Here is a 56,605-nt window from a genome sequence, read left to right on the forward strand (position 1 = left end):
GTGCGGCACCGGTGGTCTGCGTTACCTCGACGCTGGTCCTTTCGACGCCCACGGCATTCCCGTGCTGCCCTTCCACACCCCCGTGGGTAACCCGCTCTGGCGGTGGGCACGTCGATCCAGCAGCCTGTGGGCCCTGAGCAGGTTCGGGCCCGATGCGCTGGCCGATCAGCTGGCCGCCCAACGAGAAGCTCACCATCCTGGAGCCCACGCGTGACCGAGCCCACCACCAAGGAACCGCCCAAGAAGCCCTTCCTGTACGTCGTCGTCTGCGCGTGTGGCATCGCTGGTGACGTCGGTAAGCTGATCACCGCCACGCAGGAACGGAACTGGGACGTCGGAGTCGTCGCCACCCCGCAGGGCCTCGGCTTCCTTGACACCGAGGCGATCGAAGCCCAGACCGGCTACCCGATCCGCTCCGCTTGGCGTGCGCCCGGCGAGGCCCGGCCGCTGCCACCCGCGGACGCGATCGCGGTTGCGCCGGCCACCTTCAACACGGTCAACAAGTGGGCCGCGGGCATCTCCGACACCCTCGCTCTGGGCATCCTGTGCGAGGCATATGGGATGGGCATCCCGACCGCTGTTCTGCCGTACCTGAACTCGGCCCAGGCCGCCCATCCCGCATACCGCCGGAGCTTTGAACACCTGCGTCAGATGGACGTACTGATCGGCTCGTACGAACCTCACCGGCCCAAGGTCGGCGGTGGCGCGGATCGATACCGATGGGAGGAGGCGTTGGAACTTCTCGCCCCTGTGGTGTGCGTGGCGACGTGATCAGCGCTGTTGTCCCCTGGCCTCCGGAGCGGGTGGAGGCGGGGTTGGGCGTTGCGCGGCGTGTCGGGCGTTGGCTGCCTGGGCCTGGGGGCCAGGTGCGTGACGCTCGCCAAGTCGACGGATCCGCCAGGTCAAGGCGCGAGCGGGACTGCGGGCGTCGTCCAGCGTGCGTTGGCTGAGCGCCTGGTCGAGGAGCGTGGACACGTTGTGGCCTGCGGACTCTGCCTCGGCGAGCACGGTGGCCAGACCATCCCAGGCTCGGTCGTTGAGGATGCGTTCGGCGTGCTCGGGGACCGCCTGCTGCAGGTGGTAGGCGTAGCGGCGCTTGATCTGAGTCCCCGGCGCTCGGGCGGCAAAGCGGGCCAGGACCGGTTCGGTGATCTGCACGTGAGCCGCCTGCAGGTGGACCAGCGCCTCTTCGGCCGCGGCCTCCTGCTGGGCGTGCTGCCGGGTGCGATGCCAGTGCACGGCGTAGGCAACCGCGGTGAGCGCTACGTCGATCAGCATCGCCAGGCCGGCACCGTCGCCGTGTCGCGCGGCGTCGTTCCAGATCATCTGGACACTGCGCCGCAGGACTCGGGCGCTGGAGTGGTCGGCGGCGATGCGGGAGTGAGTATCCCGCTCGAACGCCACGGCGGCCCGTTCCAGCTCGACCCGTGCTGCTACCTGGGCCGTGACGGGCAGCAGGTCGAGTACTCCGCCGAGCGCGGCCAGCTGGCCCTGAGCCACACCGTCGTCGCTGCGGGTGAGGTGGTGGGGGATGCGTTCGGTGGAGGCGGTGGCCTGGTGCCAGGGGTTGCCCGGCTGGACGGTGACCGGCTCGGGAGCGGCCGTCGGCAGGCGCTTGCGGACCTGGGGCAGGGACAAGTCGCCGGAGAGGGTGGAGCCCGCGTACCAGATGGGTTCGCCTTGCTTGTTGACGTCACCGGGCAGGCTGACGCTGTAGCCGGTCACGTCCCCGGACGGTTCGGTCTTGGGCCGCACCGCCACACCCGATGCCTCCAGCAGAGCAAAGAACTCGGTCTCCGTGGAGGCGGCGGCCATCGCGCGACGGACACGTCGGCGCAGGATCTCGCGTGAGGGGGCGTCCTGGCCCAGGCGTTTGGCCTTGAAGTGCTCCTTGCTGGTGGGGCGTTTGGCGGCGGTGCCGTCACCGGGCTTCAACCGCCTCAGCCCGTAGTCGACTTCGATCTGGCGAGCCTCACGTTGGACGGCTCGGATGTCGAAGTCCCGTCTGGGGCGGCGGCCGTCCTGGCGTACGAGGGTGGCGGCGATGTGGATGTGGTCGTCAGCGTGCCGTACGGCCACCCAGCGGCAGGCTTCCGTGTCCCCGGCGGGGGCAACGCCGGCGGCGGCCACGATCCGGCGGGCGATCTCCGCCAACTGGGCGTCGGACAGGATGGGATCCTCGGGAGCGGCGCGGACCGGGCAGTGCCAGACCGTCGTCTTCGGGGCCTGGCGGCCGAGCATGGCCACCGGCTGGTCGAGCTGCGTGTAGAGCTGCTTCTGCACCTCCTTCGGGTCGCGGTGCGGGCTGCGGCCGGGATCGGGGGCGAAGTCGTTCCAGGACGCGACCAGGTGGGGGTCGACGTGCTCGTTGGCGTCGCCCTCGCCGAAGAGGTAGGCGATCAGACGGCGGGTACTGCCCCTGCCGGTGATGATCTTCGGTATCACCGGCCCTGCCTTCCCTCGGTGACCTGGGCGACGGCGGTGTCCACGTCGGCGAGCGACGCTTCGACGCGGGCCAGGAGCCGGTGGACGACGTCCGGCTCGGGCCAGGCGCCGTCCTTGTGGAGGTGCCAGGTGAGCTGGTTGAGGTTGTTGCCGAGGCCGCCGAGCTGCCGGTTGGCGGCCATCAGCGCCTTCACCATGGCGCGGTAGTCGGCGATCGCAGCTGTGGGGTCCTGGGCGCGGGCCGCGGCGAGCGACGCTTCGGCAACGTAGCCGCCGATCTGCATACGGCTGAGCGCGGCGGCGTGGGCGAGGTCGGTGAACTCGCTGTCGCTGTAACGGGGGTGGACGCGACGCTCACGCAGGCGCGGCTGACGCAGACGGCGCTGCGGCGTCGGCGTCTGCGCGGCGGTTGGCGAAGGTCTGGTGGCTCCCGTTTCGGTCGGCTTCCCCAGGCCAGCCGATCCCGCTGCCCCCTCGGCGCCGGGTGCCTCCGCCACCCCAGGGGCGGAGGTCGGGGAAGGACTCCTTACCCGACAACTTGCTGCGCTGTCTGGGGCTGAGGTGGTGTGCATCTGCTGTTGAGCTGTGGGGAGTTCGTGGTGCTGTTCGTGCATGGTGGTGCTCGGGTGGTGAGGGGGCGGGAGGCGTGTCACGTGCGTCGCATCCGTCCCATGCCTGGTCAGGACAGGTACGGACGCTCGGGCAGGTACGGAGAAGTCGGTCCCGGTGATGACATCCGTCCCCGCGCTGACCTGCGCGGGGACGGATGCGACGCAGTGATACGGACCCAGGGGGAGGTGGGTCAGCGGGCGTGTTTCGGGCCGGCGGGGCCGCCGGGTGGGCCGATGGGCGGCTGACCCGCCGGGGCGACGGGCGGTTTGCTCTGGGCCAGGCGCGCGGGCGTGGCGTTGTGCGCGGGGGCGGGCGCCGTCTCGGTGAGGTCGGGGCAGTGCCGGGCCCAGCTGTCGAGGAACCGGTTACGGGCGTACCCCTTGGCCTGCCTGCCCTTGTCGAACCGGTAGTTGGCCGGGCGGATGTCGAAGTCCCGCAGCATTCTGCCCAGGTGGTAGGCGTTGAGCCTGTTGGCGCCGTGCTCTGCCCAGGGTGCGTCGGGGTCCTGGAGCAGGGCGGTGACCAGATCCAGGGCGGACAGGGCTTCGGGGTTGCCGTGTGCCTCGAAGACGCGATGGATGTCGCGCAGCAGCCGTGTCTTCAGGTTGGTCTGCTCGTCCTGGGCGGCCTCGAACCGGGTCATGGCCGCAAAGGCCGCACAGGCACGGGCGGGCCAGTGGCCGCCGGCCAAGTCGGCGATGATGACCAGCGGTTCCCAGGTGTCCGCCGCCCGGTCCTCCACCGGCATGGTCGGCGCCATGCGGCCGGCCGTGCCGTGCCGCGGGCCCAGCCAGACGGCCAGCTTGTCCCGCACCGCGTTCAGCTCCGGTGTGGCGTAGCGCGAGCGGAACGGGGTCACCTTCTCGCCCGGCTTGCGTTTTTGCATACGGAGCACGACCGCTCGGTCCGTGATCGTGTCGGGCAGGTCGCCGATCGAGGCCAGTGCGGCCATGGCGAAGGTCGGATACGGGGTCGGCTTGTGCTCCGGACCGGAGATGCGCCAGGCGGGCCGGTTGCGCTGATGTCCGGCGTTCAACAGGCCGCGCAATTCCTCGTTGTCGCCGGCCTTGCTGAAGATGGCGTCGGCCTCGTCCACCAGGATCGTGCGCGGATTCTTGCCGATGACGCGGCAGAGCACGGCCGTGGACATGTTCACCGTCATGATCGGCTGGTGGACGGTTTCGTGAAGTACGTCCAGAACACGGGACTTGCCGCAGCCCTTCGTCGGGCCTACGACCGCCAGACGCGGCGCGTGCTGCAGAACGGTCTGGATGTGCGTGGCCGCCACCCACAGGGTGACCGCTGTCAGCGCCTCGTCACTGGGCAGCACGACGTACTTGCCGATCGCCGCCCGCAACTCATCCAGCAGTTCCGCACCCTCACCGGAACCCCGTTCCGCAGGGTCTGCCGGTCCCCCATGAGGCCGGGAGCCGGTCCCGTGATCCGGTCCCCGTGCGTCGACGGGACCGGTCCCCTCCTGCTGGGCGGTTCCCGCCACGGGTTGTCAGTCCCCAGTGACTGGCGGGGACCGTGATCACGGTCCCCGTTGCGGTCCCCTGGTGCAACTGCAGCCTCTTGGGGACCGGTCCCCATTTTGGCGCTGCTGACCTGCGGGTTTGCGCCGGATGTCGATACGGGGACCGGGACGTGCGGGGACCGAGCAGCGGGCACTTCGCGGGGACGGTCCCCAACAGCGGCATCAGCAGACGGCTGGGGACGGTCCTCGTGTGCCTCCACATCCGCCGAATGCTCGACGGTCCCCGGCGCCGGGGACCGTGTGTCCGCCTGGTCCCTGCGGCGCCAGGGGATGCCTTCGCCGGGGACCGCGGGAGTGGGCCAGTCGGTCGGGGAGGTGTTCGTGGAGTTGGGGGACGTAGAGTCCTCCATAGGCGTTCCTCTCCGGTGAGAGGCAGGACGGGCAAGGTCCCGCCCCTCACCAGCTCATTCGTTCAGGGATGGGCGATCAGTTGGGAAGTCTTCGGCCCTCGGCGTTGGCGCGCCGGGGGCCGCTTCGTTGTCCGCGCCAGACGCGGGGTCAGGCCGTGAGGTCGTACGAGGTCTGGGCATCCAGCCACGCGTCCACCTCCCGCCAGCGGTAGCGCAGGTGACGGCCGACCTTGTGGACGCTGGGGCCGATGCCCCGGTACTTCCACTGGTAGAGGGTCTTCACCGGTACCCCGAGGTACGCGGCCACGTCGGCGGGAGTGGCGAGCTGGTCACGCTCGGCGCCGGCAAGGCGCGGGGAGTGGTTCGGCAATGAGGTCTCCATATCGGAATCAGGGTTTTGGATGGCAGGCGTGGACAACACAGCAACCACACCACCTGGGAAGCGTCCAGAGTGGATTCTGAAACCCCCGGCTACTTCCCTCTGCGTCGCCAGGGAAGACCAAAACAGTAAGGGCGGATCCCCGGTTGCCGAAATCGCTCTCACGGAAGCCGAAATTTTCTGCGGAGAAGCAACCGGCGGAGGTGCCGGAATCCGGTACCTCGGCAGCTCAGAGGCGGCGTCCAGCAGTCAGGAGTGGCGCGGCCAGCCCGCCGGACACCCCATCCGATAGGTGCTCAAATCGCCCACTCCTTTGACGCGGAGGGAAGGTAGCACAACCTCCCCGCCGAAATGGCTCGTGATGTGCCGGAATTCGACGAGACGAACACCACTTCACCCCCGAACGACTTTTGGAGAGTTTAAGAACTAACTCTTGCCATAACGGCCGACTGCAAGTTACAGCTATCTGTCATGCCCAACCGACCTGTCGAAATAGGCCCCGCCGGCCTCCACACCGCCCGCGCAATCGAGCACCTACGCCTCGTGCGCAGCCTGCCCCAGCACCAGCTCGCGACCCCTCCCGCAGCCCTGCTGCTCCCGTGGCTGACGCACATCGCCGCGCCCTACGCCACCGCCCAGTCCCCTAACCCCATCCAGGAGGCCCTTCTTGGCTGACGTGTACGACCGCTGGCACAAGTCCCACCCCAAGCCCACCGAGACCGAGTGCGGCGAACACAAGAGCCGTACGAAGCGAATGGTCCCCACCGCCGACCACGGCATCGGCAAGCGCTGGCAGGTCCGTTACCGCGACCTGGACGGCCACCAGCGCAAGGAGAACTTCCACACGAAGGCCGAGGCGGACAACCGCGCCGCCGAGGTCGACGTCGAGATCCGGCGCGGCTCCTACGTCGTCCCGGCCGAGACGAAGCAGACGCTCGGCGCCTACGCGCAGAAGTGGCTCGACGCGAACTCCGTCGGCCCGACGACCGCGCTCCGCTACGAGGCGACGGTCCGCAACCACATCGTCGAGCACCTCGGCCGACGCGAGCTGCGGTCCCTCAACCAGCCCTCGATCATTCAGGGTTGGATTCGCACGCTCCAGGACGCCGAACTGGAGGTGTCGACGATCGAGGGCATCTTCGCTCCAGCATCCTCGGCATGGCCGTGGAGGATGGGCTGCTGCCGAAGAACCCCTGCAAGGCGAAGTCGGTCAAGTTGCCGACCGCGACCAAGAAGAAGGTCATCCCCTGGTCGCTGGAGCGTGTGCATGCCGTCATCGACGGGCTGCCGAAGCGTTTCCAGGCCGGCGGCAAGCTCGCTTTCGGCTGTGGCCTGCGCCAGGGCGAGGTGTTCGGCTTCGCAGTCGAGGACATCGACTTCAAGGGCGGCTGGATCCACGTCAACCGCCAGGTGCGGCTCGTCGGCACGAAGCCCGTCTTCGCCCTCCCCAAGGGCAACAAGATCCGGTCGGTACCCCTACCGGCCCAGCTTGCCGTCGCCGTCAAGGCTCACATGAAGGAGTTCCCGGCGGTCGAGGTCACCCTGCCCTGGGCCAAGCCGGACGGTGAGCCGAAGACCTTCCGCCTCCTCTTCGTTGACAAGAAGAGTGGGGCGTACAACCGCAGCGTCTTCAATATGGGCGACTGGAAGCGCGCCCTGGCCGCCGCCGGCGTGATCCCTCCCCGAGAGCGGGGCGCGCGCTACCTCCAGGCGGCCCCCGAGGACGGCATGCACGCCCTCCGGCACGCGTACGCCTCCGTGCTCCTGGACGCGGGGGAGAGCATCAAGGCGCTCTCGGAGTACCTCGGACACTCGGATCCCGGCTTCACGCTACGGACGTACACGCACCTGCTGCCGTCCAGCGAGACTCGCACGCGCAAGGCGATCGACGACGCCTTCACGGAAGAAGCCGAGGCGGAAGACGAGGGCGATCGGCCTGGAACCCAGGGCACATCAGTGCCCCCAACGAAATCAATGTGCCCTCAATGTGCCCTGGCCGCCTGACGGCCCCTGTCCGGCACCAAAAAGGGCGAGGCCCGAAGACCCCGCCCGATCCGCAAGAAACCCCAGGTCAGGGCCAAACCAAGCAATACGGCTGATGCCCCGCCTCATGCAACCGATGCGAGAAGTCCTGCCACTCATGCAGCAGCTGGTACACATTGAACGCATCCCGCGGCCCACCCCGGTCCGGGACCGTCGACCAGATGAAGGCCGCCGCGCCCACCGCCTCCTCGCCGATGCCGCGCAGGGGGTCGACGACGGTCATCGGGAGTTTGACCACGGCGTAGTCGGGGTGCAGGACGACCAGTTCGAGGGGCGGGACCTTGTGGAGGGGGACCCCTTGGATGCCCGTCAGCACCATCGCGGCCATCGTCTCCGGCTTGATCTTGGTGAACATGCCGTTCATGCCGAGCTCGTCGCCGCCGAGTTCCTCGGGACGCATCGAGATCGGGACGCGGGCCGCCGTAGCACCGTCCGGCGCGCCGAAGTACTTGTACGTCACCCCCACCCGACCACCATTCCTGCTCCCCGCCCGGAGTCGGTCGACCCGCTCGGGCTCACTCGGCACACCCTGTGTCTGACGTGCGTCGGCAGATTCCTCCGCGTCGCGCCGGTGCCTTCCCCGCCGGGCGCGTCGAGGACCCAGGTCATCAGTCCCCTCGCCCAGTCCGCCACCGCGATGCATATCTCCACCCGACTGCTTTTCTAGGACGCGTGGCCCCCGCCGCGCAACCCGATCATCGTGTCAGTGACCTCCCCCACGGCCGCGCGCCGAAACGTGCGTTGAAACACCTGTCCGCAGGATCTTCGCAGCCCCTGAACACCATGCCCCGCAAGAGCTGTGTGTATCAGGTCTCAGTTTCGCAGACGGAGGCGGGTGGAGGAGGATCGATCACGGGGTGCCGCGGCCTACCCTGAGGAGGTCACTGGCAACCGGAAGTCCGAGAAGTCGGAGAAGTCGCACGTCATGAGCGAACTGCCCTATTCATACGAAGCGCCTGTCTCGCAGGCTCTATTCGACCGTGCGGCCGCCGTCACGCCCGGCGGCGTCAACTCCCCGGTGCGTGCCTTCCGCGCCGTGGGCGGTACGCCCCGGTTCATGGTGTCCGGCAGCGGGCCGTATCTGACGGACGCGGACGGGCGGGAGTACGTCGACCTCGTGTGTTCCTGGGGGCCCATGATTCTCGGGCACTCCCACCCGGAGGTGATCGCCGCCGTGCAGGAGGCGGTCGCGCACGGTACGTCCTTCGGGACGCCCGGTGAGGGTGAGGTCGCGCTCGCCGAGGAGATCGTCGAGCGGGTCGGGCCGGTCGAGCAGGTGCGGCTGGTGTCCAGTGGCACCGAGGCGACCATGTCCGCCATCCGGCTCGCCCGCGGGTTCACCGGGCGGTCCAAGGTGATCAAGTTCGCCGGGTGCTACCACGGGCACGTGGACGCCCTGCTCGCCGCCGCGGGCAGCGGTGTGGCGACCTTCGCGCTGCCGGACACACCGGGCGTCACCGGCGCCCAGGCCGGCGACACCATCGTCCTGCCGTACAACGACCTCGAAGCCGTGCACGCCGCCTTCCACGCCCACCCCGGTGAGATCGCCTGCGTGATCACCGAGGCGTCGCCGGGCAACATGGGCGTCGTACCGCCGCTGCCGGGCTTCAACCAGGGGCTCAAGGACGCGTGCGCGCAGAACGGCGCCCTGTTCATCTCCGACGAGGTCATGACCGGCTTCCGGACCAGCCGCTCCGGGTGGTACGGCGTCGACGGCGTCGTTCCCGACCTGATGACCTTCGGCAAGGTGATGGGCGGTGGCTTCCCCGCCGCCGCCTTCGGTGGGCGCGCGGACGTCATGGCGCACCTCGCCCCTGCCGGTCCCGTCTACCAGGCCGGCACCCTCTCCGGGAACCCGATCGCCACCGCCGCCGGCCTCGCCCAGCTGCGGCTCCTCGACGACGCGGCGTACACCAAGGTCGACGAGGTGTCGCGGCAGATCCAGGCGCTGGTCGGCGAGGCGCTGACCAAGGAGGGCGTCGCGCACACCGTGCAGAACGCCTCCAACATGTTCTCGGTGTTCTTCACCGACCGCGCCGTGCGCGACTACGAGGGCGCCAAGGCCCAGGCGTCGTACCGCTTCACCGCCTTCTTCCACGCCATGCTGGCGAACGGCGTCTATCTGCCGCCGTCGGCCTTCGAGTCCTGGTTCGTGTCCACCGCGCACGACGAGCGCGCGGTGCAGCGGATCGCCGACGCCCTCCCGGCGGCGGCCCGCGCGGCGGCGGAGGCCACGGCATGAGCGCGCGGGACATCACCGTCGTCCACCTGATGCGGCACGGCGAGGTCGCCAATCCGGACGGGATTCTGTACGGGCGGCTGCCCGGGTACCACCTGTCCGAGCTCGGGCGGCAGATGGCCGACCGGGTCGCCGAGCACCTCGCCTCCCGGGACATCACCTACGTCGTCGCGTCCCCGCTGGAGCGGGCGCAGGAGACGGCGACGCCGATCGCCAAGGCGCACGGGCTGGACCTGGCGACCGACGCCCGGCTGATCGAGGCCGAGAACGTCTTCCAGGGCAAGGCCTTCGGCGTGGGGGACGGGGCGCTGCGCCGACCCGGCAACTGGAAGCATCTGGTCAACCCGTTCCGGCCGTCGTGGGGTGAGCCGTACGTCGAGCAGGTCATCCGCATGATGGGTGCGCTGGACGCGGCGAAGGACGCGGCGCGTGGGCACGAGGCGGTGCTGGTGAGCCATCAGCTGCCGATCTGGATCGTGCGGTCGTACGTCGAGAAGCGGCGGCTGTGGCACGACCCGCGCCGCCGGCAGTGCACGCTCGCGTCGCTGACGTCCTTCACCTACGAGGGCGACCGGATCGTCTCCGTCGGCTACACCGAGCCGGCCCGGGACCTCGTACCGCCCCATCTCCTCGCGGGCGCCAAGCCGGTGAAGGGGCAGGGCAAGGCCTTCGGGGCGTAGCGCTCCGCGGGCTGTACCGATATGCGGCTCCGCCGCGGGGCCGCGATATGCCGTCGTTCGTCTGCGGGCCCGTCGTGGCTGGTCGCGGAGTTCCCCGCGCCCCTTACCGGCGTTGTTGCGCCCTTGTTGCATTTGTTCCGGAATGGTTGCCCATCACCGGAACCTCCCCGTTCGTCGTGCCCTCTGACTGGGTGACCAGCACAGAGCACAACGGACGGGGATGGCATGCCTCACATCAGTCGACGGGGAGCGATGGGGCTCGGCGTGGGGGCGGCGGCCGCCCTGGGGCTCGCCGGATGCGGAACCCTCACTTCCTCGGACGGGCCGACCCACGCCGGAGGTTCCGGACGCAGCCCGGAAAGCAGCCCGAAGCCCACCGCCCGTCCGATAGGCGACGGTTCGACCGCCTTCACCGGCAAGCAGCCCAAGCAGCCCGCCAAGCCCGAGCCGCTGGAGCCCGGGCAGACCCCGCCGCAGTTCGTGGTCTTCTCCTGGGACGGGGCCGGCGAGGTCGGCAACGGGCTCTTCCCGCGCTTTCTCGACCTCGCCAAGGAGTACGAGGCGCACATGACCTTCTTCCTCTCGGGGCTGTATCTGCTGCCCGAGTCGAAGAAGCGGCTCTACGACCCGCCGAACAACCCGCGCGGCGCCTCCGACATCGGCTACCTCACCGACGCGCACATCAAGGACACGTTGGCCAATGTCCGCCGCGCCTGGCTGGAGGGCCACGAGATAGGCACCCACTTCAACGGCCACTTCTGCGCCGGGAGCGGCTCGGTCGGCAACTGGACGCCGCAGCAGTGGCGCAGCGAGATCGAGCAGGCCACGTCGTTCGTGAAGCAGTGGCGGACCAACACCGGCTGGACCGATCTGCCGTCGCTGCCCTTCGACTACGACAAGGAACTCGTCGGCGGCCGTACACCCTGTCTGCTCGGCCAGGACAACCTGCTGCCCACCGCCCGCGCGCTCGGCTGGCGCTACGACGCCTCCTCGCCCGGTGGACGTCAGGTCTGGCCGCAGAAGAAGCAGGGCATATGGGACCTTCCGCTCCAGCAGATACCTTTCCCCGGCCGCTCGTTCGAGGTCCTCTCGATGGACTACAACATGCTCGCCAACCAGTCGGTGAACTCCACCAAGGCCCCCGCGTACAACTACCCGGGCTGGCGTGAGCAGTCCGCGCAGGCCTACATCCAGGGCTTCAAGCGGGCATACGAGACAAATCGCGCCCCCTTCTTCGTCGGCAACCACTTCGAGCAGTGGAACGGCGGCATCTACATGGACGCCGTGGAGGAAGCCCTCAAGCACATCGCGCGGGAGAAGGAGAAGGGCGAGGACGTCCGGCTGGTCTCCTTCCGGCAGTTCGTGGACTGGCTGGACGTACAGAAGCCCGAGGTCCTCGACCAGCTGCGCACACTGGACGTGGGGCAGGCGCCCGCCGGCGGCTGGCAGGGCTTCATCAAGGCGCCCTCGACCAACACCGCGGGCTCGCAGAACGCCGCCTGAAATGCGGGTTTCGGCCCGTGAGGGGGGTGCGCAAGATCCCCAGAACGGGCATGCGAAACTTTTCACATGAGTGCCGCCCGCCGCGCCCGTAGCCGTACCGCCCTGCTCGCCACCTCCGGCGCCGCCATCGCCGCGCTGCTGCTGTCCGCGTGCGGCTCCGGCGGTACGTCCGGGGGAGGCGGCGACACCAACTTCGTCGCCGGCGCCGACGGCATCGACACCGTCGAGAAGGGCGAGCGGACCGCCGCGCCCGATCTGTCCGGCAAGACCATCGACGGCAAGCAGCTCGACGTCGCCGACTACAAGGGCAAGGTCGTCGTCCTCAACGTGTGGGGCTCGTGGTGCGGGCCGTGCCGGGCCGAGGCCAAGAACCTCGAAACGGTCTACCAGGACACCAAGGACCAGGGCGTCCAGTTCGTCGGCATCAACACCCGGGACACCAGCACCGGTCCGGCGATCGCCTTCGAGAAGGAGTTCGGCGTCACCTACCCGAGCCTGTACGACCCGACGGGCAGGCTGATGCTCCGCTTCGAGAAGGGCACTCTCAACCCGCAGGCCATCCCGTCCACGCTCGTCATCGACCGGGACGGAAAGATCGCCGCGCGCACCCTCCAGCCGCTGAGCGAGGAGAAGGTGCGCGAGATCCTCGACCCGGTCCTCGCGGAGAAGTGACGTGACGGCAGTGACCGAGCTCGCCGCCACCGGGCTCAACGACACCGTGCGCAACGGCGCCCTGCTGCTCGCCCTGCCCATCGCGCTGCTCGGCGGCCTGGTCTCCTTCTTCTCGCCGTGCGTCCTGCCGCTCGTACCCGGATATCTCTCCTACGTCACCGGCGTCACCGGCACGGACCTGGCCGAGGCCCGGCGCGGGCGGATGGTCACCGGCGCCTCGCTCTTCGTCCTCGGCTTCACCGCCGTGTTCGTCTCCGGCGGGGCGCTGTTCGGCTACTTCGGCTCGACGCTGCTGGAACACCAGAGCACGCTGACGAAGGTGCTCGGTGTCCTCATGGTGCTCATGGGCGTCTTCTTCATGGGGCTGATGCCCTGGCTCACCCAGCGCGAGTTCCGCTTCCACACCCGGCCGACGACCGGGCTCGTCGGCGCACCCTTGCTGGGCGCGCTGTTCGGCATCGGCTGGACGCCGTGCATCGGCCCGACCCTCGCCTCCGTGCTGGCGCTGTCCTCCAACCAGGCCAGTGCGGGCCGCGGCGCCCTCCTCACCATCGCCTACTGCCTCGGCCTCGGCGTCCCCTTCGTGCTCGCCGCGGTCGCCTTCCGTAAGGCCCTCGGTGCCTTCGGCTGGGTCAAGCGCCACTATGTCTGGGTGATGCGCATCGGCGGGATCATGATGATCGCCACCGGTGTGCTGCTGCTGACCGGCGCGTGGGACCGCCTGGTGCAGGAGATGCAGACCTGGTCCAACGGCTTCACTGTGGGGATCTGATCGATGAGCAAGACGACGACGAACGCTCCCGAGGGCCAGGCCCCTGCCCCGGACCAGGACCTCGGCGCGGCCGGCTCGCAGCTGTCCACCGCGCCCGCCGAGGAGGCACCGGGCCTGCCCGCCCTCGGCGTCATCGGCTGGGCCCGCTGGTTCTGGCGGCAGCTCACCTCGATGCGGGTCGCGCTGCTTCTGCTCCTGCTGCTGTCGCTGGCCGCGATCCCCGGCTCGCTGATCCCGCAGACCGGCACCGACGCCACCCAGGTCGCCGACTTCCGCGCCCGACACGAGACCCTCGCGCCGATCTACGACAAGCTCGGCCTCTTCCACGTCTACAGCTCGGTGTGGTTCTCCGCGATCTACATCCTGCTGTTCATCTCCCTCATCGGCTGTATCGTCCCGCGCACCTGGCAGTTCGTCGGCCAGCTGCGCAGCCGCCCCCCGGCGGCACCCAAGCGCCTCACCCGGCTTCCCGCGTACACGACCTGGCGCACCGAGGCCGAGCCCGAGCAGGTCCGCGAGGCCGCGCTCGCGCTGCTGAAGAAGCGCCGCTTCCGCGCCCATGTCTCCCGTGACGCGGTCGCCGCCGAGAAGGGCTATCTGCGCGAGGTCGGCAACCTCGCCTTCCACCTCGCGCTGATCGTGATGCTGATCGCCTTCGCCTGGGGCCAGTTGTTCAAGTCCGAGGGCAACAAGCTGATCCTCGAGGGCGACGGCTTCGCCAACACCCTCACCCAGTACGACGACTTCAAGTCCGGCAACCTCTTCACCCAGGACGACCTGGACCCGTTCAGCTTCACCCTGAACGACTTCCACGGCACCTACGAGGCCACCGGCCCCAACCGGGGCACCGCGCGCACCTTCCAGGCGAACGTCACCTACAGCGTCGGCGCCTACGGCAAGGACCGGAACGCCACCATCAAGGTCAACGAGCCGCTGGAGATCGGCGGCTCGAAGGTCTACCTGGTCAGCCACGGCTACGCCCCGATCGTCACCGTCCGGGACGCCGAGGGCAACGTCGTGATGAACAAGCAGGCCGTGCCCCTGCTGCCGCTCGACGCCAATGTCACCTCCTCCGGTGCGATCAAGGTGATGGACGGCTACCGCAACGCCCAGGGCGAGCGGGAACAGCTCGGTTTCAACGCCTTCTTCGTGCCGTCCTTCGCCGGCGAGGGCCACGGCACGATGCTCTCCCAGTTCCCGGCGCTGCTGAACCCGCGGCTCGCGCTGTCGGCGTACCACGGCGACCTGGGGGTCGACTCGGGCATCCCGCAGAGCGTGTACCAGCTGAACACGAAGAACCTGAAGGAGTTCAAGGACTCCAAGGGCAAGCTGTTCAAGGAGCGGCTGGCGGTCGGCGAGACCATGACGCTGCCCAACGGGGCCGGCTCGGTCACCTTCGAGGGCGTCAAGGAGTGGGCCGGCTTCCAGATCACCCAGCAGCCCGGCAGCGGCTGGGCGCTGACCGGAGCCGTCGCCGCGATCCTGGGCCTGGCCGCCTCCCTGTTCGTCCAGCGCCGCCGCGTGTGGGTGCGGGCGGTGCGGGGCGCCGACGGTGTCACCGTCGTCGAGATGGCCGGCCTCGGCCGCAGCGAGTCCGCGAAGGTGCCGGAGGAGCTGGGCGACCTCGCCGGGACGCTGTACGAGAAGGCGCCGGGCGCACCCGACCCCGACCACGAACCCGACACAACCGACCCCGCTGTACCTGCCGAAGGGGCTGAGCAGTGACTCTCGCCGCCGCCACCAACGAACACCTCGCGGACCTCAGCAACACGCTGATCTACTCCGCGATGGCCGTCTACACCCTGGCCTTCTTCGCCTACATCGCCGAATGGATCTTCGGCAGCCGCAGCAAGGTCGGCCGCACCGCCGCCGCGCTCACCGCGACGAAGAAGGCCGAGGCACCCGCCGTCACGGTGAAGAACGCCGGCGGGACCGCCGTACTGGAGCGGCCGAAGGTCGTCGTCCGGGCCGCGGCCGGCAGCCGGGACGTACCCGACGGGCCCGGGGCGCACGGTGGCGACGAGAAGGGCGACCTCTACGGGCGTATCGCCGTGTCCCTCACCGTGCTCGCGTTCCTCATCGAGTTCGGCGGTGTGCTCGCTCGGGCCCTGTCGGTGCAGCGGGCGCCGTGGGGCAACATGTACGAGTTCAACATCACCTTCTCCACGGTCGCCGTCGGTGTGTACGTCACGCTGCTCGCGCTGAAGAAGAACATCCGCTGGCTCGGCCTCCCCCTGGTCACCACGGTCCTCCTCGATCTCGGCCTGGCTGTCACTGTCTTGTACACCGCCAGCGACCAGTTGGTTCCCGCCCTGCACTCGTACTGGCTGTACATCCACGTCTCCACCGCGATCCTGTGCGGTGCCGTCTTCTACGTCGGCGCGGTCTCGACGCTGCTCTACCTCTTCCGCGACTCCTACGAGAACAAGCTCGCGGGCGGCGGCAAGCCCGGGCGCTTCGCGACCTCCGTGCTGGAGCGGATGCCCGCGGCGGCCTCCCTCGACAAGTTCTCCTACCGGGTCAACGCCGCCGTCTTCCCGCTGTGGACGTTCACGATCATCGCGGGCGCGATCTGGGCGGGCGACGCGTGGGGCCGCTACTGGGGCTGGGACCCCAAGGAGACCTGGTCGTTCATCACCTGGGTCGCCTACGCCTGCTACCTGCACGCCCGGGCCACGGCCGGCTGGAAGGGCCGCAAGGCCGCCTACCTCGCCCTGATCGCCTTCGGCTGCTGGCTGTTCAACTACTACGGCGTCAACATCTTCGTCTCCGGCAAGCACTCCTACGCCGACGTGGGGCTGAGCGCCCTCCAGTCCGTCGGGTTCTGAGCCGCGCTGCACGTGAGACAGCTCAGCTGGTCGGAGACACTGGTCTCATGACCGGTTCCATCGAGCAGGGCATCAGCCAGACCCACGGGAACACGCACATCCTGCACTTCCTGGTGCGGCTCCCGCGTCCCATGGAGCAGGTCTGGCCCTCGGTGGCCACCGCCGACGGGCTCGCGGCCTGGTTCACCCCGGCGGACGTGCTCGAACCCCACCTCGGCGGTGCGGTCACTCTGCGTGACATCGGGTCCGGGCGGATCACCGCCTGGGACGTCGACCGGGTCGCCGAGTACACGGTGGAGGGCGGCGGCCGCATCCGGTTCCATCTGGAGCGGGACGGGGAGCAGGGCAGCGCGCTGCGGTTCACACACGAGTTCGAGGGGGAGTGGGAGTCGGAGCGGGGGTGGCGGCTTCGCTTCGAGCGGCTGATCGAGGTGCTGGAGGGGGATTCCTAGAGAGCCTGGACCTCGTAGTCAGTCCACGGTGATCGAGTCGAGCTTCTCCCTCAAGTACACATGCGAGTCCACCGGCCCATACGCCACGCGCCCCACCGGTGCCGGTACCGACTCGACGATCGTCCCCGGGGTGCACTCGCCGAAGTAGACGAGGGACATCAGCTCCTCCGTCGGGGCGTCCGCGGGCGGGGGCAGGACGCGGTGGCGGCCGGAGCGCCAGCGGTCGCCGGTCCAACGGGCCATCAGGTCGCCGATGTTGATGGTGAACGCCTCCGGGTCGTACGGGGCGTCCTCCCAGCCGCCCTCGTCCGTGTACACCTGGAGTCCGCCCTTGCCGGCCTGCCGGTCCAGGATGGTGACCGTGCCGAAGTCGGTGTGCGGGCCGATCCGGAACTGGCCCGGCTCGGGGGCGCCGATGACGTCCGTGCCCGGATACCAGTTGATGTTGAAGCCGTACGTCGGGTGGGCCATGTGCCGGGTGAAGAAGTCGGGTTCGAGGCCCAGGGCCTGGCCGAGGAGGGAGAGGAGCTCGTTCTCCAGCTCGGCCATCCGCGCCAGGTACTCCTCGCAGAGCGGCCTCAGCTCGGGCACCTCCGCCGGGAAGACATTCGGCGCGTACCACTCCGCGTTGACCACCGGGTCGTCGAACGGTTCGTGCGTCGCGAAGGTCAGCGACTCCTTCAGGTCCGGCGGGGTCTCGGTGCCCTCCGCGTACCCGTTGGCCTCCGCGCCGGGCCCGAGCCAGCCGCGTCCGCCGACCTTCGCGGCGTACCGCTGCTTCACGGACTCGGGGAGCACGAAGAAGGAGCGGGCGCTCGCACGGATGCGGGCACGCAGGGCCGGGTCCACGCCGTGCCCGGTGACCAGCAGGAAACCGGCCGTCCGGAGGGCCTCGTCGACGGTACGGGCGATACCGGCGCGGGCCTGGGGGTCGCCGGACAGCCAGGGCCGTAGATCGATGGTCGGGATACGGGGGCTGCGGGGATCACTCACCGATGTCCTCATTCCACAGAGCCGGGTCCACGAGCACGATCTCACGGCCCTTCCCAGACCGTCACCGCCAGCCGGATGTGATCGGGATCCGGGATGTCCGTCACCTGGAAGGAGCCGATGCGTCGGTTCTCCGTCGCGAAGCACGCCCGGTCGCCGACCTGGACGTCCAGCGCCGGGTCGCCCAGCTGGGTGTTGAGCAGCGTGACGCACTCGGCTCGTTCCGGCGGGTCCGAACCCGGCCAGGCGGCGATCGCCCAGGGGCCGTACACCTCGTTGACACCGCGGATCGCGACGTCGCCCATCGGCGCCCGGCCGGGCGGGACCGAGTCGAAGAACCAGCCCCTGACTCCCGCGCTGCCGTCCAGCACCACCGTGCCCTGCCAGCGGACGCGCGGCTCGGCGGGTGGGGGGACGGGGAGGGTCGGTGGAGCTTCCGTTTCCGGGTCCGGTTCCGGAGTTGGAGACGGGGGCTGGGGCGTCGGCGACGGGGAGTCCGTCGTGGGCGGCGGCGGCTCGGGGGCGGTGGTCGGGTCCGCCGGGCGGGTCTCGGCGGGGGCGGAGGTGACCGATGACGGGGGAGGGGGGTCGGCCGCCGCCTGGCCGCCCGCGTCGTTCGCCGGTCCGATCACCACGACGAGCACGGTCGCGCCCGCCCCGATCAGCGCGGCGAGCACGGCACCGGCGAACCCGATGACCGCCGCCCTGACCCCGGAATCCTGCTGCCCGTACCAGGCGGCGAACCGTGCCCGACGGCCGGGCGCCGCGGGGGACGGCGGCCGGGGAGTCCCGGTGCGTGGGTTCGTCATCGGTCGCGTGCCCCCTGTCTCCTCCCGTCGGGGCGTCAACTGTACGGCCGGCGGGGTGGATTGGTCGCCCGGTCTCCGATGATGGTGTCGAGGTAGCCGTGCAGGGCCCCGGCCCCCGCGAGCATCGCGCGCGTACGGGCGTTCAGGGCCGCGCCCCGCTCGGTGATCGCCGTCCGCAGTGCCTCCGTACCGCCCTCGCGGCGCAGGTCGTCCAGCACCGGCCGGATCTGGTCGAGGAGGTAGTGGTTGCCGCGCAGGGTGTGGATCAGGCGGGCGTCCCGGACGTCCTCGGGTCCGTAGACGCGGTACGCCGTCCCGCGCTCCCGGCGTGGCGACAGCAGGCCCGCCGCCTCCCACACCCGCAGCGCGGAGGGCCGTACGCCGAGCAGCGCGGCCACCTCGCCGACGCGCAGCCCGGAGTGCGGCAGCGGCTCCGCGGGGCGGCCGGCGAGGGTCTCCAGGGCCTCGCTCGTCGCCCGCAACCGCTCCCGTTCCTCGTGCAGCGCGGCATGCGCGGCGTCCACCAGCGCCAGCGCCCCCGGTACGTCACCGTCGTGCACGGTCCGCATGATCCGGGCCGCCGCTGTCGGGCCGTAGCCGGGCACCAGGGCGCGGAAGGCGAGCAGGGCGCGGCGGTGGGCGTCGGTGAAGGTGCGGTAGCCGGACGCCGTGCGGTCGGCGGGGGGAAGGACGCCCGCGTCCTCGTAGTTGCGGATCTGCTGCGTGGAGACACCGACCAGGCGGGCGAGGTCCACCGGGCGCAACCGATCGTCGTTCGTCACGGATTTGAAGCTTACGGGACTCAAAATGCCTGCGCATCGGGTGATTGCGCGCAGAAAGTCCCAACCAGGACTTCAATGAAAGACTTGAAGCCATGGCCGACCGCATTCACATCAAGGGCGCCCGACTCCACAACCTCAAGAACGTCTCCCTCTCCCTCCCCAAGAACAAGCTGGTCGTACTGACCGGACTGTCCGGCTCCGGCAAGTCCACGCTCGCGCTCGACACCCTCCACCGGGAGGGGCAGCGGCAGTACATGGAATCGCTGGGCATGGTCACCGGTCTGGTGAGCCGGCCGTCGGTGGACTCCATCACCGGGCTGTCCCCGTCGATCAGCGTCGACCAGCACCTCACCAACCGCAGCCCCCGCTCCACCGTCGGCACGGTCACCGAGGTCTTCACCTATCTGCGGCTGCTGTGGTCGCGGATCGGGGTGCGGCCGTGTCCCTTCTGCGGGGAGCGGATCCCGCCCTCGCACTCGTACGCGTACGACGAGGACGCCGAGCCTGAGTCGGTCCCCTGCCCGCACTGCGGCGCCGCCGTCCCCGAGTTGGTCATGGGCACGTTCTCCTTCAACAAGCCGGCCGGTGCCTGCCCCGACTGCACCGGGCTGGGGGAGGTGATCCGGGCGGACGTCCGGCACCTGGTCGACGAGGAGCGGTCGGTCGCGGCCGGGGCGGTCGTGGGCTGGCATCCCAAGGTGACCGAGCGGAGCACGCAGCTGCTGCGGGCGGCGGCCCGGCACTATGGCCTCACCTTCGACCCGGACACGCCGGTACGCGAACTTGAGCCGCCCGTACGCCAGTTGCTGCTGCACGGTGTCGAATCGGCCGAGTTCAGGCAGTACTTCCCCGACACCCCTCCGCCCGCCACCGTCACCGCCGGCCGCTTCGAAGGCGTGGTCACCGCGCTGATGCGGCGCTACGCCGAGCGGATCGACGACGTCGACTACCGGGAGAAGACCGAACGCCTGATGGTGAAGGAGCCGTGCGGGGCGTGCGCGGGGGCGCGGCTGCGGGCGGAGAGCCGGGCGGTGATCGTGCAGGGCCTCGGCATCGTTGAGGCGGCCCGCCTGTCACTGACCGAACTCGCCGCCTGGCTGGGCGGATTGCGCGGCCGGGTCACACCGGACGAGTGGCTGTTCGTGGAACCCGTCGTCGCGGACCTCACCGAGCGGGTGCGCCGCCTGGTCGACGTCGGCGTCGGCTACCTCACCCTCGAACAGCCCACCCCCAGCCTGTCCGCGGGCGAGACCCAGCGGCTGCGGCTGGCCGCGCTGCTGGGCTCGGGACTGACGGGCGTGCTGTACGTCCTGGACGAGCCGACGATCGGCCTGCACCCGGCGGACACGGCCCGCCTGATCGGCGTCCTGCGCCGGCTGCGCGACCTCGGCAACACGGTGCTGGTGATCGAGCACGACCTGGAGGTGCTGCGCGCCGCCGACCACGTCGTGGACATCGGGCCGGGCGCGGGACGGGACGGCGGCCAGGTGGTCGCCGAGGGCACACCGGGGGAGGTCGGCCGGACCGAGGGCTCCCTGACCGGCGCGTATCTGTCCGGGCGGCTGCGTGCGCCGGTGTCCAAGGGGCGCGGGGACGCGGACCGGGCGCTGCTCGTGCTGGGGGCCCGCGAGCACAATCTCAAGGACGTCACCGTACGGATCCCGCTGGGCCGTCTGGTCACGTTCACCGGACCCTCCGGCTCGGGGAAGTCGACGCTGCTGCTGGACATCGTGGGCCGCGCCGCCCACCGCCACTTCCAGGGGGGCGGCGACCGGCCCGGCGAGCACGACGGCATCGACGGCTGGGAGCATCTCGGCAAGGTCGTCACCATCGACCAGGAGCCGATCAGCCGGGTGCCGCGTTCGAACGCGGCGACGTACTCGGAGGCGTTCACCCCCATCCGGGAGACGTTCGCGGCGGCCTCGGGCGGGCGGCTGACCCCCGGCCACTTCTCCTTCAACGTCCCGGGAGGCCGCTGCGAGCGCTGCGAGGGGGCGGGCGTACTGACCGTCCACATGCACTTCCTGCCCGCCGTGGAGGTGCGCTGCCCCGCCTGCCAGGGCCGCCGCTTCCGGAGCGAGGTGCTGTCCGTCCGCCACGACGGCCATGACATCTCAGAGGTGCTGGAGTCGACGGTCGACGAGGCACTGGACCTCTTCGCCGACGTCCCGGCGGTCGCCACCCGGCTGCGCCGCATGTCGGACGTGGGCCTCGGCTACCTGCCCCTAGGCCAGCCCGCGACGACGCTCTCGGGCGGCGAGGCCCAGCGCATCAAGCTCGCGAAGGAACTGGGACGCCGGGCCGCCGCCCACACCCTCTACCTGCTCGACGAACCGACGACCGGCCTGCACGCCGCGGACACCTCCCGCCTCGTGGACGTCCTCCAACGCCTCGTCGACGCGGGCCACTCCGTCGTCACCATCGAACACAACGAGGACGTGATCGCGGCATCCGACTGGCTGATCGAACTGGGCCCGACGGGCGGCGGGGCGGGCGGCACGCTGATCGCGCAGGGACCTCCGACACGGGTGGCCGCGCCGGGAGCCTGATCGATGCTCTTGGAACGGCACCTACGGATGCCGTGTCAGTTGTCCTCGCCGTCCTTCTTCTTGTCCTGGTCCTGGTCCTCGTCCGACAGCGACTTCAGGAACTCGGGGTTGTCGTCCGGCGCCACCCACTCGCGTCGGCCTCCGGTGCGGCCCGCCGCCGGGCGGCGCTGCTTGCCTGCGATCAGCCAGGAGATCGAGCCGACCAGCGGGAACAGGAGCACCAGGATCGCCCACAGGGGCTTCGGCATGTGCCGGATGTCCTTCTCGTCGGTGCTGATGCAGTCGATGAAGGCGTACACGCTCAACGCCAGCGGTACGACGAACATCAGGATCCGGAGCATCGGCGGTCACCTCGTGGAACGGCGGTCGGGGGCCGCGCGCACGGCCCCCGTGACGGGGCCAGGGTAGCCCCTCGGGGATACTGGGCCCCATGGCTTACGACGATCTTCGCTCCCTGCTCAGGGCACTGGAGCGCGAGGGGGACCTGAAGCGCATCAAGGTGGAGGTCGACCCGTATCTGGAGGTCGGGGAGATCGTCGACCGGGTGCAGAAGGCGGGCGGGCCCGCGCTGCTCTTCGAGAAGGTGAAGGGGTCGTCGATGCCCCTCGCCATGAACGTGTTCGGGACCGACCGGCGGCTGCTGAAGGCGCTGGGCCTGAAGTCGTACGGCGATATCTCCGACAAGATCGGCGGGCTGCTGAAGCCCGAGCTGCCGCACGGGTTCGTCGGCGTGCGCGAGGCCTTCGGGAAGCTCGGCGCGATGACGCACGTACCGCCGAAGAAGGTGAAGGACGCTCCGGTGCAGGAGGTCGTCCTGACCGGGGACGACGTGGACCTGGAGCAGCTGCCCGCCCTGTTCACCTGGCCGAAGGACGGCGGCTCCTTCTTCAATCTGGGGCTCACGCACACCAAGGACCCGGAGAGCGGCGTACGGAATCTCGGTCTGTACCGCCTCCAGCGGCACGACAAGCGCACCATCGGCATGCACTGGCAGATCCACAAGGACAGCCGCAACCACTACCAGGTGGCGGCGCGGCGCGGGGAGCGGCTGCCGGTCGCGATCGCCTTCGGCTGCCCGCCCGCCGTGACGTACGCCTCCACCGCCCCGCTCCCCGGCGACATCGACGAGTACCTGTTCGCCGGGTTCATCGCGGGCAAGCGGATCGAGATGGTCGACTGCAAGACCGTGCCGCTACAGGTGCCGGCGCAGGCGGAGGTCGTCATCGAGGGCTGGCTGGAGCCCGGCGAGATGCTGCCCGAGGGGCCGTTCGGCGACCACACCGGTTTCTACACGCCGCAGGAGCCCTTCCCCGCGCTGAAGATCGACTGCGTGACGATGCGGAAGCGGCCGCTGCTGCAGTCGATCGTCGTAGGCCGACCCCCGACGGAGGACGGACCCCTGGGGCGGGCGACCGAGCGGTTCTTCCTCCCCCTGCTGAAGATCATCGTGCCGGACATCGTGGACTACCACCTGCCCGAGGCAGGCGGTTTCCACAACTGCGCGATCGTCTCCATCGACAAGAAGTACCCCAAGCACGCGCAGAAGGTGATGCACGCGATCTGGGGCGCGCACATGATGTCCCTGACCAAGCTGATCGTGGTGGTCGACGCCGACTGCGATGTGCACGACCTGCACGAGGTCGCCTGGCGGGCCCTCGGCAACACGGACTACGCCCGCGACCTGACGGTCGTAGAAGGCCCGGTCGATCATCTCGACCACGCGTCCTACCAGCAGTTCTGGGGCGGCAAGGCGGGCATCGACGCGACGAAGAAGTGGCCCGAGGAGGGGTACACGCGCGACGGGGGCTGGCCCGACATGGTGGAGTCCGATCCGGAGACGTCGGCGAAGGTGGACCGCCGCTGGAGGGAGTACGGCCTGTGAGTTCCGCTTCTGCCGCGATTCCGCAGCCGGGCCGCACCAAGGCGTTCCTCCGCCTGGTGATGATCGAGCACTCGGTCTTCGCGCTGCCCTTCGCCTACATCGCCGCGCTCACGGCCATGTTCCAGTGGGACCGGAACATCCACTGGGGCCGTCTGCTGCTGGTCACCATCTGCATGGTCGGTCTGCGCACCTTCGCCATGGCCGTCAACCGGATCATCGACCGCGAGATCGACGCGCGGAACCCCCGCACGGCCCACCGCGAGCTGGTCACGGGCGCGATGTCGGTACGACACGCCTGGACCGGCGCGCTGGTCGCCCTGGTGGTCTTCCTGGGCGCGGCGGCGCTCCTCAACCCCCTGTGTCTGGCCCTCGCCCCCGTCGCCGTCATCCCGATGGTGGTCTACCCCTACGGCAAACGGTTCACGAACTTCCCCCAGGCCATCCTCGGCCTCGCCCAGGCCATGGGCCCGGTCGGCGGCTGGCTCGCGATCTCCGGCGCCTGGTCCTGGGACGCGGTGATCCTCGGCCTCGCCGTGGGCATCTGGATCGGCGGCTTCGACCTGATCTACGCCTGCCAGGACGTCGAGACCGACCGCGAGATCGGCGTCATGTCGGTACCGGCCCGCTTCGGCGTCCCGGCGGCGATCTGGGGGGCGCGGGTCTGCCACGCGGTGACGACGGGGTTGTTCGTCTGGTACGCCCTGGCCACCGACGCGGGCGCGTTCTTCTGGCTGGGCCTGCTGATCGTCGCGGGCGCGTTCGTGTACGAGCACACGATCGTCCGCCCGCACGACCTGTCCCGGGTGAACAGAGCGTTCTTCAGCGTCAACGGCTTCATCGGCATTGCCCTGTTCGTGTGCGCGCTGCTGGATCTTCTGGTTCGGGGGCTGACGGTGTGAGACGGGCGAGCCCGGTCACGCCGGACCGCGGCAGCACGGTTCACCAGGTCTGGGTAAGCCTGGAAGCGCAGGTAGGGACGGAGTGAGGGATTGTCAGCGACGTGGCCTTTCCGTTCGACGACGACAACGAGTTCTGCCCCGATCTCGCCGTCATCCCGGCTGATGCGGTGGCTGAGAACCGAAGCGCATATACGCCCGACCTGATCGAATGCGTCGCCGAGGTGGTTTCCCGCAGCAGTATCCGCCGCGACTACGAGTACAACCCCCGCTGGTACGCCTCCCGCGGCATTGCCAACTACCTGATCTACCGAGGCCGCGACACCCTCGCATACGGCCCCGACGTGACCGTCGACTCGCCGCTCGGCAAGCTGACGATCCCCACCACGCACCTCCCCGTCGATCCGAAGGCGCCCCACCGGTCCTGAAGACCTTTCCGCCCACCGGTACGCTCAAGATGTGAACGCAGGGGAATCGCAGCGCGCGCCTTGGATCGTGGGGGTGTCCGGAGCATCCGGTACGCCGTATGCGGCTGCCGTGCTGCGTGCGCTGCTGGACGCCGGGGAGAGCGTCGACCTCGTCGTCAGCCGGGCCTCGCGGCTCACCCTGCTGGATGAGACCGGGCTCTCCTTCCGGGACGCGCACTGGCAGGAAGACCTGCGGGAATGGCTGTCCAGGGGGGCCGACGGGAAACCGGACACCTTCGCCGTGCGGCTCGACGGCGTACGGCACTGGAGCGCGGGCGACCTGGCCGCCGGGCCGTCCTCGGGGTCGTACCCCGCGAAGGGGATGCTGATCGTGCCCGCGTCGACCGCCTGCGTCGCCGGAGTCGCCCTCGGCCTGTCCAAGGACCTGCTGCAACGGGCCGCGAGCGTCACCTTGAAGGAGGGGCGTCCGCTGGTCGTCGCCGTGCGGGAGGCGCCGCTCGGCGGGCAGACGCTGCGGCACCTGGTCTCCCTGGACGACGCCGGCGCGACCGTCGTACCCGCCTCACCCGCCTTCTACGCGGGCGCCACCCACATCCAGGACCTCGTCGACTTCGTCGCCGGACGGGTCCTCGACGCGGCCGGCGTCCCCCACACGCTCTACCGCCGCTGGGCGGGCGAACTGGGCGGCGGGTCACGCACCACCTGAGCCGCAGCCTCACGTACCAGGAACTCGTCAGACCTCTTCAGTGGAAGGCTTCGATCGCATGGACGCCGTGGACAGGCAGCTCATCCAGGCCCTGAGGGAGAACGGCCGGGCCTCCTACGCGGAGCTGGGGCGCCTCGTCGGCCTGTCGGGGCCCAGCGTCACCGACCGCATCAACCGGCTGGAGGCGGCCGGCGTCATCACCGGCTACCGCGCCACCGTGAACGCCGCCTCGCTCGGCCTCGGCGTCACCGCCCTGATCGGCATCTCGCTCTCCGACGCCGCCGACCACGAGGACGTGGCGCAGCGGCTGAGGGACCTGCCGGAGATCGAGGACTGCTGGTTCATCGCCGGTGACGACTCGTTCATGCTCAAGGTGCGGGCCACCGACGTGGACGGGCTGGAGAAGATCATCCGGCGGCTGAGCGGGACCAAGGGTGTGTCCCGGACCCGTACCACGATCGTGCTGTCCACCAAGTGGGAGAACCGGGTGGGTGAGCTGCCCGAAGAGGTCTAGGCGTACGGTTGGCGGAGTCTGTCTGAGAGAGGTGTGCGCATGGACGTCGGGCTCAAGCGCGAGCTGGAGGAGAAGGTCAGGGCGGGCGTCCGCCTGACTCGCGAGGACGGCATCGCGCTGTACGAGTCGGACGACCTGGCCTGGCTCGGCGGCCTCGCCCACGAGGTGCGCACGCGCAAGAGCGGCGACGTGGTCCACTTCAACGTCAACCGTCACCTCAACATGACCAATGTGTGCACGGCTTCGTGCGCGTACTGCTCCTTCCAGCGCAAGCCGGGCGAGAAGGACGCGTACACCATGCGCATCGAGGAGGCCGTCAAGCTCGCCAAGGCGATGGAGGCCGACAACCTCACCGAGCTGCACATCGTCAACGGGCTGCACCCCAACCTGCCGTGGCGGTACTACCCGCGGTCGCTGCGCGAGCTGAAGGCAGCTCTGCCGAACGTCTCGCTGAAGGCCTTCACCGCGACCGAGATCCACCACTTCGAGACCATCTCCGGGCTGAGCGCGAGCGAGATCCTCGACGAGCTGATCGACGCGGGCCTCGAATCCCTCACCGGCGGTGGCGCCGAGATCTTCGACTGGGAGGTCCGGCAGCACATCGTGGACCACCGGACCCACTGGGAGGACTGGTCCCGCATCCACCGGCTGGCGCACGAGAAGGGGCTCAAGACCCCCTGCACCATGCTGTACGGCCACATCGAGGAGCCGCGTCACAGGGTCGACCACGTGCTGCGGCTGCGCGAACTCCAGGACGAGACCGGCGGGTTCCAGGTCTTCATCCCGCTGCGCTACCAGCACGACTTCGTGGACATGAAGGACGGCAAGGTACGCAACCGGCTGCAGGCCCGGACGACCATGGCGACTCCGCTGGAGGCGCTGAAGACCTTCGCGGTGTCGAGGTTGTTGTTCGACAACGTCCAGCACGTCAAGGTCTTCTGGGTGATGCACGGCGTCCAGACCGCCCAGCTCGCGCTCCAGCACGGCGCGGACGACATGGACGGCTCGGTCGTCGAGTACAAGATCACCCACGACGCCGACAACTACGGCACGCCGAACAAGCTCACCCGCGACGATCTGCTGGACCTGATCCGGGACGCGGGCTTCCGCCCCGTGGAGCGGAACACGCGGTACGAGATCATCCGGGAGTACGAGGGCCCGGACCCGGCGCGTCGGGAGGCGCCGCAGCCGATGCGGGTGTGAGACCTCAGGTGGGTACTCGGGACGCCGTGAGCAAGGCACCCGAGGACCAGTACACCGCCGAACCCTTCGTGCCGGCGAAGGCCAGGAGTCTCAACACCCTGCGTGAGGCCGCCGCCGGCTGCCGAGGTTGCCCGCTGCACCGCGACGCCACGCAGACCGTCTTCGGCGCCGGGAACGCGCACGCGCGCGTGATGCTCGTCGGTGAACAGCCCGGCGACATGGAGGACCGCGAGGGCCGACCCTTCGTCGGCCCGGCCGGGCGGCTGCTGGACCGCGCGCTGGACGAGGCCGGGATCGACCCCGGCGACGCGTACGTCACCAACGCCGTCAAGCACTTCAAGTTCACCCAGGCGGAACCCCGTAAGCGGCGGATCCACAAGGCGCCCAGCCTGCGGGAGATGACCGCGTGCGGGCCGTGGCTCGCCGCCGAACTGGCCCTCGTCGAACCCGAGCTGATCGTCATCCTGGGCGCCACCGCGGGCAAGGCGCTGCTGGGCTCGTCGTTCCGGGTGACGCAGGTGCGCGGGACCGTACTGGAGGAGGAGATCCACGGGCGGCGCGAGCGGCTGGTGCCGACCGTGCATCCGTCGTCGGTGCTGCGCGCGGACGACCGGGAGGCGGCGTACCGAGGGCTGGTCTCGGATCTGAAAGTGGCGGCGCGCGTGCTTGCTTAATAGGCACTTTGTGTAATAGGTACTATGCGCGCATGTCCCTTACCTCTACGCTCGACCCTGCCGTGGATCCCGACCTGCGCGACGGCCTGCTCGACCTGTGGACGGACGTGTCCAACGCCGACGGGGCCGTCGGTTTCGTTCCGCCCGTGACGCGGGACGCCGTCCGCCCCGAGTTGCTGAAGCACCTCGTCGCCATGGCCGAGGGCCGCACCCGGCTGCTCGCCGGATACGACGAGGACGGCCGGGTCGCCGCCACCGCGTTCCTCACTTTCAACACGCACCGGCTGATGACGCACTGGGTGTGGCTCTACACGGTGATGGTGCATCCACGGCACCAGGGCAAGGGTTACGGCCGGGACCTGATGGCCGCCGCGGCGGACGCGGCCCGGACGTTGGACGGGATCGAGGCGATACGGCTCACCTGCCGGGGCGGGCTGGGACTGGAGCACTTCTACGGTTCCTGCGGTTACAAGGAGGTCGGCCGCATCCCCGCCGCGATCCGGGTCGGCCCCGGCGACGACCGCGACGACGTGATCATGCTGCTGCCGCTGAACTGAGCGCCGTACCCCCCTCCAAGATCGACGCACGGGCGTGCTTCACTGGAGGTCCCTTTTGGAACCGGAAGAGTGGGATTGAGATGCTCCGCTACACGCTGATGCGCCTCGGGATCTTCGTGGGCTGCCTCGTGGTCGTCTGGGGTCTCGTCTACTCCGGTGTCGCCCCGCGCGGTCTCGGTGCCTCCAACGGCATCTGGGTCGTGCTGCTCTCGCTCGTCATCTCCGCGCCGATCAGCTTCGTCGTGCTGCGCAAGGAGCGGGACCGGGCGTCCGCGCAGATCGTGCGGAAGGTGGACAGCGTCAAGGCAAACCTTGAGGCCAACCGCAGCCAGGAGGACGTGGCGGACGACGCGGCGCGTGCTCAGGGGCAGGCTTCCTAAGGACATCCCGGCTGTGGGCCTCTCAAAGTAAGGCTTTGGGGTTCTCAAACTTCAAGTGTTACGGTTTCTGGCATGAAGCCAGCAGTCGTGTCCGTTGACGCGCCGCGCAGCGTTCCGCTCGTGGCGCGTCTGCACGTGGACCTCTGCCGGTGCGCGTCCGCGAACTGTCGCCTTTGACGTCTCTGTCGCCTGCGCACCCCTTCCTTCTCTTACGGAGCATGTCCGTGTCCGCGAACACGAAGTCTTTCAAGCTGCCCTTCAAGCTGCCCCTCAAGGCGCCCTTCTGGGCCCAGATACTCCTCGGTCTCGTCCTCGGCGTCCTGCTCGGCTGGATAGCCAGGAGCCAGGACGTGTCCTGGCTCGTCACCACACTCGAAAAGGTCGGCGACACCTTCATAGGCCTGCTGAAGCTCGCCGTCGCCCCGCTCGTCTTCTTCGCGATCCTGGTCTCGATCACCAACCTGCGGAAGGTCAACAACGCGGCCCGCTTGGCGTCCCGCACCCTCCTCTGGTTCATGATCACCTCGTTGATCGCGGTGGCCATCGGCCTCGTCATCGGCCTGGTCACCAACCCCGGCGCCGGTACCGGCCTCACCCCGAGGGACGGTGAGCTGCCCGAGAAGACCGGCTCCTGGATCGACTTCCTGACCGGCATCGTGCCGACCGACGTGATCACGCCGTTCACCGAGCTGAACGTGCTGCAGATCGTCTTCATGGCCGCCGTCGCCGGGATCGCCGCCCTCCAGCTCGGCGAGAAGGCCCAGCCGATCCTCACCCTGAGCGAGTCCGTCCTCGAACTCCTGCAGAAGGCCCTGTGGTGGGTCATCCGGCTCGCCCCGCTCGGCACCGTCGGCCTCATCGGCACCGCCATCGCCACCTACGGATGGGACCTGATCGGCCAGTACGCCACCTTCACCGTCGACATCTACGTCGGCTGCGCGATCGTGCTGTTCGGGGTCTACCCGGCGCTGCTCGCCACCGTCGCCAAGGCCAACCCGCTGCAGTTCTTCAAGGGCGCCTGGCCCGCGATCCAGCTGGCCTTCGTGTCCCGCTCCTCCGTCGGCACCATGCCGCTGACCCAGAAGGTCACCGAGCGGCTCGGGGTGCCGCGCGAATACGCGTCCTTCGCGGTGCCGTTCGGCGCGACCACCAAGATGGACGGCTGCGCCGCGATCTACCCCGCCATCGCCGCGATCTTCGTCGCGCAGATCTTCGACATCCAGCTCGGGATCGGCGACTACCTGCTGATCGCGTTCGTGTCGGTGGTCGGCTCCGCCGCCACGGCCGGTCTCACCGGTGCGACGGTCATGCTGACCCTCACCCTCTCGACGCTCGGCCTGCCGATGGAGGGCGTCGGTCTGCTGCTCGCCATCGACCCGATCCTGGACATGATGCGCACCGCCACGAACGTGGCCGGGCAGGCGCTGGTGCCGGTCATCGTCTCGGCCCGCGAGGGTCTGCTCGACCGCGAGGCGTACGACAACGCGGGCAGTTCGCCGGTGGAGGAGCGCGAGCGGGTGGCCGTCGCCGCCTGACCGGTACTGTCCTGACGCGCGCCGCGCGGACCGTACGCTAAGCCGCATGGGTGCCGTGAAGACCAAGCGGATGCCGCGTGCGGTCCGTGAGCAGCAGATGCTGGACGCCGCCGTACAGATCTTCGGGCAACGGGGGTACATCGCGGCGTCGATGGACGACATCGCCGAACTCGCGGGCGTGTCCAAGCCGTTGGTGTACCTCTACCTCAACTCCAAGGACGACCTCTTCACGGCCTGCATCCGCCGGGAGGCCCAGGCGCTGTTCGCCGCCGTCCGGGCCGGTGTCCGGCGGGAGCTGCCCGCCGACCGTCAACTCTGGGACGGGCTGCTGGCGTTCTTCACACACACCGCCGAGCACCCCGACGGCTGGTCCGTGCTGCACCTTCAGGCCCGCACCCACGGCGAGGCGTTCGCCGCCGAGGTGACCGCGATGCGCGCGGACATCGTCGCTTTCGTCACCCAGCTCATCGCCGAGGCCGCCCGCTCTGCGCACCGCGATCCCGACCTCCCCGAGCGCGAGGTCGCCGGTTTCGCCGAGGCCCTGGTCGGCGCCGCCGAGTCGCTCGCCGACTGGGCCAACGCCACCCCGGGAGTGACGGCCCGGCAGGCGGCGGCCACCCTGATGAACTTCGCCTGGGCCGGGCTCGGCGAGCTCATGGCCGGGCGGCGCTGGTCACCGCCGGGCGCGTAAAGCGAGCGGCTGCACCGCTCCGCTGACGTGCAGCCGGTCTCCCCGGCGCACTTGCGGTCTCCGGAGACGGCGGCATAACGCCGCCCGATGTCGGCACCGAGCCGCCATCGGTGCGTGCGGGCAGCGGCTTGCGCTCCTGAGCCCCGCGCGGCGCTGGTCACCGCCGGGCGCGTAAGGCGAGCGGCTGCACAGTCCCGCTGACGTGCAGCCGGTCTCCCCGGCGCAGTTCGAAACGCCCGCCCTCCGTGGCGTACTCCACCGTCCCCGGCAGCGGCACCGGCGCCCGGAACTCCGCCCGGACCAGCACCGCTTCGGGCGTGCCGTGCGCGGCGAGACAGCGGGCCACGGTCCACATGCCGTGCGCGATCGGGCGCGGGAAGCCGAACAGGCGGGCGGTGAGCGGGTGCAGGTGGATGGGGTTGCGGTCACCGGAGACGGCGGCGTAGCGCCGCCCGATGTCGGCACCGAGCCGCCATTCGGTGCGCGGGGGCAGCGGCTTGCGCTCCTGGGGCCAGGGCGGCGGTGCGTCGCTGGGGCGCGGTGGGGTGTGCTCTTCGGGCCCGGGCGGCGGTGCGTCGCCGGTGTGCGGTGGGGTGTGCTCTTCGGGCCCGGGCGGCGGTGCGTCGCCGGTGCGTCGCGGTGGCGTGTGCTCCTCGGGCCGGGCCTGCGGTGCGTCGCCGGTGCGCAGTGACCTGTGTTCCTCGGACCCGGCCTGCGGTACGCCGTCGGTTTGGTGCCGGGCCAGATACGTGCTCCGCGACTCCCAGACGACCTCCCCGCCGGCCAGCGCCTCGGTCACCACCGTCGCCTCCGTCCCGCGCCGATGCGGGGCCAGTCCGGTGATGTGGACGGCGAGTTCGTACTCCCCGGTGGCCGAGAGGGCGGTGTGGCGGGTGAGTTCGATCGAGGTGTGGACCAGGCCGAGCAGCGGCAGCGGGAAGTCCCGGCCGCCCATCAGCCGCATGGCCAACGGGAAGGCCAGGACGTGCGGGTAGGTGAGGGGGAGGTCGTCGTCGCCGGTGGGGAAGCCGCAGACCCGCTCGTAGGCGGTGAGCCGGTCCAGGTCGACCCGGACGCCGGAGCGGACCAGCCGGGTGCGGGGGAAGTCGGCGTCCTGGCGCGGGCGTTTGAAGGGGGAGCGGAGGGCGCCGGTGACGAGGGGGAGGTGGTCAGCCATGGTCATACCGGTTTCCTCACCCTGTCCTCCCTGTTTTACTCCTGAGTAAGGTTACCGGAGGTAAGGCCAAGCGCCGCAAGCCCTCGGGACTCCACAGGCCCATCCCCGGAACCTCTTGGAACCCGCACAATCTCCCCACGTGGGAGCCGTACCATCTGCCACCTGACCGCCGGCGGCGCCCCCAGCGCGCACCGCCGGTGAACGCCGCCGTACGCGCCCCGCGTACTTCATGCAGCGGAGCCGTACCGCGCTGCAGGCCCCAGGAGCTGCCCATGCCCATCTCGTATTCGTCATCGCCTTTACCGCATCAGACGTCCGCGTCGTCGCTCGAATACGACCCGGACGGCGGGCCGGTCCTCGTCGAGCCCGAGATACGGCGGCTGGACGGGGAGGTGCGGGAGGCGGCCGTACCGCCGCTGGTGCCACCGGTGTCGCACGGCTCGCTGGCCGATCTGCCGTTCGAGAACGCGGCCGTGGCGCCCGAGCACCCGGTGCTCAGCCGGCGTGACGGCGACGGGCGGTGGGCGGATGTGACGGCGGCGGAGTTCGCCGCGCAGGTGCTGGCCGTCGCGAAGGGGATGATCGCCGAGGGGCTGGCGCCGGGCGACCGAATCGCGATCATGGCGCGGACGTCGTACGAGTGGACCCTCCTCGACTTCGCGGCCTGGGCGGCCGGGCTGGTGACCGTCCCGGTGTACCCGACCTCATCCGTCTTCCAGATCCGCTGGATCCTCCAGGACTCCGGCGCGGTCGCCCTGGCGACGGAGACGGCCGGCCAGGCGGCGGCGCTCGGGCCCGAACTCCCGCACCTGCCCGGCCTGCGGCACCTGTGGGTCATCGACAAGGGCCACGTGGACCGGCTCGCGGAGCTGGGGGAGCCGGTGCCGGACCAGGAGGTCGACGTACGCCGGGGCATGCTGGGCCCGGACACCCTCGCCACCGTCGTCTACACCTCGGGCACCACCGGCCGCCCCAAGGGCTGCGCGCTGACCCACGGCAATTTCCTGGCGGAGGTCGACAACGCGATCGAGCTCCTCTACCCGGTCTTCAAGGCGCGGACCAGCGAGGAGGCCTCCACCCTCCTCTTCCTGCCGCTGTCCCATGTCTTCGGCCGGATGGTGGCCGTGGCCTGCGTGCGGGCCCGGGTCAGGCTGGGGCACGCGCCCAGCCTGAAGTCGGAGGACCTGCTGGCGGATCTGGCCGCGTTCCGGCCGACCTTCCTGCTGGCCATCCCGTACATGTTGGAGAAGGTCTACAACGGCGCCCGCGCCACCGCCGAACGCGGCGGCAGGGCACCGGCGTTCGACCGCGCGGCGAAGATCGCCCGCCGTTACGGCGAGGCGGTGGAGGCCCGGGCGAGCGGCACCGGCCCCGGTCCCAGCACCTCCCTGAAGGCGTCCCGCGCCTTCTACGACCCGCTGGTCTACCGCCGGATCCGCAACGCCCTCGGCGGCAGGGTCCGTTACGTCATCTGCGGCGGCTCCCCGCTCGGTCGTGACCTGGCGGCGTTCTACGCGGGTGCCGGCATCGACGTGTACGAGGGATACGGGCTGTCCGAGACGACCGGCGCGGCGACCGTGACACCGCCACTGAAACCCCGGCTCGGCACGGTCGGCTGGCCGCTGCCCGGCACGCGGGTGCGGATCGCGGCGGACGGCGAGATCCTGCTTGCCGGGGGCCAGGTCTTCCGCGGCTACTGGGACCCGTACCGGGGCGGGGTGGTCCCGGCGTCGCCGGACGGCTGGTTCCCGACGGGCGACATCGGCCGGCTGGACGACGAGGGCTACCTCGTCATCACCGGCCGCAAGAAGGAGATCCTGATCACGGCGGGCGGCAAGAACATGGCCCCGGCGCCGCTGGAGAACTGGCTCCGCTCGCACCCCCTGATCTCCCACTGCCTCGTCCTCGGCGACCGCCGCCCCTACATCACCGCCCTGATCACCCTCGATGCCGACGGCATCGCCCACTGGCGGCAGATGAACGGCAAGCACCCGGTGCCGCCCGAACTCCTCGTCGACGACGAGGACCTGCGCGCAGTCCTCCAGCGGGCGGTGGACGAGGCCAACAAGCTCGTCTCCCGCCCGGAGTCCATTCGCCGCTTCACCGTCCTGCCCACGGACTTCACGGAGACGGCGGGCCATCTGACGCCGTCGATGAAGGTGCGCCGGGAGGCGATCCTGCGGGACTTCGCCCGGGAGGTCGACGCCATGTACGGGGGGTGAGTCAGGTCATATCAGTGCTCCGTGTCGGTGCTCCTTGTCGGTGTTTCTGCGGGGTTCCTGCGGGCGATCAGGAACGCCTGTGGGGTCGTCTCGGTGAGGGCTTCCGGGTCGGGTTCCCGGATCGTCCGGGAGTGGAGTGTGAAGCCCGCCTCCGTCAGGCGGTCGCTCATGTACTCCGGGCGGCGGCGCAGGAAGTCCAGGGACACCGGATGGCCGAAGGGCTGGTCGAGGCGGCGCGGGGCGTCGCCCGCCTGGAAGGCGATCAGGAGGTGGCCGCCGGGGGCGAGGACACGGGCGTACTCCTCGAACAGGGCGGGGAGCCGGTCGGTGGGGGTGTGGATGGAGGAGTAGAAGGACACCACGCCCGCCAGGTGGCCGTCCGGGATGTCCATGTCCAGCATCGAGCCCTGCTCGAAGCGCAGGGCGGGGTTCTCGCGGCGGGCGACGGCGAGCATCGCCGCCGAGAGGTCCAGGCCGAAGACTTTCAGGCCCAGCGAGGCGAGGTACGCCGTGACCCGCCCGGGCCCGCAGCCCAGGTCGGCCACCTCGCCGTCGCGGCCGACCAGCTCGGCGTACGCCGTGAGGATCGCCCGCTCCAGCGGCTGCGCGGCGAGTGGGTCACGGAAGTGGTGGGCGTAGTCCTCGGCTATCGCGTCGTAGAAGTGCTGGACGGTTTCCGTGCGGGTGAGCGCCTCTTCGGTCATGGGGCGTGACCGTACTGCCCGGCACTGACAACGGGACGGTTTTCCGTCACGCCCCGGCCGCCGGGGACAGCGATTACTTCCTGGGAATTCCCGGAGAATTCATCTTCCCGATGTGCCGGAAAGGCAGGAGCCCCGTCGCCGGACGGCGCGGGGCTCCTTGGGTACTGCACTCGATCCTGGATCAGAGGATCAGACCGGGGTGACGTTCTCCGCCTGCGGGCCCTTCGGGCCCTGGGTGACGTCGAAAGACACCTGCTGGTTCTCCTCGAGGGAGCGGAAGCCGCTCGCGTTGATCGCGGAGTAGTGGACGAAGACGTCGGGGCCGCCGCCCTCCTGGGCGATGAAACCAAAGCCCTTTTCGGCGTTGAACCACTTCACGGTTCCGGTAGCCATAAGCCCTCCTTGGGCTCAAAAGGGTTGCCCTGCTCCAGAACCAGCAAGTGTGAAGATTTGAGTTCTGCACAACTGCATATGTCTGAGAACGACGAGAGCCCGCGGTCACATGCTCCGCAGGCTCTGTACTGCAAGGGAAACCAAACTGCAACTTGCGATGAGCCTAGCACGCAGGCAGCCGAAAGCAATAGGGGCCAAGATCACGTCACCCGAATGTTTGAACGCCGCGTCGACGCTGACGTCGGGGAGGCCACCCCGGAAGGCTGCACCCTACCCCACGGGGTCTAGCCTCTCGACGTGGACATTTCTCGCACGCGGCCGCGCGTCGGCCACATCCAGTTCCTGAACTGCCTGCCCCTCTACTGGGGGCTCGCCAGGACGGGGACGCTGCTGGACTTCGAGCTGACGAAGGACACCCCGGAGAAGCTCAGCGAGCAGCTGGTGCGGGGGGATCTCGACATCGGGCCGATCACCCTCGTGGAGTTCCTGAAGAACGCCGACGATCTCGTCGCCTTCCCTGACATCGCCGTCGGCTGCGACGGACCGGTGATGTCCTGCGTGATCGTCTCCCAGGTCCCGCTGGACCGGCTGGACGGCGCCCGGGTGGCCCTCGGCTCCACCTCGCGCACCTCCGTACGCCTCGCCCAGCTGCTGCTGGCGGACCGCTTCGGCGTACGGCCCGACTACTACACGTGCCCGCCCGACCTCAGCCTGATGATGCAGGAGGCCGAGGCCGCCGTACTCATCGGCGACGCGGCCCTGCGGGCGAACCTGCACGACGGGCCGCGGTACGGCCTCGCCGTGCACGACCTCGGCGCGCTGTGGAAGGAGTGGACCGGGCTGCCGTTCGTCTTCGCCGTATGGGCGGCCCGCCGGGACTACCTGGAGCGCGAGCCCGACATCACCCGCAAGGTGCATGAGGCGTTCCTCGCCTCCCGCAACCTCTCCCTGGAGGAGGTCGCCAAGGTCGCCGAGCAGGCGGCCCGCTGGGAGGCCTTCGACGAGCAAGTCCTGGAGCAGTACTTCACCACCCTCGACTTCCGCTTCGGCGGCCCGCAGCTGGAGGCCGTGGCGGAGTTCGCCCGCCGGGTCGGGCCGACGACCGGGTTTCCGGCGGATGTGAAGGTGGATCTGCTGCGGCCGTAGTACGGCGGCGGCCATCAGTACGCCGATACGCTGCGGGCAGTGGAGGCGTACGGGGGAGAGGGGGCGGACGCCATGCAGCCGCTCGGCGTCGACGAGCCCACCACCATCGGGCCCTACCGGCTGCTCGGCCGGCTCGGTTCCGGCGGTATGGGCCGGGTGTATCTGGGCCGCAGCGCGGGCGGCCGTACCGTCGCGGTGAAGATCGTCCACCCGCATCTCGCGCTCGACGAGGAGTTCCGCGCCCGCTTCCGCCGTGAGGTGGCGGCCGCGCGGCGGGTGGGCGGCGCGTGGACCGCGCCGGTGCTGGACGCGGACCCCGAGGCGCCGGTGCCGTGGGTGGCCACCGCGTACGCCGCCGGGCCGTCACTCGCGGCGGCGGTCGCGGACGGCGGTCCGCTGCCCGCGCATTCGGTACGGGCACTGGGGGCGGGCCTGGGCGAGGCGCTGGCGGCGGTGCACGAGCTGGGCCTGGTGCACCGGGACGTCAAGCCGTCCAACGTGCTGCTCACCCTGGACGGGCCGCTGCTCATCGACTTCGGTGTCGCACGCGCCCTGGACGGCACGGCGTCGCTCACGTCGACCGGGGTCTCGGTCGGCTCGCCCGGTTACATGTCGCCGGAGCAGATCCTGGGCAAGGGCGTCACGGGGGCGGCGGACGTCTTCTCGCTGGGTGCGGTGCTGGCGTACGCGGCGACCGGAGTGCCGCCGTTCCCTGGGGACTCCTCGGCCGCGCTGCTCTACAAGGTCGTGCACGAGGAGCCGCAACTCGACGCCCTGGAGGGAGAGTTGCGGGAGGTCGTCGCGGGATGCCTGGCGAAGGAGCCGGGTGCGCGGCCGGCTCCGGCGGACGTGTCCCGGCGGCTCGCGCCGGAGGGGGCGGCGCGGCTGGTGGCGGGTGGGTGGTTGCCGGGGGCGTTGGTGGAGCGGGTGAGTCGGGGGGCTGTGGGGCTGCTGAATCTGGAGGCGGCGGGGGCGGAGACTCCTTCTGCGGAGGCTTCTTCTTCGGGGCCGGTGGAGTTCAGCAGTCCGGCGGTGGGTGCGGGGGCCTTCGGCCCGCCGCCCGTGATGCCGGAGCCCCGCCGGGCGGAACCGGAGGACAACGTTCCCCCCTCGGGCAAGCGGCCCGGCAAGGTCTCCGTGAGTGTCGCGGCGACGGCTGCGCCGGAGGCCGACGGGCGGGGCAGGCGAGTGAGCTGCACGGTGGCGCTCGCCGTCGCCGGGGCGTTCGCGGCGGCGACGGTCGGCTCGGTCTTCGTCTTCGACCTGCTGCCCGGCGAACGCCGGGACAGCGCGGGCGATTCCGGCCCCCACGACGCCTACTCCCCGGCCCCGAGCGCCAGCCTGAGCACCGGCCCGTCCGGCATCCCGACCCGCTACCTCGGTACTTGGGAGGGCCAGGGCACTGCCCTCGACGGCACGCTGCCCGCGGGCACGTTCCGGGTCACCGTCCAGCAGGCCGAGGTGGGCGAGGAGTTGGGGCAACTCCGGCAGACCGACCAGCTGGGCGGCGTCTGTATCGACGTACTGACCCTGAAGCAGGTGACGGAGAAACAGCTCGTCGCCAGGTCGGTCGGTGCGAAGGGCAACCACGGCGGCTGCAACCAGGAGCCCACGACGGTCCGCCTCGTCCCGACCGGTGACGACCTCACGTATGAGTCGGACAGCGCGCGGTCCGGGTATCCGAAGGCCCGGATGTCGAAGGTGAAGTAGTCCCTCCGGCGCGGCAGCGGGGGACGGACAGGGGGTGAGCGGGCTTGGGTGAGGGGCTGCTGGTCGCCGTCGCGCTGGGCTGGGGCGCGGTGGCGGGGGCGCTGCTGCCGCGGGCCGCGTACCGCTTCTCCGTGCCGCCCGACGAGGCGTGGCGGGACCGGTGTCCGCGCGGGCATCCGATCCGGGGGTGGATCGGGCGGGCGTGGTGCGGCGAGTGTGAGGACCTCGGCCCCGGTGTCCCGCTCCTCGTCACCGTCACCGCCCTGCTCTGCGCTGCCCTCGCCGCCGTCACCGGCCCCCGTCCCGAGCTGGCCGTATGGCTGCTGATCACGCCCGTCGGCGTGCTGCTGGCCGTCGTGGATCTGCGTGTGCGGCGGCTGCCCGATCCGCTGACCCTGCCCCTCGCAGCCGCCACCCCTGCCTTGCTCGGCGTGGCCGCGCTCGCGCCCGGGCACGCCGGGTACTGGGCGAGCGCTCTGCTGGGCGCCCTCGGCCTGGGCGGGTTCTACTTCCTCCTCTTCCTGATCAACCCCGGCGGCCTGGGCTTCGGCGATGTGAAGGTGGCAGTCGGTGCGGGGGCCGTGCTCGGGTGGTACGGGTGGTGGCCCGTGTTGCTGGGGACCTTCGCCGCGTTCGCTTGCGGGGCGGTCTACGGCGGTGTCCGTGCCGTCGTACGGAAGACGGGGCGCAAGACCGTGATCCCGTTCGGGCCGTTCCTGCTCGCGGGCGCCTATGCCGGGCTGCTGCTGGGGGCGGCGGGCTGAGCGTGGGGTGGGCCGAGGGCCGGGCGGGCTGAGGGTGGGCCGAGGTCGGGCGGGCTGCGAGCAGGGCGGGAAAGTGGCTGGCGTAGGCTGGTTCAGTCCGTCCACGACCCTTGACGAAAGGGACACCCGGTGACCGAGAAGGCCGACCTCCAGTCCGTTCTCGAACGTGCCGCCGCGGGCGGACGGATCACCCCGGAGGAGGCGCTCGACCTCTACCGCGACGCCCCGCTGCACGCGCTTGGCGCCGCCGCCGACGCCGCCCGTCGCCGTCGGTACGCGGGCACCGAGCACATCGCGACGTACATCATCGAGCGGAACATCAACTACACGAACGTGTGCGTCACGGCGTGCAAGTTCTGCGCCTTCTACGCCCCGCCGAAGGACAAGGCGAAGGGCTGGACCCGCGATCTGGACGACATCCTGCGCCGGTGCGCGGAGACCGTCGAGCTGGGCGGGACGCAGATCATGTTCCAGGGCGGTCACCACCCGGACTACGGCGTCGAGTACTACGAGAAGCACTTCGCGGCCATCAAGAAGGAGTTCCCGCAGCTCGTCATCCACAGCCTGGGGGCGAGCGAGGTCGAGCACATGGCCCGCATTTCCAATGTGACGGTCGAGGAGGCCATCCAGCGGATCAACGCCGCCGGCCTTGACTCCTTCGCCGGGGCCGGCGCCGAGCTGCTGCCCGAGCGGCCGCGCAAGGCCATCGCCCCGCTGAAGGAGAGCGGTGAGCGGTGGCTGGAGATCATGGAGACCGCCCACCGGCTGGGGGTCGAGTCCACGTCCACCATGCTGATGGGGACCGGCGAGACCAACGCCGAGCGGATCGAGCACATCCGGATGATCCGTGACGTACAGGACCGCACGGGCGGCTTCCGGGCCTTCATCCCGTACCTCTACCAGCCGCAGAACAACCACCTGAAGGGCCGCACCCAGGCCACCATCTTCGAGTATCTGCGGATGATCGCGATCGCCCGGCTCTTCCTCGACAACGTCGCCCACATTCAGGGCTCCTGGCTCACCACCGGCAAGGACGCCGGGCAGCTGACCCTGCACTACGGGGCCGACGACCTCGGCTCGGTGATGCTGGAGGAGAACGTCGTCTCCGCGGCCGGTGCCAAGCACCGCTCCAACCTGATGGAGATGATCGAGATGATCCGGGGGGCGGACCGGGTCCCGGCCCAGCGCAACACGACGTACGAGCACCTCGTCGTGCACGACGACCCGGCGAACGACCCCGTCGACGAGCGCGTCATGTCCCACATCTCGTCCACCGCGATCGAGGGCGGCACGGCTCATCCGGAGCTGAAGCTGCTCGCCTCCAACTGAGTTGCTCACGGTTCACGCGGACTCCAGGGGGCGTGCCCTGGCCGTGCGCGGCGAGTGGGTCATCGACGCCGGTTCCCTGGACGAGCTGGCCGCCGCCCATCCGCTCGCGCGCGTGCGGCAGTGGCCCGGCATCCTCACCTCCGGGCTGGTCAACCTGCACGGGCCCGAACTGCTGGAGCAGGCCTACCACCCCGACCCGCGCGAGGCCGACGAACTCGGCATCGAACCGTTGACCGGGGACGCCCTCGCCGCGCTCGCCATGGACGAGGCGCGGTGGGGTGCCAGCGCGCGGCGCGGACTGCAGCGGATGCTGGCGCGCGGGACCGTCGCGGTGGCGGGGACGTTCAGCAACCGGGCCGTGGTGACCGCCGTACGGCGGTCCGGGATCGGCGTGGTGGGGCGGCTCGGCGTGCCCGGTGGGGTGCCCTCGCTGGACCCGTTCGAGGCCGGGCTGCAGGTGGAGTTCCCGCCGCCGCGCGAGAGCGGGTCCGCCGCGCGGTTCGCCGTGTTCGACGTACGGGACGAGGCGGAGCTGGCCGAGCGCGGGGGCGGGAGCTGTGTGGTGACTGTGGTGGCGGGACGGCTGGTGTACCGGCGCCGATGAGCGTCACCCCGAGAACGCCTCCCCGAACGCCCCCGAACTCTGCCGTGAACGCGAACTGCAAGAATGGGCCCGTGACCCGCGCTTCCCTGAACAAGCAGCCGCACGAAGTCGCCTCGATGTTCGACGACGTGGCGGAACGGTACGACCTGACGAACGATGTGCTGTCGCTCGGCCAGGACCGGGTGTGGCGCCGGGAGGTCGCGAAGGCGGTCGACGCGCGCCCCGCGCAGAAAGTGCTGGACCTCGCCGCCGGTACGGCCACCTCCTCGCTGCCGTTCACGCGTGCGGGCGCGTACGTCGTGCCCTGCGACTTCTCCCTCGGCATGCTCCAGGTCGGCAAGCAGCGTCACCCCTGGCTGCCGCTGACGGCGGGCGACGCGACACGGCTGCCCTTCAAGGACGACGTGTTCGACGCCGTCACCATCTCCTTCGGGCTGCGCAACGTGCAGGACACGGACGCGGCGCTGCGCGAGATGTACCGGGTGACCCGGCCGGGCGGGCGGGTGGTGATCTGCGAGTTCTCGCATCCGACATGGGAGCCGTTCCGCAAGGTCTACACCGAGTACCTGATGCGGGCGCTGCCGCCGGTGGCCCGTGCGGTGTCGTCGAACCCGGACGCGTACGTCTATCTCGCCGAGTCCATCCGCGCCTGGCCCGACCAGCCCGCGCTGGCCGAGCGGCTGCGCAAGGCCGGGTGGTCGAAGGTGGCGTGGCGGAATCTGACGGGTGGGGTGGTGGCTCTGCACCGGGGGTTCAAGGCCTGACGCCCAGGCCTACCTGATGGGCTGGAATGCGTCTCCGGGCTGGTCGAGCTCGCGTTCCATGCCGCCCCTCGGGGGCCTCGGCAGCCGCGGTTCCCGTACGCCCCCGCCGCCCTCGCCGTCCCCGAAGTCGAACCACACGGTGACCACCGCGCCGCGCGGCACCTCGACGCCGGGCAGCGGGTACTGCCGTACGACATAGTCCACGACGATGAGATGGAAGTCGGGCCGGTCGGGTGCGGCGAGCAGCACTCCCTGTGCCTCGGCTGCCTCACGGGCGTCCACGGCCATCAGTCCGACGAGCTTCGGCACGCGCACTTCGGGCGTCTTGCGTGTTATGCGCACAGATGTCACCCCCAGAGGTACTGGCAGGGTAACCGCCCGGGGGTGCCGTCCGGAAGCATCAAGTGTCTTTCCGTAGCCGACTGTTACTCTCTGTTATAGATCCAGTCGGTAGCAGTGCCCCAACTTGTCGGTTTCGGGGCTGGTGAAGGTCTCGGCGAGGCGCATACCGAGTCGCTCGATGACCGCGATCGACCGGGTGTTGCGCGCGTTGACCATGGCCACCACGCTGCCGACGCCCGCCGCGCGCACCCGCTCCAGGGTCATCCGCGCGGCCGCCGTGACGTACCCCTTGCCCCAGTGTTCCCGGCCGAGCCGCCAGCCGATCTCGATCTCGCCCGCCGGTCCCCACGGGCGCGGCCACGGCTGGGCGCCGGTGAAGCCGATGACCCGGTCGTCGGCGTCGAGCATCGTCCACAGGCAGAAGCCGAGTTCGGCGTCGTGCCTGCGCTGGCGGGCGGTGAGCTCCTCGTAGACGGACAGCTCCGCGGACTTGCCGCCGTGGAACTCCATGACATCCGGGTGGTCGAACACCCGGTGCCAGGCGACGGCGTCCTCGTCGGTGGGGACACGCAGCCGTACCACGGGGAGAGCTCGGTTCACTGGGTATCCCTTCGGCCGGGTGATCAATTCTGCTGAATAGACTGCCCATGTCCAGTGCCGGTCGGCACACAGATTTCGAACTTGGGGAGATCCCGCCGTGGCCGAGTCTCTGACGGACAACACCGCCGATGTGATCGTCGTGGGCGCCGGCCCGGCCGGCTCCACGACGGCGTACCACCTCGCCAAGGCCGGACTGGACGTACTGCTCCTGGAGAAGACCGAGTTCCCGCGCGAGAAGGTGTGCGGCGACGGGCTCACCCCCCGCGCCGTCAAGCAGCTCGTGGCGATGGGCATCGACATCTCCGAGGAGGCCGGCTGGCTGCGCAACAAGGGCCTCAGGATCATCGGCGGGGGTGTGCGGCTGCAGCTGGACTGGCCGGATCTCGCCTCCTTCCCCGACTACGGACTGGTCCGCAAGCGCGACGACTTCGACGAGCAGCTGGCCCGGCAGGCGCAGAAGGCGGGCGCGCGGCTGTACGAGCGCTGCAATGTGAGCGCGCCGATCGTGGACGAGCGCACGGGCCGCATCACCGGCGTGCACGCCAAGCTCGGCGACTCCGGGGACAAGCGCGAGGTCACCTTCCACGCGCCGCTGGTCGTGGCGGCCGACGGCAACTCCACCCGCCTGTCCCTCGCGATGGGCCTGCACCGCCGCGAGGACCGTCCGATGGGCGTCGCGGTGCGGACGTATTTCGAGAGCCCCCGCCACGACGACGACTACCTGGAGTCCTGGCTGGAGCTGTGGGACCGCCGCGGTCCCGGCGAGGACCGGCTGCTGCCGGGCTACGGCTGGATCTTCGGCATGGGCGACGGCACCTCGAACGTCGGTCTCGGCGTCCTCAACACCTCCGAATCCTTCAAGGAACTGGACTGGCGCGAGGTCCTGAAGGCTTGGTGCGCATCCATGCCCGAGGACTGGGGCTACACCCCGGAGAACATGACCGGCCCGATCCGCGGCGCCGCCCTGCCGATGGCCTTCAACCGCCAGCCGCACTACACGCGAGGCCTGTTGCTCGTCGGCGACGCCGGCGGCCTGGTGAACCCCTTCAACGGCGAGGGCATCGCCTACGCGATGGAATCCGGCCAGATCGCCGCCGACGTCATCGTCCAGGCGCACGCGCGCTCGACTCCCGCGGGGCGGGAGATGGCGCTCCAGCGCTACCCGCGCGTCCTCAAGGACACCTACGGCGGCTACTACACGCTGGGCCGCGCCTTCGTGAAGCTCATCGGCAACCCGAAGGTCATGAAGATCGCGGCGCAGCGGGGCCTGTCGCACCCGATGCTGATGAAGTTCACCCTGAAGCTCCTCGCCAACCTCACCGACCCGACGGGCGGCGACGCGATGGACCGCATCATCAACGGGCTGTCGAAGGTGGCCCCGAAGGCGTGATCCGCGAGTCCCATGCGGGGCGTTGAGGACCGTCGGGGTCCACGGGCGTTCGATGTTGGTGGGGTATGCGGGAATGTGATCCCGCTGTGATGTACCTGTGGACAACGGACCGGCTCCGGCTCAGGTCGATAGGGGTGTGCCCGCCCGGGCACACCCCTATCGACGAGAGAGCACCCGATGACACTCAAGTCAGCGCGGCCGACGCGGCTGTTCAGATCCGTGGGCCTGCTGGCCGCCACGGGTCTGGCCGCCGCCGGCCTCGTGGGAACCGCCCAGGCCGCGCCCGCGCCGCTGCCTGTGAAGATCACCGGCGAGGACCGGGTCGACCTGTCGCTGAACTCCGGCAACGGAGACGACTCGGAGCCGCAGGTCGACCTGCGGCTGAACGTCCCGGGTGAGGAGTTCGACGGCGACGGCGTCATCCCGCCCGTGTTCACCGGCGACTACACCATCCGTATCGACGCCTCCGAACTCGCGGGCGTCGCCTCGGTGAAGCTGCCCTGCGACGCCGACGGCCTCGTCGCGGTCTGCAGCGGCTACGAGCTGTACGCCGGCGAGACCTACAACCGCCTTGGTGGCATCCGGCTCGACATCAACGGCGACAGCCAGGCCGGCGACTTCGGCACCATCAAGGTGACCGGCGAGGGCGAGGGGCTGGAGTTCACGCCGCTCGACATCGACGTACTGGTGGGTGGCCCCGAGTTCGTGAACCGCCGGCTGTCGCTGCCCGCCGACCTCAAGGCGGGCGACACCTACGCGGCGCCCGTGGGCCTGTACAACAAGGGCGCCATGGACTCCGAAGGCGCGGTACTGCGCTTCCACGGCTCCCGGGGCCTGTCCTTCCCCGACTCGTACGGCAACTGCGCCTACGCCGAGGTGACCACCGGACCGCTGCTGCACCAGGGCACGGACGCGATCTGCACCTTCCCCGACACCATCAAGGCCGGGACCGCGTACGCGCTGACCGAGCCGCTGAACGTGAAGACCGCCGACTTCGCCCTGTACGACGTCTTCACCTACTCCTTCAGCGCGATCAGCCCGACCGAGGCGAAGAGCCTGCGCGAGGCCAAGGACTACCAGCCGGGCAACGGCCCGGACCTGAAGCTGAAGGAGGTCCCCGGCGCCGACCCGGCGGACTACTCCCGCTACGCCGAGCTCGACCTGCCCGCGACGAACACCTACGACCTGGAGCTGACCGGCGCGTCGCTCAAGGGCGCGGCCGGTGACACCGTCAAGGCGAACCTCGGCTTCCGCAACAACGGCCCGGCCTGGTTCAGCGCCCTGCGCTCGGGCGGTGAGCCGATCGGCTTCACGGTGGAGGTCCCCGAGGGGGCGACGGTCACCAAGGCTCCGCAGTCCTGCCGTGAGACTGAGATCGCCGAGGGCACCAGGGGTTACCTCTGCTGGGTGGACACCCCGCTGCTGGAGGACGCGGAGCTGAGCTTCCCGTTCGAGCTGCGCATCGACCGGGTCGTGGAGAACGCCAAGGCGAAGGTGGCGCTGCCCGATGGGGACAACCCGTCCGAATCCGACAAGTCCAACGACATCGCCTGGATCGTCCTCAACGCCTCCGGCGGCGAGGGGTCCACGGACGGCGGCACCGGCTCGTCCGACGGCGGCACGTCGAACGGCGGCACGTCGGGCGGCGGTTCCTCGTCCTCCGGCACGGACGGCGGCTCCGGCTCCGGCGGCACCACGGGAGGTGACTCTTCCGGCGGCGACTCCGGAGCCGACACCGACGGCGGTCTGGCCCTCACGGGTGCCGGTGGCGTGACGCTGATCGCCGGTGGCGCGATCCTCGCGCTCGGCCTGGGAACGGGCCTGGTGCTGTTCCTGCGCCGCCGCGCGGGGCAGAACGGCGGCACCACCGCCTGACAGCCCCTCATTCCTGCGCCGACGGGTGCCGTTCGCGAAGAACGGCACCCGTCACGTATGTCTGGTATATGTGATCGATACGGCTCAGAGCACGCGCACCGCACCCGACGCCGGGTAGCCGGAGAGGTCCTGGATGACGACACCCTTGGAGGGGTTGGCCGCGTCCAGGTACTGGCCGTTTCCGATGTACACACCTGTGTGGTACGCGGAGCCCTTGCCGCCCCAGTACAGGATGTCGCCCACCTGGAGGTTGGACAGGGAGACCTCCGTGCCGACCATCGACTGGTCCTGCGACACGCGCGGAAGGTCCACGCCGACCTGCCGGAACGCGGCCTGGACGAGGCTGGAGCAGTCCCAGGCGTTGGGGCCGGTGGCGCCCATGACGTAGGCGTCGCCCAACTGTGCCTTGAGGAAGGAGATGACCGTCCCCACGCTGCCACTGGCCGGTGTCGTCACGCTCGTGTCGGTGCCCACGGACGCGGAGAGGGTCTCCCGCTCGGCGTCGCGCGCGGCACGCTCTGCGGCGGCCTTGCGTGCCTCCTCGGCGGCCTTCTTCCGGGCCTCCGCCTTCTTCTTGGCCTCGGCCAGGTCGGCCTTGGCCTGCTTGGCGGCCTGGGCGGCGGCCGCGTCACGCTCTGCCTGCAGCTCGTAGTTCGCGGCGGCCAACTGCGTGGCGTCCGCCGACCGGGCGACCTGAACGGACAGGTCGGCCGTGAGGGTGGGCAGTTCGAGCGTCTGCGTCACCGGCTCGGCAGCGTTCGCCGAGGCCGACGCGCCGGCCACTGCCACGGTGCTGAGGATGCCACCGGCAACTCCGGCCCGCATCGCCATCTTCGACGTGCTGGGCTGGCGGGGTTTCCGGTGGCTACGTATGTGAGCGGTGTGGGACATGGGAACAACCGGTATCAGGGGCTCCTCCATACCTTCAAGAAACGTGTGGTCCGCCACAGTTGTTCAATCCATGGCCCAAATCCCCGGCGTGCCGCCCTTTATTGACGCCGTAACGGACATTGCGGACGTCGGCCATCAAGCCTGTGATCATGGGCTTTCTTCGTTACGTCCGAATTGCCCCGCGCCTACCACTGGTTGGGACCGTTGGCCAACCCCGCTTCTCAGAGGCCTCTCATGAATGTGGCGGAGGTCACGGAACGGTTACCGGAGTCGGTGCGTCCGGCGGTCGCGCGTGGCGCGCGGAATCGACGCGCCGGGCTCGTGAACGCGTGCACGCGTCCACATCTCGCCGCCGCCTCCCTCTGATGTGTGAACGGGGTCCTCTATCAGGCCCCGGCGTCCAGCTCCAATTTGCATGCAAGGGAACTCTCTTGATATTGAGACGCCCCTCGCGAGCTGCGCCGACGAGCGAAAATGTCACCTCTGGTGATCACTTGGACGCTTCACGTACGAAGATCGCCGATCATCCGACTTCATGATCGTTCATCAGGTGGTGGAGATCACAAAGCTTGTGCAATACCCCGTGTCGCAGATCACAGAGCGGCGGGCATAAGATGCGAGGCAGTTGGGCTTGTGACCTGCTTCACATGTTCTCGATCTTCGCCGGGGCCAGCGGGGCTCGTGGGGCTGATGAGCAGGAAGTGAGCTCAGTGCAACCCGCCAGCAGTCAGTGCCGACTGAGAGGAGCGAGGAGCGGTGAACGCGTATGCGCCCATCCTCGTACTGGGAGCCCTCGGGGCAGGCTTTGCGATCTTCTCCGTGGTCATGGCCACGCTGATCGGTCCGAAGCGGTACAACCGCGCCAAGCTCGAGGCCTACGAGTGCGGTATCGAGCCGACCCCCACGCCGGCCGGCGGCGGGCGCTTCCCCATCAAGTACTACCTGACGGCGATGCTCTTCATCGTCTTCGACATCGAGATCGTCTTCCTCTACCCGTGGGCCGTCACCTTCGACGCCCTGGGTGTGTTCGGGCTCGTGGAGATGCTGCTCTTCGTGCTCACCGTCTTCGTCGCCTACGCATATGTATGGCGGCGCGGCGGCCTGGAATGGGACTGAGGGGCCTTTAGTCATGGGACTCGAAGAAAAGCTGCCGAGCGGATTCCTGCTGACCACCGTCGAGCAGGCCGCGGGCTGGGTGCGCAAGGCGTCCGTCTTCCCCGCCACGTTCGGCCTCGCCTGCTGTGCCATCGAGATGATGACCACCGGCGCCGGCCGCTACGACCTGGCCCGGTTCGGCATGGAGGTCTTCCGCGGGTCACCCCGCCAGGCGGACCTGATGATCGTGGCCGGCCGGGTCAGCCAGAAGATGGCGCCGGTGCTGCGGCAGGTCTACGACCAGATGCCGAACCCCAAGTGGGTGATCTCCATGGGGGTGTGCGCGTCCTCCGGCGGCATGTTCAACAACTACGCCATCGTCCAGGGCGTCGACCACGTCGTCCCGGTCGACATCTATCTCCCCGGCTGTCCGCCCCGGCCGGAGATGCTGATGGACGCCATCCTCAAGCTCCACCACAAGATCCAGACCTCCAAGCTCGGCGTGAACGCCGAGGAGGCGGCCCGGGAGGCGGAGGAAGCGGCGCTCAAGGCCCTGCCGACGATCGAGATGAAGGGGCTGCTGCGATGAGTGAGGCAGGCGGTAACGGGGTCAACCCGGAAAAGGACCTCAGCGCCTCGAACCTCCCGGGGCAGCGCGGCGAGGGCGGTGAGGAGATCCGCGTCCAGCGCGGCATGTTCGGCGCCAACAACGGTGGCGACACCTCCGGCTACGGCGGCCTGGTCCGCTCCGTCCGGCTCCCGGGACCGGCCACCCGCCCCTACGGCGGCTGGTTCGACGAGGTCGCCGACGAGCTGGAGGGCGCCCTGGAGGAACAGGGCCTGCTCCCCGAGAACGCCATCGAGAAGACGGTCGTCGACCGCGGCGAGATCACCTTCCACATCGAGCGCGAGCACCTGGTCCGCGTCGCCCGCACCCTGCGCGACGACCCGGCCCTGCGCTTCGAGCTGTGCACCGGCGTCAGCGGCGTCCACTACCTGAACGACAAGGGCCGCGAGCTGCACGCCGTGTACCACCTGCGCTCGATCACCCACAACCGGCTGATCCGCCTCGAAGTCAGCGCCCCGGACAGCGATCCGCACATCCCGTCGCTGGTCGCCGTCTATCCGACCAACGACTGGCACGAGCGCGAGACCTACGACTTCTTCGGCATCGTCTTCGACGGTCACCCGGCCCTGACGCGGATCATGATGCCGGACGACTGGCAGGGCCACCCGCAGCGCAAGGACTACCCCCTCGGCGGCATCCCCGTCGAGTACAAGGGCGCCCAGATCCCGGCTCCGGACCAGCGGAGGTCGTACTCATGAGCACGCAGCACGCAACTCCGCGCGAGACCACCGAGGGCACCGTCTACACGGTCACCGGTGGCGACTGGGACGAGGTCGTCCAGTCCGCGGCCCGCGCCGACGACGAGCGCATCGTCGTCAACATGGGCCCCCAGCACCCCTCCACCCACGGCGTGCTCCGGCTGATCCTGGAGATCGAGGGCGAGACGGTCACCGAGGCCCGGTGCGGCATCGGCTATCTGCACACCGGCATCGAGAAGAACCTGGAATTCCGCACGTGGACGCAGGGCACCACCTTCGTCACACGCATGGATTACCTGACGTCCTTCTTCAACGAGACCGGCTACTGCCTCGCCGTCGAAAAGCTCCTCGGCATCGAGGACGAGATCCCCGACCGGGCCACGATCATCCGGGTGCTCCTGATGGAGCTGAACCGGCTGTCCTCGCACCTGGTGTGCATCGCCACCGGCGGTATGGAACTCGGCGCCACCACGATCATGATCTACGGATTCCGTGATCGTGAAATGATTCTCGACATCTACGAGCTCATTACGGGCCTGCGGATGAACCACGCGTACATCCGCCCCGGCGGACTCGCCCAGGACCTGCCACCCGGCGCGGTGGACCAGATCCGCGAGTTCGTCAAGAAGATGAAGAAGAACCTCCCCGAGTACGACAAGCTCGCCACCGGGAACCCCATCTTCAAGGCCCGCATGCAGGACATCGGCTATCTCGACCTGGCCGGCTGCATGGCCCTCGGCGCCACCGGCCCGATCCTGCGCGCCGCCGGGCTGCCGCACGACCTGCGCAAGACCCAGCCGTACTGCGGCTACGAGACCTACGACTTCGACATCCCGACCGCCGACACCTGCGATGCCTACGGCCGCTTCCTGATCCGCCTGGAGGAGATGCGCCAGTCGCTCAGGATCGTCGAGCAGTGCCTGGACCGGCTGCAGCCCGGGCCGGTCATGGTCGCCGACAAGAAGATCGCCTGGCCCGCCCAGCTCGCCCTGGGACCGGACGGACTGGGCAACTCCCTGGACCACATCAAGAAGATCATGGGCACCTCCATGGAGGCCCTGATCCACCACTTCAAGCTGGTGACCGAGGGCTTCCGCGTCCCGCCGGGACAGGCGTACGCGGCGGTCGAGTCACCCAAGGGCGAACTCGGAGTGCACGCCGTCTCCGACGGCGGCACCCGCCCCTACCGGGTCCACTTCCGCGACCCGTCCTTCACCAACCTGCAAGCCATGGCGGCGATGTGCGAGGGCGGCCAGGTCGCCGACGTCATCGTCGCCGTCGCGTCCATCGACCCCGTGATGGGAGGCGTCGACCGGTGACCACCTCTTCTTCGGAGCGGGGCGTCAGCCTGGGCATGCCGGAGCTGCCCGCACCCGACTACCCGGACGACGTTCGAGCCCGGCTGGAGCGGGACGCGCGCGAGATCATCGCCCGCTACCCGGACTCCCGGTCCGCCCTGCTGCCGCTGCTGCATCTCGTGCAGGCGGAGGAGGGCCATGTCACGCGCACCGGGATGCGGTTCTGCGCGGACATGCTGGACCTGACCACGGCCGAGGTCACCGCGGTCGCCACCTTCTACACCATGTACCGGCGTAAGCCGAGCGGCGACTACCAGGTGGGCGTGTGCACCAACACCCTGTGCGCGGTGATGGGCGGTGACGCGATCTTCGAGGCGCTCCAGGAGCACCTCGGCGTCGGCAACGGCGAGACCACCGACGACGGCAAGATCACCCTGGAGCACATCGAGTGCAACGCGGCCTGCGACTTCGCACCGGTCGTGATGGTCAACTGGGAGTTCTTCGACAACCAGACCGTTCAGACCGCCACGCGCCTGGTCGACGACCTGCGCGCGGGAGCACGGGTCGAGCCGACCCGCGGGGCGCCGCTGTGCACGTTCAAGGAGACCGCCCGGATTCTGGCGGGCTTCCCCGACGAGCGGGCCGGGGCCGTCGAGGCCACGGGCAGCGCGGGACCGGCGTCGCTGGTGGGCCTCCGCCTGGCCAGGGGAGAGACCGCACCCGCGCGCGTGGTCCACCCGCGGGAGGGCGGCCCGCACGACGAGCCGCAGGACGCCGCCGTCCACGAGCCGTCACCGGCGGAGCACCTCAGCTCGCACGACGCGCCGCAGAAAACATCGGCATCCGACCCCGCCCACCCGGCAGGGCCTACCGCCGAGGAGGGGGAGTGATGACGTTGGCACCCGAGCTGAAGGACCCCAGCCCCGAGAAGCTGCTCGCACCGGTGCTGTCGGCCTTCTGGGACGAGGACGGGTCCTGGACGCTGGACGTCTACCGAAGGCACGAGGGATACGAGGGCCTGCGCAAGGCGCTCGCCATGTCGCCCGACGACGTGATCGCGTACGTCAAGGACTCCGGGCTGCGCGGCCGGGGCGGTGCCGGCTTCCCGACGGGAATGAAATGGCAGTTCATTCCCCAGGGTGATGGAAAACCGCACTATCTAGTTGTCAACGCCGACGAATCGGAGCCCGGAACCTGCAAGGACATCCCGCTCCTCTTCGCGAACCCGCATAGCCTCATCGAGGGCATGATCATCGCGTGTTACGCCATCAGGTCGTCGCATGCCTTCATCTATCTGCGTGGTGAAGTCGTCCCCGTACTGCGGCGGTTGCACTCAGCCGTCGCTGAGGCCTACGCGGCGGGCTACCTCGGCAAGAACATCCTGGGCAGTGAGCTCGACCTCGACATTACGGTGCACGCCGGCGCGGGCGCGTACATCTGCGGTGAGGAAACTGCACTGCTCGACTCGCTCGAAGGCCGCCGGGGTCAACCGCGGCTCCGTCCCCCCTTCCCTGCTGTCGCGGGCCTCTACGCGTGCCCGACTGTTGTGAACAACGTCGAGTCGATCGCCTCGGTTCCCGCCATTCTGAAAAACGGCAAGGAATGGTTCAGGTCGATGGGCAGCGAGAAGTCGCCCGGCTTCACGCTCTACTCGCTCAGCGGTCACGTCGCGAGCCCCGGCCAGTACGAGGCGCCGCTCGGCATCACCCTGCGCCAGCTCCTCGACATGAGCGGCGGGATGCGGCCCGGCCACCGGCTGAAGTTCTGGACGCCGGGCGGCTCCTCGACGCCGTTGCTCACCGACGAGCACCTCGACGTCCCTCTTGATTACGAAGGAGTGGGCGCCGCGGGTTCCATGCTCGGCACAAAAGCCCTGCAGTGCTTCGACGAGACGACCTGCGTCGTCCGCGCCGTCACCCGCTGGACCGAGTTCTACGCCCACGAGTCCTGCGGCAAGTGCACGCCCTGCCGTGAAGGGACTTACTGGCTGGTGCAGTTGCTGCGGGACATCGAGGCCGGCAAGGGCGTCATGTCCGACCTCGACAAGCTGAACGACATCGCCGACAACATCAACGGCAAGTCCTTCTGCGCCCTCGGCGACGGTGCCGCCTCGCCGATCTTCTCCTCGCTGAAGTACTTCCGCGAGGAGTACGAGGAGCACATCACGGGCCGTGGCTGCCCCTTCGACCCGGCCAAGTCGACGGCCTGGGCCGACCGTACGGAGGTGAACGCATGACGGTGACCACGAGCGCTCCCTCCGGTGGGGGAGAGGCGGCAGTTCCGCCGGAAGACCTCGTCACGCTGACGATCGACGGCGTCGAGATCAGCGTGCCCAAGGGCACCCTGGTCATCCGGGCCGCCGAGCAACTCGGCATCGAGATCCCGCGGTTCTGCGACCATCCCCTCCTCGAACCGGCCGGTGCCTGCCGCCAGTGCATCGTCGAGGTCGAGGGCCAGCGCAAGCCGATGGCGTCCTGCACCATCACCTGCACCGACGGGATGGTGGTGAAGACCCAGCTGACCTCGCCGGTCGCCGAGAAGGCGCAGCACGGTGTGATGGAGCTGCTGCTCATCAACCACCCGCTGGACTGCCCGGTCTGCGACAAGGGCGGCGAGTGCCCGCTGCAGAACCAGGCGATGTCCCACGGCAACGCCGACTCCCGGTTCGAGGGCAGGAAGCGGACCTTCGAGAAGCCGGTCCCGATCTCCACGCAGGTGCTGCTGGACCGTGAGCGGTGCGTGCTGTGCGCGCGCTGCACCCGGTTCTCCAACCAGATCGCGGGCGACCCGATGATCGAGCTGCTGGAGCGGGGCGCGCTCCAGCAGGTGGGCACCGGTGAGGGCGACCCCTTCGAGTCGTACTTCTCCGGGAACACGATTCAGATCTGCCCGGTCGGCGCGCTCACCTCGGCGGCGTACCGCTTCCGCTCCCGCCCGTTCGACCTGGTCTCCTCGCCGAGCGTGTGCGAGCACTGCTCCGGCGGCTGCGCCACGCGCACCGACCACCGGCGCGGCAAGGTCATGCGGCGGCTCGCGGCGAACGACCCCGAGGTCAACGAGGAGTGGATCTGCGACAAGGGGCGCTTCGCGTTCCGGTACGCGCAGCTGAAGGACCGCCTTCAGACACCGCTGCTGCGGAACGCCGAGGGAGAGCTGGAGCCCGCCTCCTGGCCCGAGGCGTTGCAGATCGCCGCCCAGGGGCTGCTCGCCTCGCGCGGCCGCACCGGCGTTCTGACCGGCGGCCGGCTCACCATCGAGGACGCCTACGCGTACAGCAAGTTCGCGCGCGTGGCGCTCGACACCAACGACATCGACTTCCGCGCGCGCGTGCACAGCGGCGAGGAGGCCGACTTCCTCGCCGCGCGGGTCGCCGGCCGCGGCCGTGACCTCGACGGTACGGGTGTCACGTACACGTCCCTGGAGAAGGCGCCCGCCGTCCTGCTGGTCGGGTTCGAGTCGGAGGAGGAGGCTCCCGGCGTCTTCCTGCGGCTGCGCAAGGCCTGGCGCAGGCATGGGCAGCGGGTGTTCGCGCTGGCCACGCACAGCACGCGCGGCCTGGAGAAGGCCGGCGGCACGCTGCTGCCCGCCGCTCCCGGCACCGAGACCGAATGGCTGGACGCGCTCGCGAGCGGCGTCGGCCTGGAGGACGACGGTGCGCTGGCCGCCGAGGCGCTGCGCCGCGAGGGCGCGGTGATCGTCGTGGGCGAGCGGCTGGCCGCGGTGTCCGGTGGCCTCACCGCCGCCGTACGGGCCGCGTCCGCGACCGGCGCGCGGCTGGTGTGGATCCCGCGGCGGGCCGGGGAGCGCGGCGCGATCGAGGCGGGCGCGCTGCCGTCGCTGCTGCCGGGCGGGCGTCCGGCGACCGACCCGCGCGCGCGGGACGAGGTCGCGGCTGCCTGGGGCGTCGCCGAACTCCCGCTCCGCTACGGCCGTGACACCGGCCAGATCGTCGAGGCCGCCGCGACCGGTGAGCTGCAGGCGCTGCTGGTGGCCGGTGTGGAGGTCGCCGACCTGCCCGACCCGGCACGCGCGCGTGAGGCGCTCGGCGAGGTGGGTTTCCTGGTGTCGCTCGAACAGCGGCCCAGCGAGGTCACGGAACTCGCGGACGTGGTCCTGCCGGTCGCCGCGGTCGCCGAGAAGGCGGGCGCCTTCCTCAACTGGGAGGGCCGGGTCCGCTTCTTCGAGGCCGCGCTCAAGCCCGACCAGATCACCCGCACACTGGCGCCCACCGACGCGCGCGTACTGCAGATGCTGGCCGACGCCATGGACGTACACCTGGGCCTGCCGGATCTGCGGACCACGCGCGCGGAGCTGGACCGGCTCGGCGCCTGGGACGGGCCGCGGGCCACCGAGCCGCTGGAGAGCGCGGCCGCGCTGCCGCGGCCGGCCGCCGGGGAGGCCGTACTCGCCGGGCACCGGCTGCTGCTCGACCAGGGCCTGCTCCAGGAGGGCGACGAGGCGCTCGCCGGGACACGGCACGCCGCACGCGCGCGTGTGTCGCCCGCCACGGCCGCCGAGGCGGGGGTCAAGGAGGGCGATGTGCTCGCCGTGACCGGACCCGCCGGAAGCGTCCAACTGCCGCTTCGGATCACCGAGATGCCCGACCGTGTGGTCTGGCTGCCGCTGAACTCCGTCGGCGGGGGCGTCGCCTCCGACACCGGGGCGCTACCCGGCTCCCTCGTCCGCATCGGCCCGGCGACGCTCGCCGGTGAGGCCCCCAAGGAGGTGGAGGCATGAGCCCGTACCTCGCCGCTGAAGACCTCTCCATGTTCGGCCGCGACCCGTGGTGGCTGATCGCCATCAAGGCGGTCTTCTGCTTCGCCTTCCTGATGGTGACCGTGCTGTTCTCCATCGTCTGGGAGCGCAAGGTCGTCGCCTGGATGCAGCTGCGCATCGGCCCCAACCGGCACGGCCCGTGGGGCATGCTCCAGTCGCTCGCCGACGGCATCAAGCTGATGCTCAAGGAAGACCTCGTCGTCAAGCGCGCGGACAAGGTGGTCTACGTCCTCGCGCCGATCGTCGCGGCCATCCCGGCCTTCATGGCGATCGCCGTGATCCCCTTCGGACCGGCCGGCAACGAGATCTCGATCTTCGGCCAGCGCACCACGATGCAGCTCACCGACCTGCCGATCGCGATGCTGTACATCCTCGCGGTCGCCTCGGTCGGCATCTACGGCATCGTGCTGGCGGGTTGGAGCTCTGGATCCACCTATCCGCTGCTGGGCGGTCTGCGCGCCTGCGCGCAGATGATCTCGTACGAGATCGCCATGGGCGCCGCGTTCGCCTCGGTGTTCCTCTACTCGGGCTCGATGTCGACGTCGGCGATCGTGGATGCGCAGGCGGACCGCTGGTTCGTGATCCTGCTGCCGGTCTCGTTCCTGGTCTACATCGTGACGATGGTCGGCGAGGTCAACCGTGCCCCGTTGGACATGCCGGAGTCCGAGGGCGACCTGGTCGGTGGGTTCAACACCGAGTACTCGTCGATCAAGTTCGCGATGTTCATGCTCGCCGAGTACATCAACATGGTGACCGTCTCGGCCGTGTCCGTGACGCTCTTCCTGGGCGGCTGGCGGGCGCCCTGGCCGGTCAGCACCTTCTGGGAGGGCGCGAACCACGGCTGGTGGCCGATGCTCTGGTTCGTCGTCAAGGTGCAGCTGCTGCTGTTCTTCTTCATCTGGCTGCGCGGCACGCTCCCGCGGGTCCGCTACGACCAGCTGATGAAGCTCGGCTGGAAGATCCTCATCCCGGTCGCCGTGGTCTGGCTGATGCTCGTCGCGACCGTGCGGGTCTTGCGGAACGAGAACTACGCCTTCGCCGACATCGCCCTCTACGTCGGCGGCGGTGTCCTCGCCTTGCTGCTGCTCTCG

The 56,605-nt window shown here is 69.8% G+C and carries 56 protein-coding genes and 1 pseudogene (2 of these 57 running past the window's edge); 42 read left to right on the plus strand and 15 right to left on the minus strand.

Annotation, left to right across the window (positions count from 1 at the left end; translation table 11 throughout):
- Window positions 1-214, plus strand: partial view of a WbqC family protein gene (locus SSP24_RS11970; RefSeq protein WP_167529572.1) — the end only. The gene continues 581 nt to the left of window position 1, outside the view; the window shows 214 of its 795 coding nt (coding positions 582-795); the start codon falls outside the window, past its left edge; its stop codon occupies window positions 212-214.
- Window positions 211-771: a flavoprotein gene (locus tag SSP24_RS11975; RefSeq protein ID WP_141309501.1), complete on the plus strand. Its 561-nt coding sequence runs from the start codon at window positions 211-213 to the stop codon at window positions 769-771. Before SSP24_RS11970 ends, SSP24_RS11975 begins: the two co-directional genes overlap by 4 nt.
- Here the strand turns inward: SSP24_RS11975 and SSP24_RS11980 are convergent, their stop codons facing one another.
- The 4 genes from SSP24_RS11980 to SSP24_RS11995 all read right to left on the minus strand — a co-directional run bounded on the left by SSP24_RS11980 (window position 772) and on the right by SSP24_RS11995 (window position 5,326).
- The gene (locus tag SSP24_RS11980; protein WP_141309502.1) at window positions 772-2,445 is read right to left on the minus strand and encodes a mobilization protein; all 1,674 of its coding nucleotides are present in this window, start codon (window positions 2,443-2,445) and stop codon (window positions 772-774) included.
- Window positions 2,442-2,942 carry a plasmid mobilization protein gene (locus SSP24_RS44010; protein WP_141309503.1) on the minus strand — a complete coding sequence of 167 codons (501 nt, stop codon included), beginning with the start codon at window positions 2,940-2,942 and terminating at the stop codon, window positions 2,442-2,444. The genes SSP24_RS11980 and SSP24_RS44010 overlap by 4 nt, the downstream gene beginning before the upstream one ends.
- Before the next feature lie 305 nt (window positions 2,943-3,247).
- Complete coding sequence (locus SSP24_RS11990) at window positions 3,248-4,414, minus strand: DUF3631 domain-containing protein (protein ID WP_141309504.1); 1,167 nt, start codon at window positions 4,412-4,414, stop codon at window positions 3,248-3,250.
- Window positions 4,415-5,092: 678 nt separating this feature from the next.
- Entirely contained in the window at window positions 5,093-5,326 is a 234-nt protein-coding gene (locus SSP24_RS11995; RefSeq protein WP_170320875.1) for a helix-turn-helix transcriptional regulator, read from the minus strand.
- A gap of 468 nt (window positions 5,327-5,794) precedes the next feature.
- Between SSP24_RS11995 and SSP24_RS12000 the strand changes: the two genes are divergently transcribed.
- Entirely contained in the window at window positions 5,795-5,998 is a 204-nt protein-coding gene (locus SSP24_RS12000; RefSeq protein WP_141309505.1) for a hypothetical protein, read from the plus strand.
- 1 nt (window position 5,999) lies between these two features.
- A pseudogene (locus SSP24_RS12005) lies at window positions 6,000-7,327 on the plus strand (tyrosine-type recombinase/integrase).
- 67 nt (window positions 7,328-7,394) lie between these two features.
- Here the strand turns inward: SSP24_RS12005 and SSP24_RS12010 are convergent.
- Window positions 7,395-7,832, minus strand: coding sequence for a hypothetical protein (locus tag SSP24_RS12010; protein WP_141309506.1), 438 nt, complete (start codon window positions 7,830-7,832; stop codon window positions 7,395-7,397).
- A gap of 459 nt (window positions 7,833-8,291) precedes the next feature.
- On the opposite strand from SSP24_RS12010, the gene hemL reads away from it, so the two are divergent.
- The 8 genes from hemL (at window position 8,292) to SSP24_RS12055 (ending at window position 16,512) form a co-directional block, all read left to right on the plus strand.
- The gene (hemL, locus tag SSP24_RS12020) at window positions 8,292-9,608 is read left to right on the plus strand and encodes a glutamate-1-semialdehyde 2,1-aminomutase (RefSeq protein WP_141309508.1); all 1,317 of its coding nucleotides are present in this window, start codon (window positions 8,292-8,294) and stop codon (window positions 9,606-9,608) included.
- Window positions 9,605-10,285 (plus strand): histidine phosphatase family protein, encoded by a 681-nt coding sequence (locus SSP24_RS12025; RefSeq protein ID WP_141309509.1) that lies wholly within the window; start codon window positions 9,605-9,607, stop codon window positions 10,283-10,285. The genes hemL and SSP24_RS12025 overlap by 4 nt, the downstream gene beginning before the upstream one ends.
- A gap of 225 nt (window positions 10,286-10,510) precedes the next feature.
- Entirely contained in the window at window positions 10,511-11,788 is a 1,278-nt protein-coding gene (locus tag SSP24_RS12030; protein WP_141309510.1) for a polysaccharide deacetylase family protein, read from the plus strand.
- A 66-nt stretch (window positions 11,789-11,854) separates the two neighbouring features.
- On the plus strand, window positions 11,855-12,460 hold the full coding sequence (locus SSP24_RS12035) for a TlpA family protein disulfide reductase (protein ID WP_141309511.1): 606 nt from the start codon (window positions 11,855-11,857) through the stop codon (window positions 12,458-12,460).
- A 1-nt stretch (window position 12,461) separates the two neighbouring features.
- Window positions 12,462-13,232 (plus strand): cytochrome c biogenesis CcdA family protein, encoded by a 771-nt coding sequence (locus SSP24_RS12040; protein WP_167529573.1) that lies wholly within the window; start codon window positions 12,462-12,464, stop codon window positions 13,230-13,232.
- Between the two features lie 3 nt (window positions 13,233-13,235).
- Window positions 13,236-14,957, plus strand: a complete 1,722-nt coding sequence (gene resB, locus SSP24_RS12045) for a cytochrome c biogenesis protein ResB (protein ID WP_141309512.1) — start codon at window positions 13,236-13,238, stop codon at window positions 14,955-14,957.
- A complete protein-coding gene (ccsB, locus tag SSP24_RS12050) occupies window positions 14,954-16,060 on the plus strand; it encodes a c-type cytochrome biogenesis protein CcsB (protein WP_141309513.1) in 1,107 nt (368 codons plus the stop codon). The genes resB and ccsB overlap by 4 nt, the downstream gene beginning before the upstream one ends.
- 47 nt (window positions 16,061-16,107) lie before the next feature.
- Entirely contained in the window at window positions 16,108-16,512 is a 405-nt protein-coding gene (locus tag SSP24_RS12055; protein ID WP_141309514.1) for an SRPBCC family protein, read from the plus strand.
- Between the two features lie 18 nt (window positions 16,513-16,530).
- On the opposite strand, the gene SSP24_RS12060 is transcribed toward SSP24_RS12055, so the two are convergent.
- Genes SSP24_RS12060 through SSP24_RS12070 form a run of 3 tightly spaced genes read right to left on the minus strand, consistent with a single transcriptional unit; the run spans window position 16,531 to window position 19,093 of the window.
- A complete protein-coding gene (locus SSP24_RS12060) occupies window positions 16,531-17,505 on the minus strand; it encodes an isopenicillin N synthase family dioxygenase (RefSeq protein WP_229864967.1) in 975 nt (324 codons plus the stop codon).
- A 41-nt stretch (window positions 17,506-17,546) separates the two neighbouring features.
- The gene (locus SSP24_RS12065; RefSeq protein WP_141309516.1) at window positions 17,547-18,311 is read right to left on the minus strand and encodes a hypothetical protein; all 765 of its coding nucleotides are present in this window, start codon (window positions 18,309-18,311) and stop codon (window positions 17,547-17,549) included.
- A 35-nt stretch (window positions 18,312-18,346) separates the two neighbouring features.
- Window positions 18,347-19,093, minus strand: a complete 747-nt coding sequence (locus tag SSP24_RS12070) for a MerR family transcriptional regulator (RefSeq protein ID WP_141309517.1) — start codon at window positions 19,091-19,093, stop codon at window positions 18,347-18,349.
- Between the two features lie 92 nt (window positions 19,094-19,185).
- On the opposite strand from SSP24_RS12070, the gene uvrA reads away from it, so the two are divergent.
- Entirely contained in the window at window positions 19,186-21,642 is a 2,457-nt protein-coding gene (gene uvrA, locus SSP24_RS12075; protein ID WP_141309518.1) for an excinuclease ABC subunit UvrA, read from the plus strand.
- A 35-nt stretch (window positions 21,643-21,677) separates the two neighbouring features.
- Here uvrA and SSP24_RS12080 read toward each other — a convergent pair whose 3' ends face one another.
- Complete coding sequence (locus SSP24_RS12080) at window positions 21,678-21,983, minus strand: PLD nuclease N-terminal domain-containing protein (RefSeq protein WP_141309519.1); 306 nt, start codon at window positions 21,981-21,983, stop codon at window positions 21,678-21,680.
- An 89-nt stretch (window positions 21,984-22,072) separates the two neighbouring features.
- On the opposite strand from SSP24_RS12080, the gene SSP24_RS12085 reads away from it, so the two are divergent.
- The 12 genes from SSP24_RS12085 (at window position 22,073) to SSP24_RS12135 (ending at window position 31,108) form a co-directional block, all read left to right on the plus strand.
- Window positions 22,073-23,524: a menaquinone biosynthesis decarboxylase gene (locus SSP24_RS12085; RefSeq protein ID WP_141309520.1), complete on the plus strand. Its 1,452-nt coding sequence runs from the start codon at window positions 22,073-22,075 to the stop codon at window positions 23,522-23,524.
- Window positions 23,521-24,423: a menaquinone biosynthesis prenyltransferase MqnP gene (gene mqnP, locus SSP24_RS12090; protein WP_141309521.1), complete on the plus strand. Its 903-nt coding sequence runs from the start codon at window positions 23,521-23,523 to the stop codon at window positions 24,421-24,423. Before SSP24_RS12085 ends, mqnP begins: the two co-directional genes overlap by 4 nt.
- A gap of 101 nt (window positions 24,424-24,524) precedes the next feature.
- A complete protein-coding gene (locus SSP24_RS12095) occupies window positions 24,525-24,848 on the plus strand; it encodes a Uma2 family endonuclease (RefSeq protein ID WP_229864969.1) in 324 nt (107 codons plus the stop codon).
- A 31-nt stretch (window positions 24,849-24,879) separates the two neighbouring features.
- Complete coding sequence (locus SSP24_RS12100; RefSeq protein WP_141309522.1) at window positions 24,880-25,554, plus strand: UbiX family flavin prenyltransferase; 675 nt, start codon at window positions 24,880-24,882, stop codon at window positions 25,552-25,554.
- A 58-nt stretch (window positions 25,555-25,612) separates the two neighbouring features.
- Window positions 25,613-26,068: an Lrp/AsnC family transcriptional regulator gene (locus SSP24_RS12105; RefSeq protein ID WP_055707813.1), complete on the plus strand. Its 456-nt coding sequence runs from the start codon at window positions 25,613-25,615 to the stop codon at window positions 26,066-26,068.
- 39 nt (window positions 26,069-26,107) lie between these two features.
- Window positions 26,108-27,271 carry an aminofutalosine synthase MqnE gene (gene mqnE, locus SSP24_RS12110; RefSeq protein ID WP_141309523.1) on the plus strand — a complete coding sequence of 388 codons (1,164 nt, stop codon included), beginning with the start codon at window positions 26,108-26,110 and terminating at the stop codon, window positions 27,269-27,271.
- A gap of 26 nt (window positions 27,272-27,297) precedes the next feature.
- On the plus strand, window positions 27,298-27,945 hold the full coding sequence (locus tag SSP24_RS12115) for a UdgX family uracil-DNA binding protein (protein WP_141309524.1): 648 nt from the start codon (window positions 27,298-27,300) through the stop codon (window positions 27,943-27,945).
- A 32-nt stretch (window positions 27,946-27,977) separates the two neighbouring features.
- A complete protein-coding gene (locus SSP24_RS12120) occupies window positions 27,978-28,502 on the plus strand; it encodes a GNAT family N-acetyltransferase (protein ID WP_141309525.1) in 525 nt (174 codons plus the stop codon).
- Between the two features lie 80 nt (window positions 28,503-28,582).
- Window positions 28,583-28,882, plus strand: coding sequence for a DUF4229 domain-containing protein (locus SSP24_RS12125; protein WP_141309526.1), 300 nt, complete (start codon window positions 28,583-28,585; stop codon window positions 28,880-28,882).
- Between the two features lie 72 nt (window positions 28,883-28,954).
- Window positions 28,955-29,059 carry a putative leader peptide gene (locus SSP24_RS45300; protein WP_346770311.1) on the plus strand — a complete coding sequence of 35 codons (105 nt, stop codon included), beginning with the start codon at window positions 28,955-28,957 and terminating at the stop codon, window positions 29,057-29,059.
- Window positions 29,060-29,100: 41 nt separating this feature from the next.
- On the plus strand, window positions 29,101-30,417 hold the full coding sequence (locus tag SSP24_RS12130) for a dicarboxylate/amino acid:cation symporter (protein ID WP_141309527.1): 1,317 nt from the start codon (window positions 29,101-29,103) through the stop codon (window positions 30,415-30,417).
- 46 nt (window positions 30,418-30,463) lie between these two features.
- On the plus strand, window positions 30,464-31,108 hold the full coding sequence (locus SSP24_RS12135; RefSeq protein WP_141309528.1) for a TetR/AcrR family transcriptional regulator: 645 nt from the start codon (window positions 30,464-30,466) through the stop codon (window positions 31,106-31,108).
- Between the two features lie 157 nt (window positions 31,109-31,265).
- Here SSP24_RS12135 and SSP24_RS12140 read toward each other — a convergent pair whose 3' ends face one another.
- Window positions 31,266-32,291: a MaoC/PaaZ C-terminal domain-containing protein gene (locus SSP24_RS12140; RefSeq protein ID WP_373866238.1), complete on the minus strand. Its 1,026-nt coding sequence runs from the start codon at window positions 32,289-32,291 to the stop codon at window positions 31,266-31,268.
- Window positions 32,292-32,557: 266 nt separating this feature from the next.
- Here SSP24_RS12140 and SSP24_RS12145 point away from each other — a divergent pair, with 266 nt between their 5' ends.
- A complete protein-coding gene (locus SSP24_RS12145; RefSeq protein WP_141309529.1) occupies window positions 32,558-34,507 on the plus strand; it encodes an AMP-dependent synthetase/ligase in 1,950 nt (649 codons plus the stop codon).
- A gap of 11 nt (window positions 34,508-34,518) precedes the next feature.
- On the opposite strand, the gene SSP24_RS12150 is transcribed toward SSP24_RS12145, so the two are convergent.
- Both SSP24_RS12150 and SSP24_RS12155 read right to left on the minus strand, forming a co-directional pair.
- Window positions 34,519-35,211 carry a class I SAM-dependent DNA methyltransferase gene (locus SSP24_RS12150; protein ID WP_141309530.1) on the minus strand — a complete coding sequence of 231 codons (693 nt, stop codon included), beginning with the start codon at window positions 35,209-35,211 and terminating at the stop codon, window positions 34,519-34,521.
- Between the two features lie 189 nt (window positions 35,212-35,400).
- Entirely contained in the window at window positions 35,401-35,604 is a 204-nt protein-coding gene (locus tag SSP24_RS12155; RefSeq protein ID WP_003992177.1) for a cold-shock protein, read from the minus strand.
- Window positions 35,605-35,901: 297 nt separating this feature from the next.
- Here SSP24_RS12155 and SSP24_RS12160 point away from each other — a divergent pair, with 297 nt between their 5' ends.
- From SSP24_RS12160 to SSP24_RS12185, 6 genes are all read left to right on the plus strand, one after another.
- On the plus strand, window positions 35,902-36,750 hold the full coding sequence (locus tag SSP24_RS12160; RefSeq protein WP_141309531.1) for a menaquinone biosynthetic enzyme MqnA/MqnD family protein: 849 nt from the start codon (window positions 35,902-35,904) through the stop codon (window positions 36,748-36,750).
- Between the two features lie 72 nt (window positions 36,751-36,822).
- Complete coding sequence (locus tag SSP24_RS12165) at window positions 36,823-38,460, plus strand: serine/threonine-protein kinase (protein WP_141309701.1); 1,638 nt, start codon at window positions 36,823-36,825, stop codon at window positions 38,458-38,460.
- A gap of 44 nt (window positions 38,461-38,504) precedes the next feature.
- On the plus strand, window positions 38,505-39,224 hold the full coding sequence (locus tag SSP24_RS12170; RefSeq protein WP_141309532.1) for a prepilin peptidase: 720 nt from the start codon (window positions 38,505-38,507) through the stop codon (window positions 39,222-39,224).
- 129 nt (window positions 39,225-39,353) lie between these two features.
- The gene (gene mqnC / locus SSP24_RS12175) at window positions 39,354-40,553 is read left to right on the plus strand and encodes a cyclic dehypoxanthinyl futalosine synthase (protein WP_141309533.1); all 1,200 of its coding nucleotides are present in this window, start codon (window positions 39,354-39,356) and stop codon (window positions 40,551-40,553) included.
- 1 nt (window position 40,554) lies between these two features.
- Entirely contained in the window at window positions 40,555-41,157 is a 603-nt protein-coding gene (locus tag SSP24_RS12180) for an amidohydrolase family protein (protein ID WP_141309534.1), read from the plus strand.
- Window positions 41,158-41,228: 71 nt separating this feature from the next.
- Window positions 41,229-41,921 (plus strand): demethylmenaquinone methyltransferase, encoded by a 693-nt coding sequence (locus tag SSP24_RS12185; RefSeq protein ID WP_141309535.1) that lies wholly within the window; start codon window positions 41,229-41,231, stop codon window positions 41,919-41,921.
- Window positions 41,922-41,930: 9 nt separating this feature from the next.
- Here the strand turns inward: SSP24_RS12185 and SSP24_RS12190 are convergent, their stop codons facing one another.
- Together SSP24_RS12190 and SSP24_RS12195 are read right to left on the minus strand one after the other, a co-directional pair.
- Window positions 41,931-42,263: a PASTA domain-containing protein gene (locus tag SSP24_RS12190; protein WP_268255079.1), complete on the minus strand. Its 333-nt coding sequence runs from the start codon at window positions 42,261-42,263 to the stop codon at window positions 41,931-41,933.
- 93 nt (window positions 42,264-42,356) lie between these two features.
- Window positions 42,357-42,863: a GNAT family N-acetyltransferase gene (locus tag SSP24_RS12195; protein WP_141309536.1), complete on the minus strand. Its 507-nt coding sequence runs from the start codon at window positions 42,861-42,863 to the stop codon at window positions 42,357-42,359.
- 97 nt (window positions 42,864-42,960) lie between these two features.
- Here SSP24_RS12195 and SSP24_RS12200 point away from each other — a divergent pair, with 97 nt between their 5' ends.
- Together SSP24_RS12200 and SSP24_RS12205 are read left to right on the plus strand one after the other, a co-directional pair.
- On the plus strand, window positions 42,961-44,253 hold the full coding sequence (locus SSP24_RS12200; RefSeq protein WP_141309537.1) for a geranylgeranyl reductase family protein: 1,293 nt from the start codon (window positions 42,961-42,963) through the stop codon (window positions 44,251-44,253).
- 177 nt (window positions 44,254-44,430) lie between these two features.
- Window positions 44,431-46,128: a hypothetical protein gene (locus SSP24_RS12205; protein WP_141309538.1), complete on the plus strand. Its 1,698-nt coding sequence runs from the start codon at window positions 44,431-44,433 to the stop codon at window positions 46,126-46,128.
- Window positions 46,129-46,212: 84 nt separating this feature from the next.
- Here the strand turns inward: SSP24_RS12205 and SSP24_RS12210 are convergent, their stop codons facing one another.
- Complete coding sequence (locus SSP24_RS12210) at window positions 46,213-47,049, minus strand: C40 family peptidase (protein WP_141309539.1); 837 nt, start codon at window positions 47,047-47,049, stop codon at window positions 46,213-46,215.
- 726 nt (window positions 47,050-47,775) lie between these two features.
- On the opposite strand from SSP24_RS12210, the gene SSP24_RS12215 reads away from it, so the two are divergent.
- The 8 genes in view from SSP24_RS12215 to nuoH are tightly spaced (at most 13 nt apart) and all read left to right on the plus strand, a layout consistent with a single transcriptional unit that may run on beyond the window.
- Window positions 47,776-48,135, plus strand: a complete 360-nt coding sequence (locus tag SSP24_RS12215; protein ID WP_007383963.1) for an NADH-quinone oxidoreductase subunit A — start codon at window positions 47,776-47,778, stop codon at window positions 48,133-48,135.
- 13 nt (window positions 48,136-48,148) lie between these two features.
- Window positions 48,149-48,703 (plus strand): NuoB/complex I 20 kDa subunit family protein, encoded by a 555-nt coding sequence (locus SSP24_RS12220; protein WP_141309540.1) that lies wholly within the window; start codon window positions 48,149-48,151, stop codon window positions 48,701-48,703.
- A complete protein-coding gene (locus SSP24_RS12225) occupies window positions 48,700-49,440 on the plus strand; it encodes an NADH-quinone oxidoreductase subunit C (protein ID WP_141309541.1) in 741 nt (246 codons plus the stop codon). The genes SSP24_RS12220 and SSP24_RS12225 overlap by 4 nt, the downstream gene beginning before the upstream one ends.
- Complete coding sequence (locus SSP24_RS12230; RefSeq protein ID WP_141309542.1) at window positions 49,437-50,759, plus strand: NADH-quinone oxidoreductase subunit D; 1,323 nt, start codon at window positions 49,437-49,439, stop codon at window positions 50,757-50,759. The genes SSP24_RS12225 and SSP24_RS12230 overlap by 4 nt, the downstream gene beginning before the upstream one ends.
- Window positions 50,756-51,628, plus strand: a complete 873-nt coding sequence (gene nuoE, locus SSP24_RS12235) for an NADH-quinone oxidoreductase subunit NuoE (protein ID WP_141309543.1) — start codon at window positions 50,756-50,758, stop codon at window positions 51,626-51,628. The genes SSP24_RS12230 and nuoE overlap by 4 nt, the downstream gene beginning before the upstream one ends.
- Window positions 51,628-52,974 carry an NADH-quinone oxidoreductase subunit NuoF gene (nuoF, locus tag SSP24_RS12240; protein ID WP_141309544.1) on the plus strand — a complete coding sequence of 449 codons (1,347 nt, stop codon included), beginning with the start codon at window positions 51,628-51,630 and terminating at the stop codon, window positions 52,972-52,974. The genes nuoE and nuoF overlap by 1 nt, the downstream gene beginning before the upstream one ends.
- Window positions 52,971-55,475: an NADH-quinone oxidoreductase subunit G gene (locus SSP24_RS12245; RefSeq protein WP_141309545.1), complete on the plus strand. Its 2,505-nt coding sequence runs from the start codon at window positions 52,971-52,973 to the stop codon at window positions 55,473-55,475. Before nuoF ends, SSP24_RS12245 begins: the two co-directional genes overlap by 4 nt.
- Window positions 55,472-56,605: the 5' portion of an NADH-quinone oxidoreductase subunit NuoH gene (gene nuoH / locus SSP24_RS12250; protein WP_141309546.1), read on the plus strand. It continues 243 nt past the right edge of the window; the window shows 1,134 of its 1,377 coding nt (coding positions 1-1,134); it begins with the start codon at window positions 55,472-55,474; its stop codon lies beyond the right edge, outside the window. Before SSP24_RS12245 ends, nuoH begins: the two co-directional genes overlap by 4 nt.

Source organism: Streptomyces spinoverrucosus, from assembly GCF_006539505.1.
Classification (GTDB): domain Bacteria; phylum Actinomycetota; class Actinomycetes; order Streptomycetales; family Streptomycetaceae; genus Streptomyces; species Streptomyces spinoverrucosus.

Coding starts and splice junctions, on each gene's coding strand:
- SSP24_RS11995 (WP_170320875.1), bottom strand. CDS start 5,326: ATGGAGACCTCATTGCCGAACCACTCCCCGCGCCTTGCCGGCGCCGAG.
- SSP24_RS12000 (WP_141309505.1), top strand. CDS start 5,795: ATGCCCAACCGACCTGTCGAAATAGGCCCCGCCGGCCTCCACACCGCC.
- hemL (WP_141309508.1), top strand. CDS start 8,292: ATGAGCGAACTGCCCTATTCATACGAAGCGCCTGTCTCGCAGGCTCTA.
- SSP24_RS12025 (WP_141309509.1), top strand. CDS start 9,605: ATGAGCGCGCGGGACATCACCGTCGTCCACCTGATGCGGCACGGCGAG.
- SSP24_RS12030 (WP_141309510.1), top strand. CDS start 10,511: ATGCCTCACATCAGTCGACGGGGAGCGATGGGGCTCGGCGTGGGGGCG.
- SSP24_RS12035 (WP_141309511.1), top strand. CDS start 11,855: ATGAGTGCCGCCCGCCGCGCCCGTAGCCGTACCGCCCTGCTCGCCACC.
- resB (WP_141309512.1), top strand. CDS start 13,236: ATGAGCAAGACGACGACGAACGCTCCCGAGGGCCAGGCCCCTGCCCCG.
- SSP24_RS12055 (WP_141309514.1), top strand. CDS start 16,108: ATGACCGGTTCCATCGAGCAGGGCATCAGCCAGACCCACGGGAACACG.
- SSP24_RS12065 (WP_141309516.1), bottom strand. CDS start 18,311: ATGACGAACCCACGCACCGGGACTCCCCGGCCGCCGTCCCCCGCGGCG.
- uvrA (WP_141309518.1), top strand. CDS start 19,186: ATGGCCGACCGCATTCACATCAAGGGCGCCCGACTCCACAACCTCAAG.
- SSP24_RS12080 (WP_141309519.1), bottom strand. CDS start 21,983: ATGCTCCGGATCCTGATGTTCGTCGTACCGCTGGCGTTGAGCGTGTAC.
- SSP24_RS12085 (WP_141309520.1), top strand. CDS start 22,073: ATGGCTTACGACGATCTTCGCTCCCTGCTCAGGGCACTGGAGCGCGAG.
- SSP24_RS12105 (WP_055707813.1), top strand. CDS start 25,613: ATGGACGCCGTGGACAGGCAGCTCATCCAGGCCCTGAGGGAGAACGGC.
- mqnE (WP_141309523.1), top strand. CDS start 26,108: ATGGACGTCGGGCTCAAGCGCGAGCTGGAGGAGAAGGTCAGGGCGGGC.
- SSP24_RS12120 (WP_141309525.1), top strand. CDS start 27,978: ATGTCCCTTACCTCTACGCTCGACCCTGCCGTGGATCCCGACCTGCGC.
- SSP24_RS12125 (WP_141309526.1), top strand. CDS start 28,583: ATGCTCCGCTACACGCTGATGCGCCTCGGGATCTTCGTGGGCTGCCTC.
- SSP24_RS45300 (WP_346770311.1), top strand. CDS start 28,955: ATGAAGCCAGCAGTCGTGTCCGTTGACGCGCCGCGCAGCGTTCCGCTC.
- SSP24_RS12130 (WP_141309527.1), top strand. CDS start 29,101: ATGTCCGTGTCCGCGAACACGAAGTCTTTCAAGCTGCCCTTCAAGCTG.
- SSP24_RS12135 (WP_141309528.1), top strand. CDS start 30,464: ATGGGTGCCGTGAAGACCAAGCGGATGCCGCGTGCGGTCCGTGAGCAG.
- SSP24_RS12140 (WP_373866238.1), bottom strand. CDS start 32,291: ATGACCATGGCTGACCACCTCCCCCTCGTCACCGGCGCCCTCCGCTCC.
- SSP24_RS12145 (WP_141309529.1), top strand. CDS start 32,558: ATGCCCATCTCGTATTCGTCATCGCCTTTACCGCATCAGACGTCCGCG.
- SSP24_RS12150 (WP_141309530.1), bottom strand. CDS start 35,211: ATGACCGAAGAGGCGCTCACCCGCACGGAAACCGTCCAGCACTTCTAC.
- SSP24_RS12155 (WP_003992177.1), bottom strand. CDS start 35,604: ATGGCTACCGGAACCGTGAAGTGGTTCAACGCCGAAAAGGGCTTTGGT.
- SSP24_RS12165 (WP_141309701.1), top strand. CDS start 36,823: ATGCAGCCGCTCGGCGTCGACGAGCCCACCACCATCGGGCCCTACCGG.
- SSP24_RS12205 (WP_141309538.1), top strand. CDS start 44,431: ATGACACTCAAGTCAGCGCGGCCGACGCGGCTGTTCAGATCCGTGGGC.
- SSP24_RS12210 (WP_141309539.1), bottom strand. CDS start 47,049: ATGGAGGAGCCCCTGATACCGGTTGTTCCCATGTCCCACACCGCTCAC.
- SSP24_RS12220 (WP_141309540.1), top strand. CDS start 48,149: ATGGGACTCGAAGAAAAGCTGCCGAGCGGATTCCTGCTGACCACCGTC.
- SSP24_RS12225 (WP_141309541.1), top strand. CDS start 48,700: ATGAGTGAGGCAGGCGGTAACGGGGTCAACCCGGAAAAGGACCTCAGC.
- SSP24_RS12230 (WP_141309542.1), top strand. CDS start 49,437: ATGAGCACGCAGCACGCAACTCCGCGCGAGACCACCGAGGGCACCGTC.
- nuoF (WP_141309544.1), top strand. CDS start 51,628: ATGACGTTGGCACCCGAGCTGAAGGACCCCAGCCCCGAGAAGCTGCTC.
- SSP24_RS12245 (WP_141309545.1), top strand. CDS start 52,971: ATGACGGTGACCACGAGCGCTCCCTCCGGTGGGGGAGAGGCGGCAGTT.